We start from the raw sequence: 57,671 nt of genomic DNA on the forward strand, positions 1-57,671 counted from the left end.
GCGCGGTCCATCTACGCGATTGGAACCGTTACCGAAACCGATGATGGAATAGGGGGCACCATCGGCGTCCAGCGAGGGTTGACCGATGTTGCTGCCACCGTAGTTCTTGACCACGCCGAGCACGCCGGCCTGGCTGCTGGTGGTTTTGCCGGTGCGCTGGGCATAACCGTTCAGCACCAGTGTATGGTCGTGGTCGGCCGTGACGACGATCAGGGTGTTTTTCAGATCCGGATCGATGACGCGCATCTTGTCGATGGCGACCTTGATGGCATTGTCAAAGGCGACGGTATCCTGCAGCGAGCGCTTGGCATTGGTGTCGTGCAGGGCGTGGTCGATACGGCCACCCTCGACCATCAGGAAGAATCCCTTCTCCTTCTGGCTCAGCATGTCGATGGCCTTGGAGGTCATGTCGGCGAGCGCAGGCTCGGTCGGTGCCTTGCCATTGAGACGATCCAGGTCATACGACAGGTGGCTGCCGTTGAACAGGCCGAGCAGCGGCTTGCTGTTATCGGCGGCGATCAGCTCGTTGAGGTTGCTGGCATAGGTATAGCCCTTGGCCTGCAGTTCGGTGATCAGATTGCGGCCATCGCTACGGCTGCCGGAGTTGGCCTTCGGCAGGAACTGTTTGCTGCCGCCACCGAGTATCACGTCGACGCCATCACCCAGCGCGCTGTTGAAGCCACTGCCACCAGGAACCAGTTGGGCTGCGATGTCGGTTTCCAGATCGCGGTTACAGATATGGGCATAGGTGGCGGCCGGGGTGGCATGGGTTACCCGGGTGCTGGTCACCACGCCGGTGCCCATGCCCTTGGCCTTGGCCAGCTCCAACAGTGTGGTCACCGGTTTGCCGGCACTCTGGCTGCAGTCGGCCAGCTGGGTGGCATCGCTGTCCATGGAGATGACGCCGTTATTGCTCTTGACCCCGGTCATGTAGGCGGCCATCGAGGGGGCTGAGTCCGTCACCTGCGCATCGTGGGAGTAGGTCTTGATGAACGCCGTTTCCGGCAGCGTATCGATGGTCAGATTACCCTCTTCGCCGACGGCATAGATGCGAGTGGCGGTCAGGGTGGTGATGCCCATGCCGTCACCGAGGAAAAAGATCACGTTCTTGGGGGTCGAACTCTGGGTGTCGTCGTTGCTATCACTGTTGCAACCAGCCAGCAGCAAACCGGCTGACAGCAACAGGGCGAGGGGGGCCATTTTGTACATTGTGTGTCTCTCCTTGGCTGAAAGTGACGCTGATGCTAGGAGAGGGGAGTGACATTTTTATTTAATTATTGTTAAGAGTTATTATGCCCGCATCTTGGTGGCTTACTGATAACATGTTGATTGTTATATTATAACGTTACATGCCCATGTGTTTTCCTGTTGTGCAGATTGCATATTAATTCATTTTTGTTTTGTGCTTATTGGCCGGCATAGGGGATGACCGCATCCGCTTCCAGCCGATAACCGGCATTGGCCAGATCGCTGTGCGCATCCTCGACCCGCAGACGGCCACTGACCTTGATGGCATCCCACAGCGCATCCGCCGGCACTCCGCCGGGGATCTGCACGAACACGACCTGGTTGGTGGGCGGCGGCGGGACATGAATGCAGGCACCAAAAAACGGCACCAGCAGGAAGGCCGTCACGGTCTGGCCATCGCCCTCCAGTGGCACGGCGTAGCCCGACAGGCTGACGGCGTGGCGGTCGAGCGCTGGATTCACGGCGGCGCTGACTTGGGGCGCCACCTGATTATGCTGGTTGCTGGTTGTGGCCTGGACAGCCGCCTGCTCGCCAGGGGCCAGCAGATTCTTCCAGTTCAGTTCGCGGTAATCTGCGGCGAACCCCGTGCTGGCCAGCCCCCACAGGCTGAGTACGATCCAAAAACGTAACATCGATATTGCTCCCTTCAGACGCGGATGGTCATGCCATCGCTCAGGCTGTAGCGGTAGGCACGCAGTGCTGGTAACAAGCCTGCCAGCAGCCCTGCTCCCCAGACGGCGGCCAGCCGTTGCCATTGGCTGGCATCCGGCCAGCTCCAGGCCAGTTGCAGACCATACTGTTGCTGCAACAGCGGTGCGGCCAGCGCCTGGGCCAGATAGAGGCCACCGAGGCCCAGCAGCAGACCGAGCGAGGTCAGCAGCAGGGCTTCGACGCCGAGCAGCCGGGCCAGATAGCCAGGTCCGGCACCGAGCGAGCGCAGGATCGCCAGTTCGCGGCGGCGGGCATCCAAACTGGCCAGCTGGGTGGTCAGCATGCCGATCAGGCCGGCGATGACGACGAAACCGGCAATCACCGACAGTGCGGTCTGCGCCACGGCCATCAGGCTCCACAGCTCCTGCAACGTGGCTCCGGGCAGGATGGCCAGCAGCGGCTCTGCGCTGTAGGTATTGATTTGGCGTTGCAGCTGGAATGCCTGGATCGGACTCTTGAGGCCGATCATAAAGGCGGTCAGCGTCCTGGGAGTCAGGTCGAGTTGCCGGGCCTGCTCAGCGTTGATGGCCTGTGACGGCATGCCACCTTGCCATCCATAGTGAATCGCCTCGATGCCGGCGAGCGGCACATGAACGGTGCGATCGATCGGCGTACCGGTCGCTGCCAGTATGCCGACCACGGTAAAGGGCAGGTTGTCGTGCTGGCTGAACGAGACCTTGCCGGCACCATGGGCGACGACGATGGCTTGTCCCAGGCGGTAGCCCAGTTTTCTCGCTACCTCGGCACCCAGAACCGCCTCGAGCGGACTGCTGAAGGGGCGGCCCGCCTGTAGCGTCAGCGGTTGACGGTGACCGTAGCGCAGATAGCGAAAATAGTCGTCATTGGTACCCAATACCCGGAAGCCGCGGTGTGAGTCGCCCAGCGACAGCGGTATGGTCCAGGCGATGGCCGGATTGGATTTCAGTGCCTGGTAGCTGTCCCAGCCAACGTTGTTGGTGGGGTTGCCGATACGGAAAACGGAGTAGAGCAACAGGTTTACCGGACCGGAACGGGCGCCGACGATCAGATCGGTGCCAGATACCGTGTTGGCAAAGCTGTCACGGGCCTGGTTCTGCAGCCGGTCCACGCCCAGCAGCAGCATGACGCTGATGGCGACCGACAGCAGCGTCAGTCCGGCCGTCAGACGGCGAGCCAGCAGACTGTAGAGCGCCAGTTTCAGCATGCCAGCCTCCGGTTCAGTGTCTGCATGCTCTCGGCGCGGTCGAACAGCGTTTCGAGCTGGGCATCGTGGCTGACGAACAGCAGGGTGCTGCCCTGGCGTTCACACTCGGCAAACAGCAATTGCAGGAAGGCACCACGGTTGTCACTGTCCAGCGCCGAGGTCGGCTCATCGGCGATCACCAGTGGCGGGGCGCCGATCAGTGCCCGTGCGGCCGCCACGCGTTGTTGCTGGCCGACGCTCAGGCTATGCACCGGGCGTTGGTGCAGCGTTTCCGGTAGTTGCAATGCTGCCAGCAGGCGCTGGGCCTCGGCGCGGGCTTCACCGCCGAGGCGAGCGCGTTTACTGGCCGAAAATGTCAGTGCGCACAGCACGTTATCCAGCACGCCGAGAAAAGGTAACAAATTGAATTGCTGGAAAATGTAACCCAGATGGTCGGCACGGAAGCGATCGCGTGCTCGGGAGGAGAGGCGCGCCAGCGGTTGATCCAGCACACGCAGCGATCCTTGATGCGGGGTCTGGATGCCGGCCAGCAGGCTCAGCAGTGTGGACTTGCCGGAGCCGGAGGCACCCTTGATAAACAGTCGTTCGCCGCGGCGGACCCGCAGCTCGGGGATGTCGAGCACGACCTGGCCATTCGGCCAGGCAAAACGCAGCTGCTCAATTTCAATGACATTCATAGCATTACCATGTGACAGTCGGCTGGCTGGCGCTCAGTTCGTTGCGATCCGGCACTCCAGGCAAAATGGCTTGCAGCGACAGCTTTTGCAGTGTCGGGTAGTGGCTAAACAGCGTCAGTGTCAGGCTGTTGAGCTGCTCGGGTTGTTGGCACACAAAGGAGTATTCGGCCCGGATGTCACTGTGTTGATGATCTTCTTCGTGCTCGTGCTCGTGTGCTGAGTCGTTAGCATGGGCGGCCTCGGCAGTGTGCTCGTCCTGGGCATCCGCATGGTCATGCACCTGTTGCTGCTGCAGCTGGCAGCGGGCGGCGGCAGGCAGGACAAACAGACGATCAGCCTGTTGCAGGTGCTGCAGTGCCAGGGCTTGCTGTTGCTGCTCCTGGGTCGTGCGCGGTGCATGTTCAAAGCCGACCAGATCGGCGGCGGGGGCGTGCAGCTCGATCAGCAGTTGCTGGCCATCGAGGGCGAGGTTGAGTTCGCCGTGGCCGTGTTCATGGGCGGCGTGTTCCTGGGCGAGGACGCTTAACGGCAGCAGCAGGATACAGGCGGTGAGGGGCAGGGTAGAGGGATGCATGACGTCTCCTTGATGATCCGGAAACAGCAGAAATAACCGATAAATGTGACAGTTTTGGTAGTGGTGGCCTACTCAGGGGCGCGGTGGAGGGGCACTGTGACCGGATCACCAGCGCGCACTGCCGGCAAGACGCCGCGTTCTGTCCTGCGGCGAGTTGTGTCGGGTCATGACGCGATCTGCACTGCAGCCAGCCGGGCAGGAGCAAGCGGATCCTGGGGGCGGTTCTGGCTATGCTGCCGGCTGGTGCGCTTGCACGCAGTGGCCCCCTAGTCCGCCGGCTCCGGCTGGTCGAACAGCATCTGGTGCAGGCCATCGAGCATGATGTCGCCGGTATGCAGCATCAGACAATCCTGCTGTTCTGCGGGCAGGTGCCCGAGGCGGATCAGGGTTTCACCAAACGCCAGCAACTGTTGCTTGAACAGCAGGCAGTGCGCTGGACTCAATCCTGCCTCCAGTTGTTGCCGAATCAGCTGTAACCGGTGAAAGGGGCCATCCGGGTGCAGGTACTCCTGATGCAGCCAGAGGGCGGCGGAACAGCCCAGTTGTTGTAACGGGGCAAACAGCTCGCGAAAATGAGCGTCCTGTGACAGGCGGACAAATTGCTGCCGTTGCAGGGGGGACAAGTCACCATCCTGCAGACTGGTGAGCAAAAAGATCTGTACCGGGGCGCTGGCCATCGCCAGCAGCAGTGGAGAGTCCTCGTGGGTCATGATGTTTCCTGTGCTCTTGTGCTTGTCGTTGTTATCAGACCGCGTCGGCGGTAGGGCTACGATAACCACATGAGACTCATGACTCTATCTTTTGCGCAGTAAATAGCCAAGCGGATCACTCGGGCCCGACCTGCGGGCCCGAAAGCGGCGGTATTTAGCGTTTTAATCGCCAGATCTGTGTCGTGCCAGCGGGAACCTGCAGCGACAGGTCGCCGCTGCCGGAGGCCTGCAGCGATGCCGGGTTACCAAACAGCGGTTGCCACTGACTGTTGGCCATGCCGGTTGGCAGCGTCACGGCGTGAGGTTGGGAGGCATAGTTGATCGCCACCAGTACCGTCTGCTGCTTGGTCTGGCGCAGGAAACTCAGGGTGCTGTCCTGGGTCAGCAGGGTCAGGTCGCCATAACGCAACGCCGGATTGCTCTTGCGCAACGCGATGAGCTGTTGATAGAAGTGCCATAGCGAGTCAGGGCTGGCCTGTTGATCGGCGGCGTTATAGCGCGCCAGATTCTCCGCCGGGCCGCGGAACAGCTGGCTACTGCTGCTGAAACCGCCGCTGGCACTCCAGCTCATTGGCGCACGCAGCGCCCAGTCACCGCCGTTGCCGGCACTGTGCCCCATGCCGATCTCTTCGCCGTAGTAGATGAACGGCTGGCCGGGCAGCGTCAGCTGGGTGGCGACGGCCAGTCGGTATCTGGTTTCGTCACCGGAGAAGGCCTCGATCAGGCGTTCGCCGGCGTAGGAGTCGTGGCTCCCCAGGATGAGTCCCATGTTGGCCAGCGGGTAGCTGGATAACACCCGTTTGAGGTCGGGGGTCACTTCGCCGGCGCGAACCGAGGCTCGCACTGCATCGTTGAAGCCAAACGCAAAGGCCGAGCCACAGGCTTCTTTACTGGCGGCGCCGATAGGGTCGGTTGGCTCTTCACAGACCATGAATCCGTTCGGGTAGCTGCCGCCGATCAGTTGTTGCAGATCGCGCAGTATCACCTTGTTTTCCGGTTGCGACTCATAGGCGTGTTTGCCGTTTTCCACTAACTGGCCGACGGCATCGAAACGGAAACCGTCGACCCCCAGGTTCATCCAATAGCGCAGGTTGTCGTGATGATAGGTCAGGACCTTGGGGTTTTTCAGATTGAAGTCCGGCATCTGTTCCCAGAATACGCCGTAGTAGTAGTCATGCGTTGGCTTCACCCGGTGCCAGCTTTCGCTGTTATCCCAGTTGACCCAACCCGGGTCATGATCCTGCCACACATACCAGTCGCGCTTGTCGTTCAAGCGGTTCTTCGAGTCGAGAAACAGCGGGTTCTGGTAGGCGCTGTGGTTGATCACATAGTCCATGATGACGCCTATACCGCGGGCATGGGCCTGGGCGATAAATTCGCGGAAGTCCGCCTCGGTGCCGTAATCCGCTTCAACCTTGCGGTAATCCGTGACCGCATAGCCGTGGTCGCGATCCTGGCTCTGATTGACCGGCATCAGCCAGATGCCTTGAATACCCAGTTGTTGCAGGTAGTCGAGCTGACTGGTTAAGCCGCGAAAATCACCGATGCCGTCGCCGTTAGAATCTTTGTAGCCACGGACATAGATCTCGATAAACACCGCGCCTTGCGACCAGTGGGCCGGCAGTGCGCTGTGGGGGGGCTGGGCAGCCACAGGTTGCATATCCAGTATCGCTGAGGTGGCCTCGACTTTCTTGGCGACCGCCTGAGTGGGCGCAGCCGGTGTCGCGGCAGGGGGCGTGACTCCCTGCGAGCAGGCCAGCAAACCGCTGCACAGCGCAGTGATGAGCACGGAAGGGCGCATGATGATCCTTTGGGTGGATGAAAAGGCCTTATTCTAGGGGCGGAGGAGCGGTAGCGTCTGTGAGACGCTACCGGGTTCCGCACCTTGGCATCCGGTTGAGGATTACTCCTTCATACCGGCATTAAGGTTCACACGGCTCTGCGTGATGATGCTGCTTGACTGGAACAGTTCGCTGACGTGCTGGTTGCCAACTAACGCCTGATGTTCCCGACTGCCGTCACTGTTCATCCAGTCATGCCAGCTGACCCAGTAGCCGATAGCCGGATACTGATTCAGTACGGAGGCATAGTGACGCGTGTCGTAACTGCCGGCAGTCGATGCCGCGCCGCCCAGGGTGGGACCATATTCGGCCATTCCCAGCGGCTTGCCGAATTTGCGGTAGCGGTTGTAATCGTCAATCGACAGACTGTCGTCGTAGCGGGTGCCGGCGACCACATCGACATGGTTGGCGCCGGGGTAGCACCAACTGACATCGGCGATGCCATAGCTTTCATCGGTGGTCAACGGGCCGCGGTTGGGGGAATAGACCCACAACAGATTATGCAGCCCTTTCTCTTCGGTGAAGTAGGTGTACATGTCTGCCCACAGTTTCTTGTAGGCCTGACACTGACTGCTGCTGGATTGTGTCGAGATCCCCCACCAGAACCAGCTGCCGTTCATCTCCTGCATCGGGCGCCACAGCACCACGACGCCCGCATTCTGCAGCTCCTGCAGGGCGGCGGCGACTCGATCCAGCTTGCGCAACCAGACGCTGTGAATCGGCTTTCTGCTGTCTGTCAGATCGTTGAGATTGACGACCGTCATGTCTCCACCGTAGGTGCGGGTCAGATCGCCGCCACCGATGTTGTTGACCAGATCGCTTTCGTCGTTCCACCAGGGATTGTTCGGGCTCCAGTTGATCGTGACCAGTCCACCGCCTTGCCAGTGGGCAATCAGCTTCTGATTGGCGGCGGAAAGTTGCTGCGGAGTGAAGATGCGATCATATTCGTAATCGAGGCCTACTAGCGCGGGGATCTCGCCTGTCTCGGTCTGCAGCGCCTCGAGCAGGGGGGTATAACCCACTGTCCCTGTGGTATTGAGGATCTGGTCGCCATGCCCGGTGTTTTGGCCAGCCAGTACTCCGCTGATCTCGTCATTGCTCAGGCGAGCCAGATAGCGCATGACCTGGCCGGTGGCGTCGCTGGCATCGGCATCGCTGGGTTGCATCGTTGCCGCCGGGTATTCACTGGTGGGGTTGTCATCGCTGCCACCGCCACAGGCGGCCAGGCCGAGGCTGACGATCAGCAGACCAAGCCGATAAGGGGTCAATCCGGAAGGGTGTCTCATCTTCTTTCCTTAGTATTTGAGTTGTATTTAACCGCGCCGTGTTTCATTTGGCACTTTACGCGCTTTTACAAAACTGAATAAAGAATCAGATTCAAAGTGTGCTGTTGCTCACTGAGCGCCTGCTACTTCATGCCATTGACGGGATCGATTATGCTGGGCGGGTAATTTGGCTTTGGTGTTATTCCGGACGTTCCCGATGTTAAAAAAGCGTGTTCTTGGTCTGCTGTTGCTGACCGCCTGTTCTTCCACTCCCCATTCCCCCCAACCGACGCCCCAGGCTCGCGTGCGCACCGTACCTGTCGCACTGGCGATTCCGGTGCCGGTAGAATTACGCGGCCAGGACAAACGGCCCCAGGAGGCGCTGCAGGCGTTTACCTACTCCTGTCCCCGCTTGTCGGTGCAGTGGCAGAGTCTGTGTCGGCAGGCCCGATTAACCCAGATGACGCCACAAGCCGCGCGGCAATTCTTCCAGCACAACTTTGACAGTTACACCTTTGACAGCGGCAGCGGGTTGCTGACCGGCTATATGGAGGCCCAGCTCAAGTGCAACTGGCAACGGACTCCCACCTATTCCTATCCGGTCCACGGTGTGCCGGCGGATCTGCGCAAAGGGGTGCCGTACCTGACGCGCCGCCAGATTGAAACCACTCCGACGCCGGCATTGCGTCGAGCCGAGTTGCTGTATTGCGACAAGTTTGATGCCTTTGTGCTCGGTGTTCAGGGCTCGGGGCGAGTGGTGATGCCGGATGGCCAGGTCGTCAAACTGACCTATGCCAGCAAGAATAACCGGGCCTATACCTCTATCGGCCGGGTATTGATTGATGCCGGCGAAGTATCGCGTGAGCAGATGAGCATGCAGGCGATCAAGCACTGGGTACAACGCAATCCGCAGCGCATCGACTGGCTGTTACAGCAGAACGAATCCTACGTTTTTTATCAGATTGACACCCGAGCCGATCAACCCGTCGGCCCGCCCGGCGCCATGGCCCTGAAGGATGGGCTGATGCCGTTCCGCAGCGTGGCGGTGGATCCACAGCATATCCCGATGGGCACCCCGCTGTTTATTCGCAGCCAGTGGCCGGATCAATCGCCCTTCTCGCGCATTGTCATTGCGCAAGACAAGGGCGGAGCGATCAAGGGGCGGATCCGGGCCGACCTATTCCTCGGTCACGGTGATTTGGCCGACGAACTGGCCGGACGCTTGCAATCACCACTGGATCTGCATGTGTTGTGGCCGAAGGGCTGGCCGGTGCCGAATCCTGAATGGGTCCCTAGTCCCTTCACGAGTTAAATGGCCGTTGCCCACTTTGGTGAGGGCCATCAAAAAAGTGGTGGATAGACGGTATTGTGTGCCTGAAGTCGTGAGCCAGGTTGTAGTGGTCGACAACGGAGTTGCCGCACAATCTGGCCTCTGCGTTATGCAGTGAAGTGGCCCGGCAGCAGGACGCGGCGGGGCGTGGCAATCTCGGGCAACAGGTGAGTGATGATGTATCAGGGATGGGCGAGTCTGCAGCTGTGGGGCCTCTTGGCTTCGGGCATCATCATCATGTTGCTCGTTCTGTTGGCATGGTTGTGGCGGCGAGTCCGTCATGTTGAACAGACCAGCCGCTACATGCAGACACTGATGGACAGCCTGCCGGATCTGTTATGGGTCAAGGATGAGCAGTCGCGTTTTCTGTTCGTCAATGCCCGGTTCAACAAGATCTTCGGGCGTGCACCCAAAAGCTTGATTGGGTTGACCGATTATGACTTGACCGATGCGGTTCAGGCCGAGGCCTATGTTCAGGATGACAGACAGGTATTGCGCAGTGGCGAGTCGTTGCAGCGTGAAGAGCTGATCTGTGGTGAGCAGGGCAACAAGGTCTGGGCCGAGACGATCAAGATGCCGGTGTTTGACGAGCGCGATCGATTGGTGGGGACGGCAGGTATTGCCCGGGACATTACCGCACGCAAGCAGGCTGAGTTGCTGTTGCGCGAAATGGCCCATCAGGACTATCTGACCCGGTTGCCGAATCGTCCGGCGCTGGCTGGACGCATAGAACAGATATTGTTGCGCGCCCGTAGCGAAGCATGCTGCGTTGCACTGTTCTTTTTCGATCTGGATAACTTCAAGGATCTCAACGATAGCCGCGGACACTCTACCGGGGATGGATTGCTGCGCCAGATAGCAGAACGACTGCAGGGGGTGCTGGGCCCCTATGACGCGATCGGCCGGTTTGGGGGTGATGAGTTTGTGGTGGTGCTCGGTAATCAATCCAGTCGCCTGGCGGCCGTACGGGCCGGACAACAGTTACGCGCCCTGTTCGAGGTGCCATTTGAGCTGGACGGTGTGGAGTACGCGATTAGCAGCAGCATCGGCATGAGTTGTTTTCCTGACGATGGTGATGATTACGAGACCTTGGTCCGTAATGCCGACATGGCCATGTACCACGCCAAAGCCCAGGGCAAGCACCGCATCACGGAGTACAATCCGCAGATGGGGGAGGAGAACCTGCGCCGCATCAGCATGGAACAGCAATTGCGTGATGCGCTGCGACGACAGGAGCTCTCGCTGCATTATCAGCCGAAACTGTCGGTATGTCGTCATGAAGTGGTCGGAATGGAGGTGCTGCTACGCTGGCACAATCCGGTGCTGGGGACCGTCTCTCCTGCCCAGTTCATTCCGGTCGCAGAACAGTCGCGGTTGATTCTGGAGATTGGCGAATGGGTGCTGGAAGAGGCGATGCAGCAAAACCTGGCCTGGCAGCGGCAGGGATTACCGTTATTGCCGATGGCGGTAAATATTTCCGCCTTGCAGGTGCATCAGCATGACTTTGTGCCGCGCCTGATCAGCCGCATGACCCGGCTGGGCTATCCCGGTTCTCGACTTGAGCTGGAGCTGACCGAAGGCGTCGTGATGGAAGGGGCCATTCCAGTGCGCCGTTATTTCGAACAGCTACGGCAGCTCGGGGTGCGTATCAGCATTGATGATTTCGGCACCGGCTACTCCAACCTCGGTTACTTGAGCCGCTTCCCGCTGGACACGCTGAAGATTGACCGCAGCTTTGTGTCGGACATTGATGCCCAGCCGGATAAGCAGCAGATAGTGCGAGCCATCGTGCAACTGGCGCGCTCCTTGTCGGTCAGTGTGGTCGCCGAAGGGGTGGAGAATCAGCAAGAGCTCGCCTGTGTCGAGGCGTTGGGCGTCGACGAGTTGCAGGGCTATCTCTTCTCCCGCCCCTTACCGGCCGAACTGTTCAGTCACTATCTGGGGGCGACGCGAGGCGTGGCCTGACGCGTGACACCCAAGACCTTAACTTTTCACCTCGGCGCGGGCGTCCGCGCCCGCCGACCGATCTTTATCCTCCGTTTCGACAAATACCGAATCTGCCTCTCGCCGCTCGAATCGCGCACAAATCGCCCATGATGTTGGTGCCTATGCGGCCCCTTTTTCTTGAAAGCGCTACCGCTCGCAAAATGTAAACGGTTCCTAAGCGTGAGATCACACTCTTTGTTGATAGCTAACGCAATTAAGGCGTTAACCCTTAGCATCTTTACGCACTGAGCGGATTGACAATAAAGATGTCTTAAGACACGGGCCGCCAGAGGACTCAGAAGGGTTAACAACACAAGGAATGACTATGAACAAATGGTTGATGCCAACAGGCCTCTGCCTATTGGTCGGTGCAAGTATGCCGGCGATGGCGGATTATTATTTCCGTGGTACGCCCAATAGTTGGGCGGCGACGGCCATGACCGCAGTTTCATCCACCCAGTATGAAACCTGCCAAAGTTTTACCGGTGGTGATGCCACCGGCGGTCCCCGCTTCAAGATCGATCGCTACGGTGACTGGAAGGAATCCTACCCGTCTGCGGATTACACGGTTTCGTCCAACACCAGCTACAAGATTGTCTTCGACAGCAGCAGCAAAACGGTGACCGCGACGACGGTCAGCAGTTGCAGTTCAGCTGGTACCACCACTGCCGAGTGGTTCTTCCGTGGAACCCCCAACAGCTGGACCAGTACTGCGATGGCACTGCAAAGTGATGGCCAGTACTGCACGGACCAGACCTTTGGTGCGGCCAGCACCTCACCCCGTTTCAAGATCGATCGCTACGGTGACTGGAAGGAGTCCTATCCCAGTGCCGATTACACCGTCACGGCGAATACCAGTTACAAGATCTGTATCAATCCGACCAGCAAGGTGGTCACGGCGACGGCAGCTCAAACCGCGGATACTCAAGCGCCGGTTGCGGCAACAACGCCGGTGGCCGGCACCTATACCGGTGCCCAGTCCATCAAGCTGACGGTCTCCGATAACCAGGATACGGCTCCCAAACTGTATTACACGCTGGATGGCAGCACGCCCACGACCTCCTCGGCCCTGTATGCCGGCGAGACCATACTGTCACCGAGTTCAGGCACCTTCACCATCAAGACACTGAGCGTGGATGCCAGCAAGAATCAGCAGGTGCAGAGTTTTGCCTTCACGCTGACGACCGCTCCGGTCGATAACTGGTACTTCCGCGGCACCCCGAACGGTTGGTCAACCACGGCGATGACCCTGGGTAGCGATGGCCTCTGGTGCACCACCCAGCAGTTCGGCGCCAGCAGTACCAATCCGCGTTTCAAGATCGACCACAAGGGTGACTGGACCGAGGCTTATCCGGCGCAGGACTACACCGTCAAAGCCGATACCAGCTACAAGATCTGCTTCAATGCCAGCAGCAAGGCCATCACGGCCACGGCGCAGGGGGTTGTGGATACCCAGGCGCCGGTCGTCAATGCCGACCCGTCGGCAGGCAGCTATACCGGGACCCAGTTTGTCAAACTGACAGTCTCTGACAATGTGGATACGGCGCCCAAAGTGTATTACACGACGGATGGTAGTGAACCAACCACGGCGTCCAGCCTGTATAGCAACCAGACGTTCACTGCCGAAGACAAGGTCACCGGCTCTGCGGCCGATCTGGTAATCAAGACCCTGGCGGTGGATGCGGCCGGTAATCAAGCCAAGAACACTTTCAGCTATGTCATCGGTCAAAATGTGGTCAGTGGCGATTTCCGCGGTGAGTCCATCTACTTCGTGCTGACGGCGCGCTTCTTTGATGGCGATCCGAGCAACAACTACTACAACCGCGACCGCTACAAGGCTGGCGATCCGCACTGGCGTGGTGATTTCAAAGGGCTGATCGCGCAACTGGATTACATCAAGGATCTGGGCTTTACGGCGATCTGGGTAACCCCTCCGGTAGAAAACCGTTCCGGTCTGGACTACCACGGTTATCACGCCTATGACTGGTACAAGGTGGATCCTCGCCTGGAGTCGGCGGATGCCACGTACCAGGACTTCATTACTGCGGCGCACGCCAAGGGACTGAAGGTGATTCAGGATGTGGTCATCAACCACTCCAGCCAATATGGCATTCGTGATGAAGTCTGGATTGACCACCTGCCGATCAAGTATTACGTGCCAGCCGGTTCCAGCCAGGGGCTGATCAACAATGGCCCGTATCAAGGCAACCTGGGTGACTACAAGTCAGTGAATCGTGACGACAACGACAATGCCGTGGCTCCGTCCTGGTTCCAGGCGCTGCATAACAGCGACCCGGAAGGCAAGGTCCCGTTTGTCGATCCGAAGACCGGTACCACGCTGCCGAAGGCGGGCTTTGATGCTAACCGTTTCTTTGGCATCGATGCGGCAGGACTGGATCCGAACTGGTATCACCTCGACGGTTTCATGTCCGGCGGTGACTGGGAAAATCCGACGTCGTTGCAACGCAAGCATATGGCCGGGGATTGCGTTGACCTGGCAACCGAGCGGCAAAACGTCAAGGACTACATCAACGGCGCCATTCACAAGTATCTCGATATGGGGGTTGATGCCATTCGTCTCGATACCGCCAAGCATGTCGAGCGTAATGAGTTGCTGACCTATACCCATGACTGGCAGGCATACAAGCCAGGCCTGTTCATCTTCGGTGAAGTGCTGGTCAAGGGGGCGGGATTCGGCTCCGAGATCACCAATGACAATGCGCCTGCGGATATTCGTCCGTGGTGGTACACCCGTACCGGCAGCAGCAAGTCGCAACCGAGCGGTGACTCCAAGTTGTCCGTGTTTGACTTCCCGCTGTTCTCCACCTTCCGTGACAACGTCACCAAGGGCAGCCTGGGCGGGATCAAGGGCGTTCTGGATTATGACTGGACCTATGCCGACCCGACGCAGCTGGTCACCTTCTTCCAGAATCACGACGTAGGTCCGGACAACGACTTCAAGTACCGCTTCGGTGGTCAGCAAGCCTATGCAGCCTTGGCTTATAACGTGCTTTGGACCCTGCGTGGCATCCCGTCGCTCTATTACGGCGAGGAAGTGATGTTCCAGGGCGGGTTGCCGCAAGACATCGCAGGCAACAGCGACACGCTGGATCAAACCGGTCGCGCCTACTTTGGTGACAAGCTGGCCAATCCGGCGGCGTTGCAAGCGCACCCCTTGTACCAGCATATCAAGCGCCTGAATCAAATTCGTAAGGCGGTGCCTGCGCTGCAAAAAGGGAGCATGAGCAGTGTTAACGAGTGGGGCAGTGGTATGAGCTTCATTCGTGATGCGGGGACTAGCTATGCCGTTGTTGGCCTGGCGACCGGCAATAGCGAAACGATGACCGTCTCCGGGGTGAAGAACGGAACCTATCGTGACGCTGTCACTGGTCGTGAAGTGACGGTTGGCAATGGCAACCTGACCTTCACGGTCAATCCGTACTCCATCGGTGTGTATGTGCTGTCCGGCCCAGGCAAGATCGGTGCCGACGGTACCTGGCTGAAATAATGACCCACTCCCGCCAGGAGTGAGTCGATGCATGGTGAAGGCCATGCAGGTGGGCAGGAGGCGATGTCTCCTGCCCTTTCATCAAGCGGGTATCGGTTTCCTGCGCCGGAGGTCTTGTCGTAGCCCGGAGGAGTCATGCCGCAAGGCGTGAACGACCAGTGATGCTGTCGGTCGGTTGGTTTGGCTATACGCCCGCACATAACAAGGAAAGTGACACAACATGCAGAACATGAAGGAAATTGCGCCACGGAGGCTGAGACACAGCGTCTCGGTGCTGGCGCTAGGGGTGATGATCGGCTTGTCGTCCGCTGCGCAAGCGCAGATTGCGGCCACGCACGTCTATCACAACCACATGCCCAATTTCTGGCCATATTACGATGTCAGCAAGTATGACGCCCTGCCTGTCGGCTCGGCGATCCGCTACATGTACGATGGTCAGGTCAAACAGCTGAAGGCCAGCCCACCATCCGGATACAGTTTTTATATCCCCAACACGACAACGCCGATGCCGCATGATGACTTGGAGTCATACTATGCGCACCATGCCAAGAAAGGGGCCTATCTGAGCTGGCCGATGGAGACGGCAGCCAGCAATGCCGGCAGCCATCCGTTGAGCCAGACCCATGTCACCATGTCGGCCGCGGTGATCAATAACGTGCAGAGCTTTGCCGAACTCGGCAATCAAGATGGCTATGGTCTGGGCTGGGGCGGCTACTGGCGTTCGACACAGCAAGCGTACAAGACCACCAATGGCTTCAAGGCGCTGGACACCATCCACTTCACTGGTCACCACAGCATGGGGCCGCTGGTGGGCAATGACTATTTCCTCAAGGATCTGATCTATCACAATGTGACGCTGGCGCAACCCTATTTCCTCGGTGACTCATTCACCTCCTCCAAGGGGTTCTTCCCAACCGAACTGGGTTTCTCCGAACGGCTGATTCCGGTACTGAACAAGCTGGGTATCACCTGGTCGGTATTGGGTAACGTCCACTACTCGCGCACGCTGAAGGATTATCCCTATTTGAATGATCCCGGGGTGGATACGGTCATCTCTCCACCGAACCGCGCCGATCTGCAAAACGAAAGCAACGTCGGCTCCTGGGTTTCGCTGAACATGTTCAACGAAAAGCAGGTCACCCGTAACAAGTTCCCGTTTGCCTCGATCCCGCACTGGGTGCAATACGTTGACCCGGAAACCGGCGTGGTGTCCAAGGTGGCCGGTATTCCTGTGGAGCAGGCCAGCTCCTGGGAAGAGGGTTATCAGGGCTCTGTGACCGCGGCGCCGCTCAAGCCGTTTGAATCGGCGGCAGCAGCACTGGGTCGCACCCAGTACTTTGTCATTGCTCACGACGGTGACAACAGCTCAGGCCGTGCCGGCGATGGTGGCACCTGGAAGAACTCAGGCTATGTGACCTACTCCGATTCCGGTGTCACCGGCAAAGGGGTGGATGAGTACCTGAAAGCCCATCCGATTCCGGCGGACGACATTGTGCACGTACAGGATGGCTCCTGGATTGATACCCGTGACTCCTCTGCCGACCCGACCTGGTACCACTGGCACTTGCCGATGGGGGTCTGGAACGGTCAGTTGTCCGCATTCAACACGGCACACGGCACCAGCTATACCTCTCAGTATGCGGCGAATGGCGATCTGCGTCAGCACCTGCCTTCGCTGGAATACGGTTACCACTATCTGGAGCGTAACTTCGCGTTGCTGCAAGCGGCCGAAAACTACGCTAAAACGGCAGAGCAAATCTGGCTGGATACCCATCCAAACTACTGGTCACCTACCTCGGCGCTGGATAAGCAGGTCACCTATGCCGGTAACCAGCTGAACCCATGGATGCTCTCCTATCCGAAGAAGGGGGATGCCAGCAATGATTACGCCGGCGGTGCCAACCCGGCCGAATTGGGGTGGTACTTCCTGATCGCCAGTATTGACTCCGGTTTCGGTTACTATGACGAAAACGTCGATGATGGCGTCAAGCCGACCATCTCGTTCAATCAGTCGCTGTACTTTACCGAGCCTTATGTCACGGCCAACCTGGCCAAGGACAAGACGGGTCCGTCCCTGTGGTGGCCGCAACGTTACCCGTACAATCCGGGCAGCGCCAACGCCTCCAAGGCAGAAGGCTGGGCCAAGATGTATATGGATAACGAGTTTGCCATCTACACCTATGCCTATGACGTCAGCGAGGTTGCCGATATCCAGCTGAAGGTCCGGGTGCATACCGCCAAATCAGCGGATCCGAAGGACAAGACCTACCAACTGTACGATCCTGCCGCCCATTCTGGCGATGCGAACGTCAATCCGGCGAACGTCGGCGATTGGGTCTCCTACGACATGAAGGAGCGCGATCTGACGCCGGACATGAACGGTGTCAGCTGGCAGCCGAGCAGCACCGCGGCCTTCCAGGTCGTACAGGCCAAGAAGATTGGCAATCTCTACTACACCTATCTGAGCGACTATCGTGACCAACTGCTCGATTACTATATCGAGGCCACCGACAGCAAAGGCAACGTCACCAAGAGTGTGATTCAGCAGGTGTATGTCGGGGCCGGTCGTTACAGCATGGTCGACGGCAAGAAGGTTGAGGATCTCAACGGCTCGATTCCTGGCGAGCATGCGTTCTTCACCGACAAGGCTCCGGCCAAGAGCGTGACCCTGTATGTGCAGGGGAGTGCCGATGGTATCGCCAGCCTGAATGTCGACACCAAGGATGAAGGCGCCAGCAGCTGGGACAACCAGCAGGTAATGCCGTTAGCCGGCAGCAACCGTTATTTCCGCATCAAGGATACCTACAGCGGTGACGTTGGGGGGACCTATCTGCGTTATCAGGAGGCAGGTAACAGCACCTACAAGCCGAGTGCGGCAGGCAAGCTGTTTGCCGAAGGTGTCTATACCCTGGCGGCTGATGGCTCTGTGACATCAGGTAAACCGGCCGATCTGAAACTCAGCACCACCATCTATTACAAGAACACCAGCTGGAGCAAGGCGTGTCTGCACTACCGTGTCGACAGCGGTACCTGGACGACAGCACCGGGTTCAGTGATGAATGGTCCGACCAAGGACTGGTTCTATTACACCGTCGACCTGGGGGCTGGTGAACAGCTGGAGTTCGTTCCGAACAACTGCAGCGGGACCTGGGATAACAATGGGGGCTCCAACTACAAAGCCGCGGCGGGTGAGTGGTCATTGACCGCAGGTGTCATCACCGAGGGTGCGCCGGATATCGATGTCAACAAGGCACCGGTTGCGGTCATCACCCCGGGTAGCCAGACCGTGACGGCGGGCACGCAAGTTACGCTCAGCGGTGCCAGCTCGACCGACAGCGATGGTTCCATCGTCAGTTACAAGTGGAGCACGGGTGAGACATCGGCGTCTATCAATGTCACTGTCAATCAGACGCAGACCGTCACCCTGACCGTGACCGATGATGACGGCGCTACGTCGTCTACCGCAGTGACGTTGACCGTGCCGGCCAATCAGGCTCCGGTAGCCAGCATTTCGCCGGCCAGCCAGACCGTCAAGGCTGGTACCGTCGTCACGCTGAGTGGCATCGGTTCTAGCGACAGTGATGGCTCGATCGTCAGCTACAAGTGGAGCACCGGTGAGACTACACCGAGCATCTCCGTGACCGTCAACCAGACGCAAACCCTGACCCTGACGGTCACAGATGATGACGGCGCCACCGCCAGTACCTCGGTAACCTTGACCGTGGCGGCGAATAAGGCTCCTGTCGCCAGCATCACCCCGGCCAGCCAGACCGTGGCTGCCGGGACTGTGGTGACCTTGAGTGCTGCGGGCTCAACGGATAGCGATGGCTCGATTGCCAGCTACAAGTGGAGCACGGGGGAAACGACCGCCAGCATCGCTGTGACGGTGAATCAGACCCAGACCATCAGTGTGACGGTAACGGACAACGAAGGGGCGACGGCGACAGCGGCAGTGACCCTGACGTTGAAGAGCACCGAGTATCAGCATAACTTCAGCCAGCTCTATTACCGTGGCACCACGAATAGCTGGGGCAAGACGGCGATGACGCTGGTGGCGGATAACACCTGGCAGACCACGGTGACGTTTACCGGTGCGGCTGACAGCAGTGGTGCCCAGCGCTTCAAGTTCGACCTCAACGGCGATTGGGCCACCAACTACGGTGATACCAACAAGGATGGCATCCTCGACAAGACCGGTAGCGATATCTACAACACGGCCGTCGCTACCTGTGTGGTGAAGGTGAACGACGCGACGCTGGCTTATTCAGTGACGTGCCCTGCCGCCCCTGTAGTGACGCTGACACCGGGCAGCAGCACTATCCTCAAGGGTAGCAGTGTCACATTTACCGCTGCCGCAACGGATAGTGATGGGACCATCCAGAGCTACCTGTGGGATACCGGTGAAACCAGCAGCACGCTGACGAGAACCTTCAGCACGGCGGGTACCTATACCGTCAAGGTCACGGTGACTGACAATTCAGGTCTGTCTACCACGGCCACGGCCACAGTGGTGGTGACTGACAGCTATGCCAAGAACTTCAACCAGCTCTACTTCCGTGGTACGCCGAACGCTTGGGGCACCACGGCCATGACGCTGGTGGGGAACAATACCTGGCAGGTGGTCGTCACCTTTACCGGTGCCGGTGACAGCAGTGGGACTCAACGCTTCAAGTTCGACGTCAATGGTGATTGGACCAAGAACTACGGGGATACCAACGCAGATGGTACGGCTGAACAGACAGGAAGTGATATCAAGACTTCCGTGGTGGGCAGCTACAAGGTCATCTTCAATGACAGCACACTCAAATACAGTGTGACGGCTCAGTAATCACGCCGCAGGCCCTTTCGAGGGCCTGCTTTTTTTCGACTGGACGATCATCAGGCACTGCCGGCAGCGGCCGGGCTTACGGTGTGTCGGACAGCAGTGCTCGCAGGACGATATGGGTCTTGATCATCGTCAGATGCGGAAAGGTCTCGATCTGCTTGCGGATCTCCTCGACCCTGGCCAGGTGTCCCGCCTCGATTGCCACCAGCAAGTCGGTGTCCCCGCTGATGCTATAACACTGACGCACCTCGGGAATTTGCCGTAACAACACCGCATACTCTTCACAGCCGATCATCCGGAAGCTCAGCTCGAAAAAGGCTTTGACCCCTTCTGCTGCCGCATGGGGCTGAATATGGGCATGGTAACCGGTGATGATGCCATCCTCTTCCAGCCGGCGCAGTCGTTCGCTGACTGCCGATCGGGACAGAAAAACACTTCTGGCGAGATCAGAGATGCTGAGTCTGGCGTTGTCCCGCAACAGGGACAGCAGTTTTTGATCGAAGTGGTCCACGCTCTGTTCCATAGCGCAAAACGACGGCCAAGGCGTCATTTTGTCGTGTTAATCCGTTACTTTGGGGGGTTACTTGCGCCAGGCGCGTGCCTAACATAACAAAAAATATTCTGGGACCAAATGGAATGCCTCGTCTGAATAAGGAACTGGGGTTGTGGCAGGGCACAGGCCTGTTGATGACCTCGCTACTAGGTACCGGCATCTTCGTCGTGCCGGCCACGGCCGCAACATTGGCCGGGCTTGGCTCGTTGTGGGCATGGAGCCTGTTGATTTTCCTGGTATTGCCGATCGCCTTCACCTTTGCCCGTCTTGGGCGCATTTACCCGCACTCCGGCGGCGCGCCGCATCTGATTGGCCGCGCGTTCGGCGGCGGAGCGGAACGGTTTGCCGCCTTCTTGTTTCTGGCGGTGTTGCCTGTCGGACTCCCGGCGGCGCTGAATATGGCTGCCGGGTTCTGGCATGCCGTGCTGCCATTGACGACGACCGGACAGTGGTGGATTCAGATTGCGACATTGGGCGGTGTACTGGTGATTGGTTGTCGTGGTGCCGGGGCCTCCGGACGGGTACAGATGGCGATAGCGCTGTTGATCATGCTCGTCACCTTGTTGATTATATTCAGCTCATCGCTGCGAATGGATGATCTGGTTGCACCGAGGCCGGTTGCCGGCAATTGGCTGAAAGTTGGCGATGCCCTGGCGGTGATGTTCTGGTGTTTTGTCGGCCTTGAAGCGTTTGCGCATATGGGTGAAGAGTTTCATCGCCCGGATCGCGATTATCCATTGGCGCTGTTGCTGGGTGTCGTCCTGGCAGGCGCTATCTACTATCTGCATTCGGTTGTGGTGCTGAAGGCCGGCGTCTACGGAGATGAACGGCTTAACGGCATGGCGATTCCGCAGTTACTGGCTCAGCAATACGGTGAACCGGCACTCTGGTTAGCTGCGTTGCTGGGCTATCTCTCCTGTTTTGCCAGCATCAACATCTATCTGCAGGGGTTTGCGCGTCTGTTATGGAGCATGGCCGAGGAGGGCAAGCTGCCGTCTGGGCTGGCGGTGCGCAGTCGGCGCGGGGCGCCGGTGCGCGCACTGCTGTGTGTGCTGGCGGTCTGTGCCCTGGCTGTGTCGCTAGGCAGTCACTGGCAACTGTCGCTGGCGACGCTGATCCGTTATGCCAATGGCAATTTTGTGCTGATCTACCTGTTTTGCATGGTGGCAGGATGGCGTCTGCTGTCGGGCGTCTGGCGCTGGCTGGCGCTTCTGTCGGCGCTGCTCTGTGCGCTGGTGTTGTGTACGCTAGGCCAGAGTTTGCTCTATGCATTGACGTTGGGAGGGCTGTATGGCGGTGTTGGTTTGCTATGGCGTTGCGCAGATCGTGGTTGCCTCGCCGAGCGAAGACAAAAAAGTGCAGCTTCTGACTCAAGTCTGTCACAGTCTGGCCGATAATCCTGGTTGAGGAGGAATCTGATATGAACGTGACTGCGTCATCATCCAGTTATGGCCAGGAAGCCATGATCGCCTCTTTGGGCAAAAAACAGCAGGAAGCCGAAGGGCAGGCTGCGTTGCAACTCTTGCAGAGCGCAACCCAGTCGGTACAAGCCGTCTCACGTCCGACTCCGGAAGGCAGTCTGGGCATGAACGTGGATGTGTTTGCCTGATCTGAAATCCCGATGAACGTGCATAATCACAGGGGGCCTGCCGGCCCCCTTTCTTGTCTTTAGTCGATCACTCTTTGCCGTAGACGTTGTTTTCCTGTTCACGCACGCGAATGAAGGTCGTGCGTTTGGTCAGCTCTTTCAACGTTGCGGCACCGACATAGGTACAGGTTGAGCGCACGCCCCCCAAAATGTCACGTGCCGTGGCGTCGACGGGGCCGCGGAATGGCAACTCAACGGTCTTGCCTTCCGAGGCTCGGTATTCGGCGACCCCGCCAGCATGTTTGTCCATTGCGGATGATGAGCTCATACCATAGAACTGCATGAATTGTCGCCCATCGCGTTCGACCATGTGGCCACCGCTTTCGCAATGCGCCGCCAGCATGCCTCCGAGCATGACAAAGTCTGCGCCACCACCGAATGCCTTGGCAACATCGCCTGGGCAAGTGCAGCCCCCATCACCGACAATGTGCCCTTTGAGGCCATGGGCGGCATCGGCACACTCTATGATGGCCGAAAGTTGCGGATAGCCAACGCCAGTTTTCACCCGGGTCGTGCAGACAGATCCAGGCCCAATCCCGACCTTGATAATGTCGGCACCGGAGAGAATCAGCTCTTCAACCATCTCGCCGGTGACGACATTCCCGGCACAGATGACATGACTGGGGAAGGTGTCGCGCATCTTCTTGACGAAGTCGACGAAGTGTTCTGAATAGCCGTTGGCAACATCTACACAGATGAAACGCAGAAGAGGGGAGAGCGCCAGGATGGTTTTGACCTTCTCATAGTCCGTCGAGGAGGTGCCGCTCGATACCATGACGTGGCGTAATACGCTCTCGTCGGCACTGGCAACAAACTGTTGCCACTCTTCGACGCTGTAGTGCTTGTGTACGGCGGTCATCATCTCGAAACCGGCCAATGCCCGGGCCATGGCAAAGGTGCCGACCGTATCCATATTCGCGGCGATCACAGGGATGCCACTCCATTGACACTGTGCATGGCGGAACGTAAACTCCCGCTCCAATCTAACTTGGGAGCGACTGTTCAGGGTTGAGCGCTTGGGACGAAAGAGCACATCCTTGAAGCCAAGTTTCAAGTCTTCTTCAATACGCATAGTCTTGATCCTGTGATTGCCGCAGAGTGCGGACACAAAAAAACCGGAGGTTGTTGAGGCCTCCGGTTTTCAGCATTCTAGCCAGAATATCTTTCGAGACAAGTCTGCAATTTCATTTTTATTCGCCGTATCATCTTCGGTTAACTACCGGAAGATCTTGTCACAAATGACGCCTATGGCAACACAAACTGTTTGACCAGTGTCAGCTCGCCAGCTCGGCGCAGTGGTACGCGAACCGTTTGCTGTTGTTCATCGGCATCGCCTTCATCGGTAATGATGCTGACCTGCGCCGTCGTCACGCTCTGCTCATTCTCGCCGCTGCCATAATAGTTCACATATACCAGGTAGTTTCCGGGTTGAGGTGCCGGGGAGGAAAAAATCTCCGGCCCATAACCGGTTGTAACATCGACATCCAGGGCTCCACCATTATCCAGCACACGATTGGCATAGAACACATGCTGACCATCAGGCGTGACCACATGCAGGTCCAGGTCGGTGTTGTCGGTATCCCAGGCCAGCAGGATGCGTAACTTGGGGCGGGCTTGTCCCTGGCGTTGATCGTAGAACTGTACCCGCTGGCGTGCTTTGCCGTCCGGCGAGCGTAATTCCACGCTATTGCTACCGCTGGCAAAGCTGTAGGGGCGGGCAAAGCTGCCATCTTCATCGATGCGTTGTGGCATCGGGATGCCATTGACGATCAGGGTGTAGGGGCCTGTCGCCTCCTTCGGGCGATCATGGATCTGGCCGCGGATCAGGCTCTCCTTACCCTGGTCTGGCGCGGCTGTGACAGAGTTGGCCGGATAGTTGATCTCTTGCAGATAGTTATCCGCCGTGTCGAGCCCCGAGCGCCAGCCACCACTTGGGTGCTGCAAAGAGATCGATTCCGTTGCCTGTACGCTCAGCACCAGCAGACTGCTGATCAGCATCAGCGCCTTCGGCAACGCGATATGATGCGTCATAGTTCCCCTCTTACCAGCTCGCGAGCCAGTTGTTCAATATAGGTTTCATCGGCCCCGGCCGGGTGATGGGCCAACGCCAGATGCAGGTACTCATGGACCAGGGTAATCCGGCTCTCAAGTGAGGTGGCTGGTCTAAGATAGATGCGCTGCGCTTTCTGATCGGCATAGGGCCGCCCATGCTGGAGCAGGCAAATTTGTGGCAGTGCTATGGCCTCGAAGCCCTCTGTGGTTTGCAGCACCGCTTGCCATTTCGGCAACTGTTGGCGTAACCAGCGACTGGGTTCGCTCAGTGGCTGGCACTCCTGAGCGGAGGCGCTACCCTGCCAGGACAGTTGCGCATCCGGGTAGGCGCGCGCCAGTATCTGTACAAAATCCAGGCCCTGCGACTGCCACTCGAGTGCCTGTTGCCAGCTCAGCTGATTGCTGCCAGCGCGGTGCAGATGATACTGCACCGGCGTGTTGCGCAGCATCAGACCGGCGGTTGTTCTGCTCGCCGCCAGAGCCGCGGCCGTTGCCGGTTGGGCGGAGACACGTTGTCGCGCCGAACTGTCATCGATTTGCAAACATTCACCATCGAAGCGAGCCTGCTGGTGCAAGTAGCTGCGGGCGGCTATGGCTAATGCCTTGGCCGCTTGAGAGGCTTCGGCTTGCGCCTCTCGATCCACGACCCGGGCAACATATTCCGTTTCATTGAGCCGCCCCCAAATCTCCGCTGGTTGATCTGCGCCTGCTTGAAGCCAGAATCTGTGCTCGGCGGTTTGCCAGTCCAATTGCTGACCATTCTTGAAGTACAACCGGTAGTGACCCTGCAGCGGCTGCTTGTGCAGGGCAAGCGCCGAGCCGTGAGCATTGACGATCTTCAGCAGCGGGTAACGAGCAAAGAAACGAACCCGGACACAACTGTTGTCACGCACTGGGGTGTCCAGCAGGGTGTGGGCTAGACGCGGTGCCAGACGGGACATCACTTGCTGGCTGTTGCCGCGTCCGGCAAACCACAGGGCATGTCCATCCTGACTCCAGCCCGCGCCACCGCCCAATGTTCCATCCGGGGTCGGCATGGTGAAGGTTTTGACGATGGCCAAGGTGCCCAGTGTTGGCAAGGCATCCCGACCACGGCCCTGTAGACTGGTACCGACCAATGCGGCTTGAGCCTGCTGTATGACCGCCAGTGGAAACTGTTCCAACTGGTGCAGTAGTTCGTCGACGCCGACGAGCTGACGCTCGTCGAGAGCAGACAAGGTGCCAAGCCAGTCGGGGGCCGAGCGTTGCTGCCAATGGCGGCGCCAGGCCTCGGCATCCAGCCGTAGCCGTGCTGGAGTAAAGTACAGACCACAGGAGCGACTCAGCGCCGTGTCCCGATCAATGCGCTCTTGCGGTTCGCAGCAGTAGCGCTCCTGCTCCGGATGCTCTCCTGTGCACTGCAGCAGCGGCTCACGCTGTTGGGTCTCGACCAGATAGGCGTAGACGAACAGCTTCCACACACTGCCAAGAGGCGTTTGCCATCGCGACGCCTCGGCCGCTTGGTTGTCGGGCCACTGCCATGCCTGATACTCGCCATCGCCCGATGCCAGCACCAGGCGGTCAGCGGCATAACCCTGTAGCGGCGGGCAGAGCAACAGCATGGCCAGCAGGCGGTACCGACACATGTTAATCGATCCGCCAATGGGCGTTGGAGGCGTCGCTCTGCACGGCCTGCTGGCTGGGTTGGTACATCATGAACAGTCTGGCTGCAGGCATGACAAACTCGCCCCGGCTGGCAAAGCGCAGCAGTTGGCGTTGCACTTGTTCCCCTGCGACCTCAGGGAAGGGTACCTGATAGCTCAAGTTGCCCTCCTCGAACTGGTTGCGTGCGAAGTCAACCGGATACTCGTTACCGTCCAACCCGGAAATGGTCACGCCCCAGGTGGAGGGTTCTACGCTGGCTCCCGGAGGCAAGGGGACCTCCAGCAGCGCATACTGGTGACGCATCTCGGGCGGCGATTGCAGACGCACTTCGTCGACATACAGACGATTGGTATGCAGGGTGTCTGTCTGGGTCACGGGTTTGGCATGATAACCGGCGTTATCTGGCAGCGGAGTCAGCTCATACAGGGTCCGGGTCAGGGTCACCGGCAGTGTGGCTTCGGCAGGGGCCAGGCTGCGGAACGACAGCGACAACTGGTGCGGTTCCGACGTGCTGCTCTGCAGCTGCAGTGACGTGGGCGGTTGCTTGCCAGTCCAGTGCCACAGGGTGGCACCGCTGAGTGTGTGCTCGGCTTGCCAGTCACCGTCAAGACTGAACTCCGGGGTAGTCTGTGCTGGCGAGTCGTGCAGGATCCAATCCAGTAACAAGGCGCGCTCCAGGGTCGGCATGGCCCTGGCAATCGAGGCGATTCGGGCGCCGTCTGCCTTGTTCGCCCCGGGTTGCAACCACTGCAGCAGCGGAGAAGCGGATGCGGCCATCTCCTCCTGTACTGCCAGCAAATTTTGCTGCAGGGCGGCTGGCAATGTGCTGCCCAGTACGCGATGCAGGCGCTGGCTTAACAGGGCGGCCATGAATACGCCAGGACGGCTTTCCGGATGTAACATGACCAGACTGCTAGCCAGCGGATCAAGGCTGGCGTCAGCGGCGGGCAACGCTTGCCACTGGACCGTTAATGCTTCATCGCTGCCCTGCAGCAGATTCTGGACAGGTAGTCCCATCTGTTCCATCCAGCTGAGCGCCAGCAGACGGTGCAACAGCGGGGCAGTCTGGGCATTCTGCTGATAGAGCGCCAGCAGAGCCTCGGCCTGCCCGTCAGGCAACGGTAAGCCCAATGCTTGCATGGTGAACCAGTCGACGTAGTAGGCATAGCTGCTCAGCAGCAGAGATCCTTGCGTCTGATCGCCCCACCAGCCAAAGCTGCCATCTGGATTGGCCATATGTACCAGCCGCAGGCGCTGCGTCAGCAGCAGCTGGCGCAACCGCGCCGCGTCTTGTGGATTGGTCTGCAGTCGGTAGGCAATGGCCAGCGGCAGCAGGCGGCTGGCGGTCTGCTCCACACAGCCATAGGGATATTCGATGAGTGAGTCCATCAGGCTGCGCAATGAGGCCTGGACCGAGTCATCACTATAGACCGTGATCTGTTCAGCATCTGCCGGCAGCGTCAAGGGAACCGTCTGATCGCGCACGACAGACGCCAGTGTGAGCTGTTGCCAGCTGGGCCAGCCTGCGGCCTCAGTGGTGAGTTTAACCTCAAGGGCATCCCGATGCTGTGGCGTCTCCAGGCGTGACCGCAGCGTTCGGTCGGCGTCGAGCGTCACGTTCTGCCGCAGCCAACTGGTACCCGATGCCAGCTGTAACTGCTCCTCCTGCTGCAGTTCTGGCCACTGCACCTTGGCGGCTATCTGTTCCGGCGTCCGGTTGAAGACCAACCATTCCAGCGTCGGCTTGTCTCCGCGGCGGAAATGGGTCGGGCCGCTCCACTTCAAGTAGACCGGCAGGTCAGAGACCAGAGTCTGTTGCTGCTGACCGACGATCCCGTCGTCTGTGTATGCCCGGACGACCACACGCCAGCGGGTCAGCGCATCCGGCATGACAAAGCTGACTTCGGCCCGGCCATTGGCATCCGTGGTGACGTCTGGCAGCCACAATGCAGTATCCTGATCGTCGCGACGTGGTCGCTCCAGCACCTTGACGCCGCGCTCATGGCGCTGGCTGTTAGGGGTCATGCCATTGCCCAGATGAGGCAGCGACATGTCATAGGTGATGAAGTTCAGGCTTGAGGTCGTTCTGACATTGTTGCGTCGCGGGTGGTAAAAGAACTGGTGGATATCCGGCGCCAGTTCGGGTTGCAACAGATAGACCATCTCGTCAACCACACCGACAACCAGGTGGCTGGCGCGTGGTTGCCCCTCCACCGCGGTATTGAGCGTCAATTTGACGTTATCTCCGGGTTGGTAACCCGGTTTATCGGCTTGCACTTGAATGGCAACCTGTGGCTGGCGGACCAGCAGGCCGACATTGCGGAACTGGTAGTCGCCAGCGCTCACATTCAGCACCGAGAGTGTCATGTTGGGGGCATAGTCTGCCGTCACGGGCAGTTCGAGCTGCCACTGGGTATCCGTCAGCTTTCGGGTCTTGATCCAGTCGGCTCCCCGGCTGAGCAGTGCGTGCTTATCGACACCATCCCGCTCTAAGGTCAGCAGGGCTTCTGCCGTAGCGGCGGGAAACGAGACCAGCACGGTTGCCGTCTGCCCGGCATCGTAGCGCCGCTGGTCGGGATGAATTTCGATGACACCGGGCGCACTCTGTAGCTCGGGGCCTGCCACCCAATGGCTGGTGGCCGCAACCAGATTCCCGGCATGATCGCGTAGCGACAACCGATAAGACCCCCCTTCGCTCAGCGCGAGATCCAGCGAGTCACTTCCTGCGGTCAGCTGGCCTTCGAGCAGTTTTCTATCTTCCAGGCGCAACCATTGATAGCTCACGGGCTGCTCGTTGGCGGGAGGCGTCGTCTCGGCGATCGGACGCCAGTGAAAACTGATGCTGTCTCCAGGTTGACTGAATTGGCGTGGCGCATCGATTTGATACGGGGTCATGCCGCGCTCAATCAGGATCTCATGGGTGCGTTTGACTCGCCAGGCGGCATCATCGCTGGCCAGTAACGTCAGAATATAGCGACTCGGTTCGTTCGCAGCCGGCAGTGAAAAACGGACCTCTCCCTGCTTGTCACTGAGTAATTCCTGCTGTTGCAGTTTGAGAGGGAATTGTCCTGAAAACGCCAGTGCGCCTTCAACCATGGCTAACTGTTGCCCTTTCAAGCTGGCACTGATGCTGGCATTGGCAACCGGTGAGCCATCAGGGTAGTGCAGACGGATTTTGCCGGTGACGGCTTCGCCGGTTTTGAAATTGGGTTTATCCAGTTGCAGTTCGATGTCAAAGTGTGGTTTGACATATTCGGCAACCCGGAATGCAGCGGTGTGGCTGTTGCCGTCCAGTTCCACCCGTATTTCGTAGCCACCGGCCTGGGCGTTATCCGGCAAGGAGAAGTCCAAATCGGCGCCGTGGCTGGCCTGCCAATCCAGTTGTCTTTGCAGTAACGGCAAACCGGACGGATCGAGTACGCTGACGGTGATGTGTTTGGCATCGACCGGTGTCGATTGTCGGGCATTGCTGAAGTGACGGGCGATAAACTTCATCTGTACCTTGTCGCCTGGCCGGTACAGAGGGCGGTCCGTCACAGTGTAAAGTTTGGTGTTGTAGATCTCGCTGTCGTAATAGAAATTCTCGGCAATTGTCAGGCCGCCCTGTTTATCCAGCGCCAGCAGGTAACTGTGTTCCGGGCTGGTATGCTGCAGCAGCGCCAGACCTTGAACATCTGTAGTTTGACTTTGCAAGGTGCCGGTACCATCAGTCCATATCACCTGAGTTCCGGCTGTGGGTTGCCCGCTTTGGCGATCCACGCTCCAGGCCAGCAGTTGTTGGCCGGCGATCTTGCTGATTAAGACCGAATTGGAGACAAACACCAGCGTGGTGGCCCGATGACTGCCGATGATGGCTTCCACCAGATAGAGACCTGGCTGTTGTTTACCCAGCGGAATCATGACGTTACCAGGCCGTGCGGCGATAAAGTCGCTGCTGCTGCCTTCGAGCTTGACCCCCTTGGGCGGCGTGAGTCCTTTGGCTTGCCAGATTGGGTAACGAAATTGCGTGACCAGCGGTAGTGACTTCAGGGGCGCGTAGACACTGGGTGCTTCATAGCGCGTTGGTTCCGTGATGTATTGGCTGGTCGCCAGCTCAGGCGCCTTGGCGGTCATCGCCTGTCGCGCCTGGGCAGAAAACACCCGTTGCCAGGAGCGGCGTGAACTCTTGTACCAGGCGTCCCAGAGGTAGCTCAACGTGTTGGCGGCGCCTTCGCCCCGGTAGTTGGCGTTAACCAAGATACGGTGCAGGTTTTTTTGCTGTTGCAGAAAACTGAGCGGATCTGGAATGCGATACAGGCGTACATCCGCGCCACCGTACTGTTCCAGATAGTATTGATCTCGCGCATTGGCCTCGATGCGGACGAGCGCCTCTTCATCACTGCCATAGCTGTTATCGCTGAGCAGGTAGAAGGTGGAGCCGGTCTGCGGTACGTAATTGCTCAATGGCACGGGTTGCAATGTCGCCTGCTGTTCTGCTAGCAAAGCGCGCTGTTCATCCAGACTTGGCGTTTCATCTGCGCGACTGGAGAGAGACAGACAGCTCAGCGCGACAAGAAGCCCAGCCGATAGAAGCCGAGAAAATTGGGGTTGTTTTCTGTAGGTTGCCACCGCGTATCCTTCCATTGCGTCATCTGTTGCAGACTCACTGCCCGCAGGCCGTTGTCCTTGGGGGTGACAGTTCCGGTATGGTAGGCAATGTACTGCCCCATCCATACCATCAGGTGTTGTGCATCACCCTGGTCGAAAAATAGCAAGTCGCCCGGCTGGGCCTCATTGAATGAACGGCCGACAAACACACTGTTCTGCTGTACCAGTGCCTGGGCGGTGACAAAGGCTTTTAGTTCGCCATCGATGTCGCGCCAGCGAAAGCGCAGTTGTTGTCGTTGTTGTTCATCCAGTTGTAGCGGGGCGGGCATCAAGGCTGCGGACAGTCCGCTTGCCTGTTGCCAGCGCCGGTCATGGGAGGCCAGTGCCTCGCCGACGGCAAATCGTACCAGTCCGGCACAATCTCTATGTACCCAGCGTGGCGAGGGATGACGCACCTGCTGATCCAGCACGCGGACAAACCAGGCCCGAAAGCGTTGCGACTGCTGTCCATCCAGCTGTAGCGGCGGGCTCAACGATGCCTCTTCCAGCGCCAACGCTGGGCTGGAGCCAAGCCATAACCAAATCAGCAACCATCTCATGGCGCCTCGTCCTGCCACTGCAATGGGTACCATTTGCTGCCACCGCTTAATGAGAAGTGGTGGCCAAAATCGGCCTGAATGGATAATGGCTTCAGTGTGGCAAGTGTCTGCAATCTAGGCTGTAAGTAATAGCGGGCAGACTGACGGAACAGGGGCTCAATCTGCCCTGGCAAGGCGGCATACATTTCGCGCTCAAGCAGTGCGGACAGCTGGGCTGGTCTCACATAAGCCAGCGTATTAGCTGGATGGGCCAGCTTTTCGGCCAGTGCCGGATAAGTGTGTTGCTGAACCGCCAGTGCTTGATCAACCAGGCGGCCATCAGCCGAGAAGAACAGGGTGGATCCTTGCACCGCCAACGTGACAGGAAAGAAGCGTGCGGCTGAGAGTTGATCGCGGAACGGCTCCTTGCTGGCCAGTTGACTGCCATATCTGGCACTCACAACCCGGCGCCAGTAGGCGCCTGCCTTGGCCGGATCCTCTTCAACGGGAAAGCGCTCGCCACGAATGTATTCGCTGGCACCAATCAGGCGCTCAAACAGTGATTTCAATGCGCTCTTATGCTGTAACGCCAGCGTGTCGCTCTTGAAGCGGGCCATCAGTAACGGCGACGCTAATCGGGAGTCAGGATACCAGCAGATCCCCAGGGGGCCGGCGAGATCATCCAGGATGGCGGTTCCGCTGTGATCGTCCTGCGAACTGGCCCACTGTTGAACAACCTCTTTGCCTGCCAGCCAGTCGGCAGGTAAAGAGAGGCAGAGCGCGGCGCCGGCGGGTGCTTGCTGCCAGAGCGCTGAGGCGTCCAGGGTTTCAAGTTGGTTGTCGAGCAACAGATGGCTGCGCCACAGGCCATCGCTGCCAAGATCAAAACGCAATGCCTGCAGGCCAGAAAAGAAATGCTGGTAGCCAAATGACAGGAAGTGGGCATCCAGTATCAGCGTCTGCTCAGCCGGCGCCGACTCCTGGGATAGCGACAGCGCCTTTTGCTGGTCAGCGAATCCACTCTCAAGGGCTTGGCTCAGCAGTGCCAACTGTTCCTTTTGTAATGCCGGGTTGCCCTCGGGGGTCAGTTCACCGCTGTCGCTGGCAAGCATTCCCTGGTCGGATAACACCAGAAGGTGCTCGGCATGGGAAACAAAAACCAGATGGCGCTGATAGCCGTAGTCAAGGCGATAAATCGGCTCCTGCGTGCCACCGACCTCAAGTTCACCGATGCGCATCAGTTGACTATCGCTGGCCGAGAGGGTGGTTAACCGGGTCAGGGTACGCGACAACAGGTTGGTTTGCAGCCTCAGCATCCAGTAACCGAGGCGACCATCGTGGCTGCGCCACAGGCTGACATCCGCCGGGGCATCCAGCAGTTTTTGCAGCAACTGTTCCTGCAGTGTCAGTTGATGTTCATACGCCAGGCGGCGCAAGGTGCCATGCAATGCCATCTTCTGGCTATGGTCGTCGTAATAGAAGGCGAAGTCTTCGGTGAGCAATCGTTGCAATAACGGTTGGCGTAAAATGTCACGTGGTAATCGCGCCAGATGCTGGCTGAGTATACGGGCATCAGGTCGAGTGAGATCGATGGCGACTTGCGTTTCAGACAGCTGTCGGCTGTTGAGTTTGACTGTCGGCAGGGCCAGCCGGACCGCATAGAAAGCGGCGGAAGCCGCGGTGGCAAGGATGAGGAAGAGCCCCAATCCGATAAGGGTTTGCCGGCGTGTCATGCTGAGCATCCTGTCTCTTGGCCGGCGTGGTTGGTTCCATGCGGGCGCTATTTCCTGGAGCGCGCATGGTATCCGATGGGGTCTTTCTCTGCAACCAGACCGCCATAAAGTTGCGAACCTTATGGCGGTTGGCCGTGATTAGAAGATGTCGTCTGTGCTGGTCCCTGGCTCGCTTGAACCGCCCTCACCAAACAGAGTGTCATTGCCGGGATTCGCCAATGTTGGCTCGGAACCCTTCTGGAAATATTCGACACGGCTGTTGCTGTCTTCCGGTGTGCTCAACATCCCGGAGACGTTGTCGATGCGGACTTCCACGACATCATCGGGGCGGGGAACGGGCGCCTCGGGGGTATTGGCGAGCGCTATTTTCATGAACTCAATCCAGATCGGCTGCGCGGCGCTGGCACCATACTCGTTACCGGCAATCGAACGCCCCAGTTTTCGTCTGTGATCGTCAAATCCCACCCAGGTTGTGGCCACCAGCTTGCTGTTGAAGCCGGAAAACCAGGCATCCTTGGCTTCATTGGTGGTCCCGGTTTTACCGGCGATATCCTGACGTTTAAGCTCTCTGGCCGCACGCCACCCCGTTCCCAGCCAGGAGCCTTGCATGCCGCGATCTTTGCCACCGAAGATGGCACTGTGCATCGCTTCGGATACCAAAAAAGCATTGGCATGGGAGATAATCTGCGGCGCCAGAGGCGCGGCAGTCGGATCGGCGGGGGCGGCAGGAAGGGCCGACGCGGTAGCCGGATCCGGCGTCACGGTATTACTACAGCTCGGGCAGGCAACGGGGGCCTTGGCCTCGAATAGCGTAGTGCCATTGGTATCCTCAACCTTGGTAATGATATGAGGGGTTACCTTGTAGCCGCTGTTGGCAATGGCGGCATAACCCGTGGCCATCTCCATCGGGCTCACTTCAATGGCACCCAGCGCCAAGGCCTCGTTGCGTTGTTCGGGTTTGACATCAAATCCGAACTGGCGCAGATGATCCATCAACTTGCCAATGCCGACGCTTCTTAGCAAGCGCACCGAGACCACATTCTTGGAACGGGCCAAGGCTTCGCGCAAGGTAATGGGGCCGTCGTACACTGGCGGTGAGTTCTTCGGGCTCCAGGCCGTACCGGAGGCGGTATCCCATTGGTTGATCGGCGCGTCATTGACCAGGGAGGCGAGGGTGAAACCGGAGTTGAACGCAGCAGAATAGATGAACGGTTTAATGTTCGAGCCGGCCTGGCGTTTGGCCTGGTCAACGCGGTTAAACTTGCTCTGTTCGAAACTGAAGCCGCCAACCAGTGCCTGGATGGCGCCATTTTGTGGATCCAGAGCCACAAACGCGGCGTTAACCTCGGGGATTTGAACCAGTCGCAAGCTGGTGTCATCTTCCGGCCATACCCAGATTAGATCGCCAACATGCAGGATATCGGCAGCACGCCGGGGCGCCGTACCTTGACGCTCATCGGTAATGAAAGGGCGAGCCCACTTCATGCCATCCCAATTGATGGAGCCTTCAAGCCCCCCTTTAATCACCACATCGGCCTGCTTATCACGAATCCGTGTGACCACTGCCGGCTCAAAAGGATCGCTGCTGGAGAGATCATTTAGATATTCATAGATGCGGTCAGTGGTCCAGGCTGGCTCCTTGGCCTGCCAGAGGCGTTTTTCTGCGCCGCGATAGCCATGCCGCAGGTCGTAGTCCAGCAAGCCACGAAATACCGCATCATCGGCGGCTTTCTGCAGTTTGGCTGTAATGGTGGTATAGACATTGAATCCTTTGGTATAGGCCTCATCGCCGTAGCGATCGACCATGAACTTGCGCGCCATCTCGCCAACATAGGCGGCATTGAGCATGATGTCTGCGCCGTGGTAGCGGGTGGCGACCGGCTCCATCTTGGCGGCGTCATATTGCTCGCGCGTGATTTTCCCCAATTCCAGCATCCGCCCCAGTACAACGTTCCGTCGTGCCTCCGCTCGTTGTGGCGAGCGAATAGGATTCAGCATCGAGGGGGCTTTCGGCAGACCTGCAATGACGGCAATCTGGCCCAGCGTCAACTGATCAACCGGCTTGCCATAATAAACTTGGGCCGCTGCGCCGACGCCAAAAGCACGATATCCAAGTGGGATCTTGTTGAGGTACAGCTCGAGAATTTCATCTTTGGATAGCTCTTTCTCTATATGCCAGGCGAGAAAGACTTCTTTAATTTTGCGCAGAATGGTTTTTTCCCGGCTAAGGAAAAAGTTTCTGGCGACTTGCTGAGTGATGGTGCTGGCCCCTTGTCGCATCTGGCCTGTGGTCAGCCAGACCACGCCAGCGCGCATGATGCCAATTGGATCGATGCCGGGGTGCTCATAAAACCGGGCGTCCTCAATCGACAGGAACGCATCGATCATCGGTTGTGGGATCTCGTTGATCTTCAACGGGATGCGGCGCATTTCACCATATTCGGCGATCAAAGCACCATCTGCGCTGTAGACTCGCATCGGTGTCTCGAATTTGGCGTCACGCAGGCTCGTGACGTCCGGCAGACTGTTTTCCAGCGCAAAATAAAACGCTGAAATGCCGGCAATGCCAAGCGCAACCAAAAACAAGCCAAACCAGAACAGACGTTTGAGCCAAATAAGCATCTTGTGCCACCCATTGGGGATATATGCCGGAAATGGCAGGCAGTATATTTGTTAACTAGTTCAAATTCGAGCGTTTTGCTTGCTACTCTGGAGTGGTTTTGGTTAGCACCTATGTATAGGATTGGGATACAAAAGAATATCCTTCTTGCCTTTTAGCGCACGGATGCATTTATGTTAGGTTTATCAAATCAAGGTAGTCTGTACCCCATGATAGGGGTTGACTTCGGTAGCCAGACCATCAAAGCGGTGGTGATTTCCGGCAAACCGGGTCGCTTCCAGATCGATGCCTGCATCGAGGTTTTGACCCCGAAGGGGTGTTTGGTCGATTATCAGATGCAGGATGTTGAGCGCATCGCACAATCGGTCAAGCAACTGGTCAAATTGCTGCCAGGGCGTCAGCGCTATGCGGCTACGGCCGTCTCCGGCTCGAACGTTATCACCAAGGTTACGCAGGTGGACAACAAGATGGGGCCTTCCGAACTGGAAGGCCACATTGAAATGGAGGCGGAGCAGCTTATTCCATTTCCAATGGATGAAATCAGTCTCGACTTTGAGATCCTCGGGCCGAATTTAAGCGATCCGACACGCAATGATGTGCTGGTCAGTGCGGCGCGGACAGACAGCGTCACCAGCCGTGTAACCACACTGCAAGACTCCGGTTTGCAAGTCAAAGTGGTGGACGTCGGTTTGCATTCGCTGGCGCGGGCTGTGGTCGCTCTGGTTCCCGAGCTTGAGGCCGGCAAGTCGCAATCTGTGTGTGCATTAGTGGATATCGGGGCTGTGTCTTTGACATTCGGCATCATGGTGAATGGCGAAATTATCTATTCCCGGCTCCAGAGCTTCGGCGGCGATAACTTTACCCAATCCATCGCCTCCTTCTACAACCTGCCCAACGATGAAGCTGAGCGTACCAAGGTTCAACATCGTCTGCCCGCTGATGCAGATATGGATGTACTGGCTCCGTACATCACCCTGCTGGTGCAGCAAATCCGCCGCAACATTCAACTGTTCTGTAGCTCGTCGAGTTATCGTGAAGTCAACATGCTCGTATTGTCAGGTGGCGGCAGTTTGATTCCAGGCCTGGCTGAACAGCTGGCCATGGAATTGCAAATTGAGGTCAAACACCCGGATCCATTCAGTATTACCCCTCGTCACCGCAGTGAATTTGTTAAGCATGGTGCCAAATATATGACGGCGCTCGGATTAGCCTTGCGGAGTTTTGTACCATGTCAAATATAAACCTTCTCCCTTGGCGTGAAGTTGCCAAGCAGCGGCAGAAAAATATTTTCCTTGCCATGCTGGGTATTACGGTTTTGCTGAGTTGTGGTGTGGTCTTGCTGGTTAATTTATTTTTCAATCAGGCCATCAAACATCAAGAAGAGCGCAATCAATTTCTACAAAGTGAAATAGTGCTACTGGATGCGAGAATCGGCCAAATAAACAAACTGAAGGCCAGACGCCAAGAATTGATCGACCGGATGAAATTGATCGATCAACTGCAGCAAAGTCGTAACCAGGTCGTGCATCTGTACAGTGATTTGCCAAAACTGGTGGCGTCGGGTGTTTATCTGGACTCCCTTGGTCTGATTGATGGTCGTATCGACATGGTTGGCAAGACCGAAGCTCATAGCCGTGTCGCCAGCATGATGCGGATGATCGACAAGAGTGGATGGTTGGGACAGACGAATATCAGCTCGATTTTTGCCACTCCGCAGCCGGAAGGGGTCCCATCGTTTGCTTTGAGCGAGTTTTCGATGATGTTCCGTATTTTAAGCCATGATAATGATCTGGCCGACAAGATGCAGGGAGCGCAGAAGAAATGAACCTGCAAGAATTAAATGAACTAGATTTCGAGAATGTTGGCTCTTGGCCCATGCCGGTCAAAATTATTGTCTCGATAATTTTGGCAGTCCTGATTTGTGCGGGCGGATATTACTATCTGATTGCCGACTCCGTAAATTCGTTGTCCAAGGCGACGGAAAAGGAGCTGGAGCTGAAGACACAGTTCGAAATGAAGGCTGCGTTAGCGAGTAATCTCGAGTCTTACAAGCGTCAGATGATTGAGCTGGAACGGTTGCTGCAGGCGCAATTACGTCAACTGCCAGACAAAAATGAAGTCGCAGGCTTGCTGGACGACATCAGTTTTATCGCGATGGATAACGGTCTCAAATTATTACGTATCAATTGGGAGCCAGAAATCAAACGCGAGTTTTCCACCGAATTGCCGATGAAAATCGAGGTCTCCGGTACCTATAGCCAATTGGGGAAATTTACCGCAGATGTGGCAGCCTTGCCTCGTATCGTTATCATCGACAGTTTTACAACGGTGAGAAGCAAGGAAGGCGATGAATTGCTGATGAGCATGTTGGCCAAGACTTATCGCTACAATGAAAAGGCGCAAAATACGGCAAAGGATAAGAACACTAAAAATCTAAAAAAACGGGGAGCGGGTAAGAAATGACGAAAAATACACCACTCCTGATGATATTTTGCAGTGTTCTGTTGACGGCGTGTTCCGGTGCAGATGACCTGCAGGATTACGTGACCCAGGTGAAGGCTCGTCCACCCTTGCCAATAGAACCCTTGCCGGTCATCAAGAATTTTGTACCTATGAAATACGAGCCCCATAGTGATAGAGAGCCTTTTGTTCAGCCACGTCCAGAGCTGGCGCCTGCTGTTCAGGATCTCAAGAAAGACTGTTTCCAACCTGCACCGCGAGACAAAGAGCCGCTGGAAAAGTATTCGCTCGATAACCTTAATATGAGCGGCACTATGGGTGGGGCAGGTGGTCTTTGGGCGCTCATCTCGGCAAAGGGCGAGGTATACCGGGTCCGCGAGGGACAGTATCTGGGACTTAACCAGGGACGAATTACTCGTGTTAAACCGGACGGTATTTTGCTTGAGGAAGTTATTCCGGATGGCAAGGGATGCTGGACCAAGCGCGAAACCAAATTAAACCTTGTGGTGGCAGAACAATAAGTCTTCAGGCAGGAATGGATATGAATCAATATAAATCAAGGATCGGACAATTGGTCATGCTGGCGTTGGCAGCCGGTGTCTGGTTGCCTGTCGAGGCTGCTAGCCGTCTTCAACAGATTAAGGTCAATCCGTTACTGGCCGATCAGGTCCAACTGGAATTGAGTTTTGATCAGCCGGTCAGTAGTTTCGCCGATCGGCTGAAATATCAGCCGAATCAGCTGATGGTCCAGGTCTCAGATGCGACGTCGGGCTTGAACATGAGCCAAATTCCTGTCGAACGCCAAGGTGTTCAACAGGTCAAGGTCGTGCCGAATGGCAAGGATCTTGATGTCCAGATCGATCTGCAGAAGCTGATGCCATACCAAATCAGTCAGTCTGGCAACTCGCTGCTGGTTACCCTGGGCCAGCCGAAGGTGAATGAAGTGGCTCCCACCGTGACCACAACGGCGGCCGCGACCTCTCCTGCCAAGGAGACCTATAAGCCCAGCGCAGGCAGTATCAACCGCGTCAAGAGTATCGATTTTCGGCGTGGCAAGGATGGTCAGGGTCAGCTGATGGTTGGCCTCGATAACTCCTCGGCCGCGCTGGATGTGACCAGTCGTGGTAATCACGTTGTCGCCAAATTCCACGCCACAGACATTGCCAATGACCTGCTTGCATTGATGGATGTGACGGATTTTGCCACCCCTGTGGGACGTATTGATGTCTCGCGTCAGGGTAATACCGTGGTGATGGACCTGTCGGTCAATGGCGGCTTTGATTATCGCTATGATCAGGCGCAAGACATGTTTATTGTTGAGGTCTCTGCGCGTAAAGCGGCGGCCACAGCTGCGAATGGTGCTAAAGCAGCAACAACCAAGTATCAGGGCAAGCCCATTTCGCTGAACTTCCAGGATGTTCCGGTTCGCACCGTATTGCAGCTGATCGCCGACTTTAATGGCTTCAACCTGGTCACCACCGATTCTGTCAGTGGCAGCATCACGCTGCGCCTGGATGGCGTGCCGTGGGAACAGGCGTTGGATACGGTGTTGAAGGTCAAGGGGCTGGACAAGCGTCTGGAGGATAACATTCTGCTGGTCGCTCCGGCAGACGAGATTGCCAAGCGCGAGAAACAGAGTCTGGAAAGCCAGAAGCAGGTGGCCGAGTTGGCGCCGCTGGTGACGGAATATATTCAGATCAACTACGCCAAGGCCGCTGAAATTGCCGAGCTGCTTTCAACGGAAAATACCCGTCTGCTTTCAAGCCGCGGCGCTGTGAGTGTCGATGGCCGTACCAACACCCTGTTGGTTAAAGACACGGCTGAAGTGGTTGACCATATCAAGAAGATGTTGTCTGTGCTGGATATCCCGGTCAAACAGGTCGTCATCGAAGCCAGAATGGTAACGATTGACGATGGTGTCGATGAGGAGTTGGGTGTTCGCTGGGGTGTGACCAAGGCTGAAGAGAATGGCTCCATTTCTGGCACCATTGAAGGCAACGACTCCGCTCAGTCTGGTACGGTACCGGATGTTGGCGATCGATTGAATGTGAATCTGGGTGTGACAGATGCGGCAGGCTCTATCGCCTTCCAGGTCGCCAAGTTGGCGGACGGCACACTGCTTGACTTGGAACTGAGCGCGCTGGAGACAGAGAACAAAGCGGAGATCATTGCCAGTCCGCGCGTCACCACGGCCAACCAGAAAGAAGCGATCATTGAACAGGGTACCGAGTTCCCGAGCAATACGTCCAGTTCCAGTGGGGCGACTACGGTAGAGTGGAAGAAGGCGGTATTGAGCCTGAAGGTTACCCCGCAGATCACTCCGGATAACAGAGTCATTCTCGACCTGACGGTCACTCAAGATACGCTGGGTGATGAGGTCAAGACTGGCACAGGTACCGGAACGGCAGTCAACACGCAACAGATCAGTACGCAAGTGCTGGTCGATAACGGCGAAACGCTGGTGCTGGGTGGTATTTATCAACAAACCATCAAGAAGGACATCACCAAGGTGCCGTTACTGGGTGACATTCCCGGGGTTGGCTTCCTGTTCCGTAACAGCAGCCAAACCAACAAGAAGCGCGAGCTGCTGATTTTCGTGACACCGAAGATCGTTACCGAGGACATCTGATAGACGTTCTCCGTATGCAAAAAACCCCGGCAAGCCGGGGTTTTTTGTTTATGCGTGGCCATTTTTAAGGTTTCAAGCCACTTGATTTGGCTCCCAGCTTCCAGATCGCTATACCGTCAATGCTGGGCTTGCGGTTGCGCTCCATGGATCGCTGCTGCATAATTCCCCGTCCAGTTCCGAACTCAGGGATTTTTTATCAGGTACCCGCCAAATTGCGGGCAGGTTTGTTTTATTACTGACGACTAACATGGCTGAAAAACGCAACATCTTTCTGGTCGGGCCCATGGGGGCCGGCAAAAGTACCATCGGCAAATATCTCTCAGAACAATTGCACATGGAGTTCTACGACTCTGACACCGAAATCGAGCGTCGAACCGGTGCTGACATCGCATGGGTTTTCGATGTTGAGGGCGAAGAGGGATTCCGGCGTCGTGAAGAGCAGGTCATCAGCGAACTGACTGAAATGCAGGGCATTGTGTTGGCGACAGGTGGTGGGGCGATCAAGAGTGCCCAGACCCGCAACCGCCTCTCGGCACGAGGCATCGTTGTCTACCTTGAAACACCGATTGAGAAGCAACTGGCTCGTACTCAGCGGGATAAGCGCCGTCCTCTGTTGCAAACACCGGAAGATCCCAAGGATGTCCTGGTACGCTTATCCGAAGAGCGCGAACCACTCTACCGTGAAGTGGCAGATTATGTTGTGCGCACGGATGAACAAAGTGCCAAATTGGTGGCGAATCAAATTGCCCAGCTGTTGGGTTTATAACCCTCATCGATAAGGAAGCGTGACCATGGAAAGGTTGACGGTAGCATTGGCTGAACGCTCTTATCCGATTTACATCGGTCAGGGGCTGATGACACAAAAAGCCCTGTTTGCCCCGGCGATCAAGGGGCGAAGGGTGATGATCGTATCCAATGAAACCGTCGCTCCGCTCTATCTGGCACAACTGCAGGCCTCGTTGGCGGATTACCAGCAGGATGTTTGCATTCTGCCCGATGGTGAAGCGTTCAAGACGCTCGACAGTTTCAACCTGATCATGACGGCACTGCTTGAAGGTCGGCATGGTCGCGATACGACGCTGATTGCCTTGGGCGGCGGCGTGATCGGTGATTTGGTCGGTTTTGCTGCCGCCAGCTATCAGCGCGGCGTAGCGTTTATTCAGATCCCGACCACGCTGCTGTCGCAGGTTGACTCCTCGGTGGGGGGCAAGACGGGGGTCAATCATCCGCTGGGCAAGAACATGATAGGCGCCTTCTATCAGCCCAAGGCGGTGATCATTGATACGGATTGCTTGCGCACACTACCTCGTCGTGAGCTGTCAGCCGGCCTGGCTGAGGTGATCAAATATGGCATCATTTGGGATAGTGCGTTTTTTCAATGGCTTGAAAACCATGTGGAGGCATTGCTTGCCCTGGATAGCCAGTTACTGACCCAAGCCATTATGCGCTGTTGCAGCATCAAGGCCGAGGTCGTTTCGCAGGATGAGACAGAGACCGGTGTCCGCGCCTTACTGAACCTCGGCCATACCTTCGGTCATGCGATAGAGGCTGAGCAGGGCTATGGCGTCTGGTTGCATGGAGAGGCAGTTGGCGCCGGAATGGTGTTGGCGGCGAAGACGGCAGAGGCAACCCAGCGTATCAGTGCGGCGGATGTGAGCCGGATTTGCTCGTTAATTGAACGGGCCGGCCTTCCCATCAGAGCGCCTGAGACGATGACCTTCGATATTTTTATCCAACATATGATGCGGGACAAAAAAGTGCTTTCTGGCCAGTTGCGTCTGGTTCTGCCGACCGCGATTGGTCAGGCGGACGTCGTATCAGATGTGCCGCAAGCCACCCTGCAGCATGTGATCGCAATGGGATGATATGTGACCGCAGAGGATTTTCCGGCATTTGAGAGTCAGCAATTACTGGTTTCGCGGCTGACTCACCTGTTTGGGTTCTCCTTCCCCTTTGCCTTTCTCTCCGGGGCCAAGGGGAGTGGCAGGACGTCATTGTGCCTGCAATGGCTAGCGTCTTCCGCCGCTCCGCTACATTCAGCATTGATCACCTGTACCGCGGGGATGACCGCCTCGCGGTTGCGCGAACAATTATTCAACCGCTTGTTGCCTGGGCATATTTTTGACCCGGATGATGCACTGAGCGATACCCTGTTTCGGCTGCAAGGCGCAGTGCGCGGTCCTCTGGTGATAGTCATTGATGATGCCGACCTTGCTCCGGAGGGGTGGGCGCAAGAGCTTTGGGAGCTGTATTGCATTAATGCCGCGCTGCCACAGCCGCTACAACTGGGTGTGTTACTCTGTGGCGTCAGTGAGTGGGTCACCGATACAGTGAAAGAGCTGGTTTCACCGAGTCTTACGCCGTTGGAGCTGGATCTGGAACCTCTCTCGTCCCAAGAGCAGACGGCGTTGCTGGAGCATTGTCTGCGACGGGCAGATTATTATGCATTGATGCCCAACCCTGCGGCGCTGGCTGAGAAACTGCGTCACTGTGCAGGTAACCCGGGGCGTATTGTGGCATTGGCGGAGGAAATCATGAATCGAAAGAGTATCTTGAAGAAAAAGGAGTGGCCCGCGAATAAGGTGATGGCCTCAGCTGGCGTGGTTGCCGCTGTGGTGTTGCTGCTTAGTTGGGTCATTCCGCCATTGCTGCGCCATGATACCGCGGTCAAACCGCAGCCTGTCGCCCCGACGCCAGCCTCCAGTGCCGAGGCCACGGTGATTTCTGCGGCGCAAAGTGTCGCGACCAGCGTTGCACCGGCGACCTTGCCTGATGAGGTGTCGGGTGCTAACGACATCAGTGCCCAGGAGGAGGCCGACAAGCGTCGTGTGGTGATCGCCGATCAAGTGGTACGGGATATTATGGCCAGCCAGGCGAAGGGCCAGCCGGTGGTCAGTGCGGCCAGTGATACTCATGCTGTTGCTGTCTCTGGTGCCGTCACCTCTGTCGACCAGTTGCAACCACTGGTCTCGGAATTGACCTCGGCTCCAGCCAGTGCGGCCGCACCGACAAAAGCGAGTGCGAACAAACCAGTGACACCAACCGTGCAGGGCAAGGCGAACGCTCCTCACCAACCCAAAGCGCCGCCTGTGAGCGCCGCTGTGGTTGCGGGTAGCAATGCTGAATTAGCTAGCAAACCCGTGCGGCATTTTGCCATTCAACTGGCGGCCGGGGGAGATGAAAAGGCGGTACGCGCCTATGTTGCCAAGCAGAAACCCACGGCGCGTTACTGGATCTATCAAACTGAATATCAGGGTAAACCCTGGTTTGTTTTGGTTCAGGGCGACTATGCCTCTTCGGCACAAGCCAGGGCGGCGATCAGTGGTTTGCCGGCGGGGCTCAAGGCCGGGCATCCCTGGCCAAAATCCTTTGGTCAAATCCAAAAAGAAATGAAATAGCTCACCGATAGCATGACAATTTCCAGGGGGCTACAATGCGCCCCCTTTTTATGGTTCGGACTTTCCCTGATGTGGCAGGCATGAAGAAGACACGTGCATTTTTGAAATGGGCTGGCGGGAAATACTCTCTGGTCGAGGCCATCACTGCCCGGCTGCCCCGTGGACGTGTGTTGGTCGAGCCGTTTGTCGGTGCTGGCTCGGTTTTTCTCAATACCCAGTATGACGCTTATCTGCTGGCAGATATCAATCCGGATCTGATCGACTTTTATAACCTGTTGAAGAGTGAACCGGAACGTCTGATGCAGGAGGCCAGGGCGCTGTTCATCGAGGCCAATAATCAGCGCGATGCCTATTTTGAACTGCGCGATGCATTTAACCTGTGTAGTGACAAGCGGACGCGCTCTGCGCTGTTTCTTTACCTCAACCGCCATGGTTACAACGGTTTGTGCCGCTATAACCGCAAAGGGGGCTTCAATGTGCCGTTCGGCAAATACAAGCGTCCCTATTTCCCGGAAGAGGAACTGTGGGCATTTGCCGAGAAGGCGCAACGCGCTACCTTTATCTGCGAGTGCTACTCCAGCACCTTCTCGCGTCTGGAGGAGGATCATGTCGTCTACTGCGATCCCCCTTATGTGCCGCTGTCGAGTTCAGCCAATTTCACCACCTATGCCGCCAAAGGTTTTTCGCTGGATGATCAAGCCCTGCTGGCCCGATTGGCGCGTCATACGGTGCAGGAGAAGCAACTGCCGGTGCTGATCAGCAACCATGCAACCCCGCTGACCTATGAGTTGTACCGCGGGGCGTTACTGGATGAAATTCAGGTCAAGCGCACCATCAGTCGTTCCATAACAGGGCGGAACAAAGTTGGCGAGTTGCTGGCGTTGTACTTGCCCGGCATGGTCTTCGACGACCATCACCCCATACCCTAGAGTCACAGTCGACCTTGGGGTACTATTTGTCCATCATGCCAAGAGATAACAGCCCGATGAAAGAGTTCCTGATTGCCCCGTCGATTCTGTCTGCGGATTTCGCCCGTCTGGGAGAAGATGTCGCCCGTGTGCTGACAGCCGGTGCGGATGTGGTGCACTTTGATGTGATGGATAATCACTATGTGCCCAATCTGACCATTGGCCCCATGGTCTGCCAAGCGCTGCGCAATTACGGTATTCAGGCCCCGATTGATGTCCACCTGATGGTAAAACCCGTCGATCGCCTGATTCCGGACTTTGCCAAGGCTGGCGCCTCGATCATCACGTTTCATCCTGAGGCGTCGGAGCATATTGACCGTACGGTACAACTGATCCGTGATCATGGCTGTCAGGCCGGTCTGGTATTCAATCCGGCAACACCGCTGCACTATCTGGACTATCTGATGGACAAGCTGGATGTGATCCTGCTGATGTCGGTGAATCCCGGCTTCGGTGGCCAGAGCTTCATTCCGGGCACGCTGGACAAATTGCGCGAGGTACGCCGTCGGATTGACGAAAGCGGCCATGCAATCCGTCTGGAGATTGATGGTGGGGTGAAAGTGGACAATATTCGCGCCATCGCCGCCGCGGGAGCCGACATGTTCGTCGCAGGATCGGCGATCTTCAGCCAGCCTGATTATCAGGCGGTGATCCAGCAGATGCGTAGCGAGTTGGCACTGGCCCATGCTTGAACCGTTTGATGGTGCGCCTATCCAGCTGTTGCAGTTTGATCTGGATGGGACCCTGATTGACTCGGTCCCGCAGTTGGCGAAGGCCGTGAATGCGGCGCTGGTTAGCTGTTCCCTGCCGCCGGTGACGTTGCAGCAGGTGGCGGTGTGGATAGGCAATGGTGCCGACATGTTGCTGCGACGGGCTTGGGCGCACAGTAGTGATCCCGGCATCGGACCCGAGCCGCAACTCTTTTCTGCGCTGCGTCAGGCATTTGATGCCCACTATCATGCCGGGTTGGACAAAGATTTCGCTCTGTTCCCCCAGGTTGTCTCCACGTTGGCACGGTTACGGCAGCGCGGATTCAAGATGGCGATCGTGACGAACAAGCCGCATCCTTTTGTTATGCCCTTGCTTCAGGCTTCCGGCCTGGCAACCCACTTTGATTATGTGCTTGGCGGCGATCTGCTGCCGAAGCGGAAGCCGGACCCGATGCCACTGTGGCATGTTTGTCAGCAGTTGCAGACTGAACCCGCCAATAGCCTGATGATTGGTGACTCGAACAGTGACATTCTCGCGGCGCGTGCAGCCGGCATGCGTAGTGTTGGTTTTACCTATGGCTACAACCATGGCCAGCCGATTGCCGACAGTGCTCCGGACCGGATTTTGGACCATTTCAGCCAGCTCGCCGAGTTGCTGCTGGTGACAGACAAGGACTGAATTGCAAATGAGTAAACCGATTGTATTGAGTGGCGCCCAGCCTTCTGGCCAGTTGACGATTGGCAACTATATGGGGGCATTGCGTCAGTGGGTGCGCATGCAGGATGAGTACGACTGCCTGTACTGCATCGTCGACCTGCACGCCATTACGGTGCGGCAAGATCCGCAGGCGTTGCGCAAGGCCTGTCTGGATGCGGCGGCGCTCTATCTGGCGGTGGGTATCGACCCGGCGAAGAGCACTGTGTTCCTGCAGTCTCATGTGCCGCAACATGCCGAGCTGGGCTGGATCCTCAACTGCTATACCCAGATGGGCGAACTGTCGCGCATGACGCAATTCAAGGACAAGGCGCAACGCTTCGAGAATAACGTCAACGTCGGTTTGTTTGGTTACCCGGTACTGATGGCGGCTGATATTCTGCTGTATCAGGCCAATCAGGTTCCGGTGGGACACGACCAGAAGCAACATCTGGAGTTGACCCGTGACATCGCTTACCGCTTTAACACGCTGTACGGCGATGTCTTCACCATGCCGGAGCCCTTTATTCCGGAGCAGGGCGCTCGCGTCATGAGTCTGCAGGACCCGACGAAGAAGATGTCGAAGTCCGATGACAACCAGAACAACATCATTGGTCTGCTGGAAGACACCAAAGCGGTGGCCAAGAAGATCAAGCGTGCGGTCACCGACTCTGAAGAACCGCCGGTGGTGCGCTTCGATATCGCGGAAAAACCGGGTGTGTCGAACTTGCTGACCCTGTTGCATGGCGCAACGGGGGAGTCCATCGTTGAGCTCGAGCGCCGTTTCGAGGGCAAGATGTATGGCCATCTGAAGACGGAAACCGCCGATGCCGTCGTGGCCATGTTGGCGCCGCTGCAACAGCGCTACCGTGAACTGCGTGAAGATGAGCCGCGCCTGCTGGCCATACTCAGCGACGGCGCGGATAAAGCACGGCAGCGCGCTGAACAGACGCTGAAACGGGTCTACGAGGCGGTTGGTTTCGTACCGAAAATTTGATGCCTATCGGCCTGTCACTGTCCGACAGGCCGTCTCTTTGATTAACCGATACAGGTATTATGTCCCAGAACGAACAACACGAAATCCAGGAACTGGAAAACAAAGATTATTGGTTGCGCCGCTTTCGCAAAGCCAAGACCATGAAAACACTGGAATTGATGGTCCCCAAGGCGGTGGATCAATACCATCAGCACGCCAATGTGCTGGCGGCTATCTATCTGGCAGAATGCCAGCGAGAGCGGGAACTGGAGTACGGTGTCCTGCTCAATCGTTGAGGTCTGCTGGTTGACACATTTTGTCACTATTTGCCGGCCAAACTGATAAAAAATATCAACAAGTGATCGTTATACTGGTGCCATCTTGGATGTTACTGGTTAGGTCATGCGCAAGTTTATCTGGTCTCTTCTGTTGTTAGCCGCGGTGTGTGCGGCAGCCTGGCATTTCTGGTATCGCCTGCCCACGCCGGCCAATACCACTCATCGAGTGTTGCCACAGGTGCGGGTCGATGTCGTTACGTCGACGCAGTCTCTCGAGCAGTTACCCTTGGTGGCTAAATTGAAGGCACGTCAATCGGTACAGTTGGCCACGGAGGTTACAGGGCGGCTTGTCCGGTTACCGCCGGCGGCGGGTAGTGAAGTGACTGCAGGCACCTTGTTGCTGCAACTCGATGATGCAGCGGCGCAGGCTGTGCTGGATGAGGCCGACGCCTATTTGCGCAATGAACAGCGCAAGTTGAGTGACATGCGGCGCTTGGCGCGCAGCGGTGTCGTAACCCAAAATGACATCGAAGGGCAACTCGCCTTGGTGGCACAGGCCGAGGCGCGGCGTAACAAAGCCAGAACCGAGCGTGATCAGCATGCCTTGCGGGCACCATTCGCCGGCCGGATTGGACTTTATGATCTCAGCCGCGGGAGTCTGTTGTCGGCCTCAACAGCTGTACTGGCACTCGACGATCTCTCCGTGATGCAACTGGATATCCCGGTGCCGGAAATTTATCTGTCACGCCTCAAACCCGGGGCCGTGGTAACGGCGCTCACGGACGCCTGGCCGGGCGAGACATTTCAAGGTCGGCTGGACACAGTCGATAGCCGAATCGATGAGCAAACCTTGACGGTCAAGGCGCGTTTGTTGTTCGAAAATCCACAACGACGTTTGCTGCCCGGGATGTTAATGCGTCTGCAACTGGTGATGAACCAGCAGCGGCTGCCAGTGATTCCTGCCAGTGCCATCGAATTTCAGGGTGAAAAGCGCTTCGTTTACCTGCTGCAGGAGGGGGGGCGCGTGCGCCGGCAAGCGGTGGAACTCGGCTCACCCACACAGGCGGGTATTCCAGTTCTGCATGGGTTGTCGGTCGGTGACCAACTGGTCGTGGAAGGTCTGGTGGCCCTGAGTGATGGGGCCAGGGTCCAGGTGCTGCCGCCGGCTGCATTGCCGCAGGAGCAACACTGATGTGGTTGTCTGATGTCTCGATTCGCCGCCCGGTCGCCGCGCTGGTGTTCAGTTTGTTGTTGCTGGTTTTCGGGCTAGTGTCATTATCGCGCTTGCCGGTTCGCGAGCTGCCCAACGTGCAGAGTGCGGCGATGACCATCACCACGACCTATGAGGGCGCCGCCCCAGATATCGTCGAGAGCCAGGTCACCAAGCCGCTGGAGGATCAACTCTCCGGTATCAGCGGCATTCGCACGATTCAATCCACCAGTCGCAAAGGGCGCAGCGCCATCAGCATCGAATTCCGTCAAGGATGGAATATGCTCGAAGCCAGCGCAGACGTGCGCGACGCGGTTTCCAGAGCCCAAAAGCAGCTGCCGGATGACAGCGATGAGCCGATCGTGACCAAGGACAATGGTGACGGTGATGTGGCTATCTGGCTGAACTTTACCAGTCAGCAGATGGATCGGGTCGAGCTGACGGACTACGCCAATCGGGTGTTGTTAAAATCCTTGAGCCTGATCGATGGCGTCAGCTCGGTGTCACTGAGTGGTGATCTGGAGCGGGTCATGTATGTCCGCCTGAAGCCGGAGCGTATGGCCGGGCTGGGTATTGCCGTCAATGATGTGCTCAATGCGCTGGATCAGGAAAATGTGGAGTTACCAGGGGGAGAGATCCGCAATAGCAGCATGGTCTTCCCGGTACAGTTGCCTCGACAGTTCCGCGATGCAGACAGCTTCCGACAACTGCGGCTGCGGACGCTGGAGGATGGCCAGACGCTGCTGCTGTCTGATATTGCCGATATCGAGCCGGGCGCCAAGAACGAGGAGAGCGCCTACCAGCGCAACGGTGTCGTCAGTATCGGTCTGGGTATCATACCTCAGGTGACGGCCAATCCGCTGGAGATGGCCCAAAATGTACAAGCTGAAGTCGCACGTCTGCAGCAATTCCTGCCGCCCGGGGCTCAGCTTGAGGTGGATTACAACAGTACTGAGTTCATTCGACAGGCTATCCACGAGGTTTACTTAACGCTGGCGATTGCGGCCCTGCTGGTCGTGGTGGTGCTGTACCTGTTTATTGGCCAGTGGCGGGCCACGCTGATCCCGGCGGTGACGGTGCCGGTCTCCTTGGTGGCGGCCTGCATCGGGGCCTGGTATCTCGGATTCTCGATTAACATGCTGACACTCTTGGCATTGATACTGGCCATCGGTCTGGTTGTGGATGATGCCATCGTGGTCGTCGAGAATATCCACCACCACCTGCAGGCGGGACGGTCGCCGCTGTTGGCGGCATGGTATGGGACCCGGGAGGTCGGGTTTGCGGTGATCGCCACCACGCTAGTGTTGATGATGGTGTTTCTGCCCATCACCCTGATGCAGGGCATGATTGGTCGCCTGTTTACAGAGTTTGCCGTGTTCTTGTCATTGGCCGTCCTGTGCTCGGCCTTGATTGCGTTGACGCTCTCGCCGGCGATGGCATCGAAACTGCTGCGTGCAAAGCGGACGGAGCAAAACCATTCGGGTGTGCTGGACAGTCTGATGCTCCGCCTGGCGCAGCATTATCGCTCAGTGTTGCAAGGAGTCCTGGCTCGCCGCTGGTTGTCGCCGGTGATCATGTTGCTGGTATTGGTGGCGATGCTGTTTTTCTACTGGCGAGTGCCATCACAACTGGCTCCGGTCGAAGATCGTGGCGTGATTTATGTGTTAGTGCGCGGGGCCGAGGGAACCAGCATTGAGCGCATGAAACGCAACATGGCTCAAGTAGAGTCCCGTCTGTTACCGCTGGTCGGCAAGGGGGTCGTCAAGGCAATCAGCTTCAGCACTCCTGCATTTGGACGCGGAGGTGATCAGACCGGCATGGTGATTGTGCAACTGACGGATTGGGCGCAACGAGAACAGAGTGCTCAGCAATTCTTGGCATCACTGCCGGCGTTGCTCGCGGGCATTCCGGATATCACACTGCGACCCTTCCAGCCGGGCTTCCGTGGCCGCTCCCAGGCACCGGTGCAATATGTGCTGCAGGGCAGCGACTATCAACAGCTGAATCAGTGGGCGCTGCAGTTGCAACAGGCGGCAGCAGGCAGCGGTGTGGTCATCAATCCGGATTTGGATTACAGCGAAAAAACTCCGGAGCTGAGTATCCACGTCGACAGTCGGCGTGCCGCCGAGTTGGGGATCCCGTTGCGCGATGTTGGCCAGGCCCTGCAGACCCTGCTGGGAGGCAGTAGTCGCACCACGTATGTTGATCGCGGTGAAGAGTATGACGTCTATGTGCGAGCAGACCAGCAACAGTTCAATCAGGCCGGGGATCTGAATCAGCTCTATCTGCGCGCTGCTTCCGGGAAAATGGTGCCGTTGGCATCGCTGGCCCAAATATCACTGCAGGCTTCGGCCCAGAGATTGGGCCACTATCAACGTCAGAAGGCGATCACGCTGTCCGGGTTTATCGCCCCGGACCACACCCTTGGCGACGCGCTCAGTTGGCTGGATCAGTGGTCGCGTGCGCACTTGCCTGCGGGCATCAGCACGGATTATGCGGGGGAGTCGCTGGAGTATCGCGATAGTCAGGGGGACGTCGGACTGGTGTTCGCCCTGTCGCTATTGGTCGCCTTCTTGTTGCTGGCGGCGCAATTCGAGAGCTTCATCAATCCGCTAGTGGTGATGCTGACGGTTCCACTTGGAATCCTTGGCGGCCTGCTGGGGCTGTGGTGTGGTGGCTTGTCGCTTAACCTGTACAGTCAGATCGGCTTGTTGCTGCTGATTGGCATGGTGACGAAGAATGGCATCCTGATCGTCGAATTCGCCAACCAGCTGCGCAATCGCGGTACGGCGTTCGAGACCGCGATCATCGAGGCGGCAGTGCGACGCCTGCGCCCCATACTGATGACGTCGGCAACCGCCATCATGGCGGCTATCCCCCTGATGCTGTCCCGGGGGGCGGGTTATGAGAGTCGGGTTGCCGTTGGTACCGTGGTGTTTGCAGGGATGTTACTGGCGACGATAGTGACCTTACTGATTGTCCCGGCCATGTATCATCTGTTGGCCCGTCATACCCGGGCGCCCGAGTTCAGAGCCCAGCAGTTGACCGACGAGCTCAGCAAGGAGACCGCGGCCAGGCTGAGCCAGGAACGATAACCCCGGCCGGGGGGATGCCGCCAAGCCGGGGTCCGCGGCTCAGGGTTTGATGTCATTGCCCATCAACTCCCGAGCCCGCTCCGGCAAGGCGCTGCTTTCGGTGGCGACGATGCCGTGGAAGACCGGATCCTGCGCCACCTCCTTGATGCCGTTAATACAAAATTGCATCCCCATACAAATCAGCAGAAAGCCCATGACCCGGGTCATGGCATCGATGCCGCTCTCACCGAGTAGTCGGCAAACGGGGCCGGCCAGTTTGAGGATCCCCCAGCTCAGCAGGCTGATAAGAATGAACGAAACGACCACTCCGGCATAGATCGGAAAGCGGCTGATGGTATGGGGCACATGGCTGATTTCGACGGCACCACTGATGACCAGCGCCATGGTACCGGGTCCGCACAGGCTGGGGATCGTCAATGGCACAAAGGCGATGTTCTGGTTGAGAGGGCCCTCGCCGGGGCGGCTGGGTGCTGGAAATAGCATCCGAAAACCGATGAAGGCGATGACGAGCCCCCCGGCCAGCCGCAGGCCGGGGATGGAGATCCCGAACAGCTCCAGAATCGATGAACCGACAAAGAAACTGATACACAGGGTCACAAACAGATAGATCGCCGTCAGGTTGACCTGCCGGGCAATCTGTTCGCGTGACATGCCTTTGCTGAGCCCTAGCAGCAGCGTGGCGGTGGTCGGCGGGTTGACCATCGGCAGCAAGGCGAGCAGCGACAGGGCGATAACTTTGAAGAACAGGATCATGGGTGCACATCTCGTAGATAGCGGAATTGTTATGGTAGCGGCTGCTCCCCGGTTCAACAATCGAGCGTAGAAGAACTGTGCTGCCAGTTTGGTCACGGTTCAGCGATGGCGATGGATCGGGTACACTCTGCATCCATTCCAACGCCGATGACCTTTGCCGTGATCCTGCTGATCGATAACTACGACTCTTTTACCTATAACCTGGTGCAGTATTTTGGCGCGCTCGGCCAGCAAGTTGAGGTGCGGCGTAATGACGCCATCACCCTGGAGCAGATAGCGGCGCTGCACCCCAGCCATCTGGTGATTTCGCCAGGGCCCTGTTCTCCGAACGAGGCGGGGATCTCGTTAGCCGCCATTCGGCACTTTGCCGGAAAACTCCCGTTGCTGGGAGTTTGTCTGGGCCATCAGGCCATCGCACAGGCCTTTGGTGCTAGCGTCGTGCGCGCGCCCAAGGTGATGCATGGCAAGACATCCTTGATCGAGCACGACGGCCAGGGTCTGTTTCATGACCTGCCACAGCCATTACGCGTCACTCGTTACCACTCGTTGCTGGTTGACGAGGCCTCGTTACCTGAGTGTTTGCAGGTCACGGCCCGGACCATAGCGAGCAACGAGGAGTCGGCATTGATCATGGGGTTGCGCCATCGCACCTTACCTGTCGCCGGGGTGCAGTTTCATCCCGAGAGTATTCTCAGCGAGCAGGGTATGGCGCTGCTGAAGAACTTCGTTTTACAGTCCTGAGGTCTTGAGCCCTCTCGCAGGGGGCAGCTATGCTCAACACAGTCTTTGATGGAGAGAACGCATGAACGAGATGGTTCTGACCATGCCTGATGACTGGCATGTTCACCTGCGCGATGGCGCCTTGTTGCAAGAGACGGTACCGGCCACGGCACGCAGTTTTGGCCGCGCCATCGTGATGCCTAATTTGGTGCCGCCGGTCAGGGATGCCGGAGAGGCACAGGCCTATCGGCAGCGGATTCAGGCTGCCACCCCCAAGGGCTGCGGCTTTACCCCCTTGATGACGCTCTACCTGACCGATCAGACGACACCTCAAACCATCCGTGATGCGCATGCCGCCGGGGTCACGGCGGTGAAATTGTACCCCGCAGGAGCAACAACGCATTCTGATTTGGCCGTGACTCGCATCGAGCATCTGTGGCCTGTCTGCGAAACACTGGCCGAGCTGGGGATGCCGCTCCTGGTGCACGGCGAGGTCACCGATAGTGACATTGATATTTTCGACCGCGAAGCCGAGTTCATCACGCGGTACCTGCAACCACTGGTGGCGCGATTCCCGACATTGAAGCTGGTGCTGGAACATATCACCACCGCCCAGGCGGTGGAGTTTGTGAGCGCTAGCAGCGCGCATGTGGCCGCGACGCTGACGCCGCAGCATCTGCTGATGAATCGCAACGACATGCTGGTGGGCGGCATCCGGCCGCATAATTACTGCCTGCCGGTGTTGAAGCGCCGCAGCCATCAGCTGGCGTTGCAACAGGCGGCGGTCAGTGGGAGTCCCAAGTTTTTCCTGGGTACTGACTCGGCGCCTCACCTCCAGGAGCGCAAGGAGAGTGCCTGCGGCTGTGCAGGCTGTTATTCAGCCCCGGCCGCCATCGAATTGTATGCTGAGATTTTTGATGAGCTTGGGGCCCTGGATAAGCTGGAAAACTTTGCCAGCCACTTTGGTGCCGACTTCTACGGCTTGCCTCGCAACACGGCGCGTATTCGGCTGCACAAGGAAGAGTGGCATCTACCAGAAAAACTGTCGCTGCTCGGCGGGCGAACCCTGATTCCGTTCTGGGCCGGGCGGCCATTGCGTTGGCGTTTAGCCGGGATCCTGTCAGAAGCCTGATGCAGACTTAGCCTGAGATAAGTGCTGTTATCATTGCGCTGTGCAGCATATGGTTGCGCAGCGCAATTTTTTATCCGCAAGACTGGTATTCACGGAAAGTGGTGATGTATTATGCAAAAACAGTGATTAACTTTTCATTTGTCAGCGGTGTCAAGGAGTGAGGATGGAACAGGTAACCCGTGCGTGGTTTGATGAGGTGGTCGTCCCGACCTATAACCCGGCGCCCTTTATTCCGGTGCGGGGGAGCGGCTCTCGGCTGTGGGATCAGGCGGATCGAGAATATATCGATCTGGCTGGCGGGATCGCCGTGAATGCGCTGGGCCATTGTCATCCAGCACTGGTTGCCACCTTGATCGCACAGGGGCAAACGCTGTGGCATGTCAGTAACTGGATGACCAATGAACCGGCACTGCGCTTGGCGCGCAAACTGGTGAACGCCACTTTTGCCGATCGTGCCTTTTTCTGTAACTCCGGAGCCGAAGCCAACGAAGCCGCCTTCAAGCTGGCTCGGCGCTACGCTCACGACAAGTTTGGTCCGGGTAAGGATCAAATCATCGCCTTCTATCAGGGCTTTCATGGTCGGACTTTCTTCACCGTGACGGTCGGCGGCCAGGCGAGCTACTCCGATGGGTTTGGTCCCAAGCCCGGGCAGGTGCTGCACCTGCCGTACAATGATATCGCTGCGTTGCGCGAGGCTATCTCCGACCGCACGTGTGCGGTCGTCATGGAGCCGTTGCAGGGCGAGGGCGGTGTGTTACCGGTTGATCCGGCGTTCGCCAAGGCGGTGCGAGAACTCTGTGACCAGCACCAGGCACTGCTGATTCTTGATGAAGTACAAACAGGTATGGGGCGCACTGGGTCGCTGTTTGCCTATATGGATCTTGGCATCGAACCGGATGTACTGACGACAGCCAAGGCATTGGGTGGCGGCATGCCGATTGGCGCCATGCTGACCCGCGACGACATGGCTCAGGTTTTCCAGCCTGGTGTGCATGGCACCACGTTTGGTGGCAATCCGTTAGCCTGTGCCGTGGCCGGCACGGCATTTGACCTGATCAATGACCCGAGCTTGCTGGCTGGCGTCGTCGAGCGTGAAGCCTGGTTCCGCGAGGCACTCGCTCAGATCAACGCCCAGTATCAGTGCTTCAGCCAGGTTCGAGGGAAGGGGTTACTGATTGGCGCTGTGCTGACGGAGGCGTGGCACGGGAAGGCTAAACTGTTCGTGGATGCGGCGGCGGAGGCAGGGCTACTGATTCTCGTGGCGGGAGGAAACGTGGTGCGCTTTGCACCGGCACTGAACCTTAGCCGTGAAGAGTTTGATACCGGTATGGCTCGCTTCAGCGAGGCGGTGGCCAAGGTGGTGGCGGGCTGATGCGGCCTCGCGCTTCAAATGAGGGCCCCACGGGGCCCTTTTGTTTTTGCCATAATGTGGCTGAGTATCGGTTTTACTGCGGCAATCTGTTTTGACAGCACAACAGCTCAGGTGGTGCTTCTTGTACCATCGGCCCGCAATAGTTCCGGCGCAAGTTGGTTTGGTGGTGTGTCCGACGTTCTAACCCTGCGATGTAAGGATGGCGCAGCACTGGCGAAGAGCTCTCGGTCGCTAGCCGGTCTGTGACCGCGGCATTGACTGAGCGCTTTGGGAATCGAAACTGCAGGCTTACAGGCCAGTCACAGGCCGAATAAACAGTCTAAATTACTTGCCTTTGTTTAAAAAAGCAGCATATCCTGCCTGCGAACCAGGAAACGGAGCAGGGGGTACCATGTCCGAAATCCGTGCCGTTATCTTCGATGTATTTGGCTCGTTATGCCAGATTACGTCGCCGCAACGCCCCTATCAGCGACTGGCCCGTCGTGTCAGCGACCCAGTTCAGTTTACCAAGGCCGTGATGACGCAACCGCTGGATCTGCGCCAATCGGCGCGGCGCGCCATGGCGCAGGTGAGTGAACAAGAGTTGTGTCGTCTCGAATCTGATCTGGATGCCGAATTGGCCAGCATCCGGCTGTTTCCCGATGTGTGCCGCGTGCTGGCGACACTGCGTGAGCGAGGCTATCGTCTCGGTGTGCTCTCTAATCTGGCGGCGCCCTACGCCGCGCCGTTGCGTGCCTTGTTGCCACCCGATCTGGATCTGTATGGCTGGTCGTTCGAGCGAGGTCATGCCAAGCCGCACCCGCGTCTTTACCACTGGGCGTGCCAGGTGCTGGGGATGCCTGCAGATGAAGTCTTGATGGTTGGCGCAACCCGGGTACCCGATTACAGTGGTGCTCAGGCCTGTGGTTTGCAGGCCTGCTGGTTACGACGGCAGGCCACAACCGTGGTCGACGCTGACACCATTTCCAATCTTGATGAGGTGCTGCTGCGCCTGCCCGAATTGAGCGCGGCCTGATTAAGCAGCAGGCAAGGGCGAGCTGACAGTGGCGGCGGCATCCAGCATGGCCTGGCGCAGCCAGATGTGGGCGGCATCGTGATGCAGAAGCGGGCTCCAGACCATGATGAGTTCAATCGGGGGAATAGAAACCGGTGGTCGACGAATCACGGCCTCTGGCATACGCAATGCCAAACCGGCTGCCCGTGCCGGAATCGTGGCTACCAGATGGCTCTCCAGGGCCAGATTGATGGCTACCTGGTAGTTACGGGTAAACACCCGTATGGGACGTTGCCAGCCTTGATTGGCTAACGCACGATCCACCCAGCCCAACTTTTGCAGTTCGTTCAACTCGATCCCGACGCCAACACCATAACCGGTCTTGCTGACCCAGACGTGCTCTTGGGCCAGATATGCCTCGGCATCCCACTTTGATAGCAGCGGATGTTCACGATGTAACAGGCAGACAAAGTCATCGCGCCAGATGCGTTTTTGATGGAAAGAGTCGGGCAGGTCATCAAAGATGTTCAATGCCAGATCGACCCGTCCATCTTCAATTTCGTGAAAGGTGACATCGCTGGGGGTCATGATATCGAGCGTGATGCCTGGCGCCTCGGTACCGATGCGCAACAACAGGCGCGGTATCAGCGTTGAGGCGGCATAGTCGCTGGCCATGATGCGAAAATGGCGCTGGCTCAACTGCGGATTGAAACCTGGATTGGGCGACAGGGTCGATTCCAGCGTTAGCAACAACTGACGGATCTGGGGTTGCAACTCCCGCGCTCGCGGTGTGGGTTGCATGCCCTGTTGGGTGCGCACCAGCAGGGGATCTGCAAACATGTCGCGCAGGCGTTTCAAGCCATTGCTCATTGCTGGCTGGGTGAGCCCGAGCTGTGCGGCGGCCCGTGTGACGGATTGTTCTCGCAGCAGCACATCGAGATAGACCAGCAGATTGAGATCGTAGCGACTGATATTCATGATGTATATGACGTGAGCCTGAAACATAAAA

The 57,671-nt window shown here is 57.6% G+C and carries 43 protein-coding genes (1 of these 43 only partly in view); 25 read left to right on the forward strand and 18 right to left on the reverse strand.

Features of this window, described 5'->3' with window-relative positions; genetic code table 11:
* The 8 genes from ACFOSS_RS14975 to ACFOSS_RS15010 all read right to left on the reverse strand — a co-directional run.
* Window positions 1-1,209 carry the 5' portion of an alkaline phosphatase gene (locus ACFOSS_RS14975; protein WP_377154059.1) on the reverse strand. The gene continues 198 nt to the left of window position 1, outside the view, so 1,209 of the gene's 1,407 nt are visible here — the first part of the coding sequence; its start codon is at window positions 1,207-1,209; the stop codon falls past the left edge of the window.
* 197 nt (window positions 1,210-1,406) lie between these two features.
* Window positions 1,407-1,880, reverse strand: a complete 474-nt coding sequence (locus ACFOSS_RS14980; protein ID WP_377154061.1) for a DUF3299 domain-containing protein — start codon at window positions 1,878-1,880, stop codon at window positions 1,407-1,409.
* A 14-nt stretch (window positions 1,881-1,894) separates the two neighbouring features.
* Window positions 1,895-3,142, reverse strand: coding sequence for an ABC transporter permease (locus tag ACFOSS_RS14985; RefSeq protein ID WP_377154064.1), 1,248 nt, complete (start codon window positions 3,140-3,142; stop codon window positions 1,895-1,897).
* The gene (locus ACFOSS_RS14990; protein ID WP_377154065.1) at window positions 3,136-3,819 is read right to left on the reverse strand and encodes an ABC transporter ATP-binding protein; all 684 of its coding nucleotides are present in this window, start codon (window positions 3,817-3,819) and stop codon (window positions 3,136-3,138) included. The genes ACFOSS_RS14985 and ACFOSS_RS14990 overlap by 7 nt, the downstream gene beginning before the upstream one ends.
* A 4-nt stretch (window positions 3,820-3,823) precedes the next feature.
* Window positions 3,824-4,393 carry a ZrgA family zinc uptake protein gene (locus tag ACFOSS_RS14995; RefSeq protein WP_377154067.1) on the reverse strand — a complete coding sequence of 190 codons (570 nt, stop codon included), beginning with the start codon at window positions 4,391-4,393 and terminating at the stop codon, window positions 3,824-3,826.
* Window positions 4,394-4,659: 266 nt separating this feature from the next.
* Window positions 4,660-5,103 carry a hypothetical protein gene (locus ACFOSS_RS15000; protein ID WP_377154069.1) on the reverse strand — a complete coding sequence of 148 codons (444 nt, stop codon included), beginning with the start codon at window positions 5,101-5,103 and terminating at the stop codon, window positions 4,660-4,662.
* Between the two features lie 154 nt (window positions 5,104-5,257).
* Window positions 5,258-6,904 (reverse strand): alpha-amylase family glycosyl hydrolase, encoded by a 1,647-nt coding sequence (locus ACFOSS_RS15005; protein WP_377154071.1) that lies wholly within the window; start codon window positions 6,902-6,904, stop codon window positions 5,258-5,260.
* Window positions 6,905-7,006: 102 nt separating this feature from the next.
* Complete coding sequence (locus ACFOSS_RS15010; protein ID WP_377154073.1) at window positions 7,007-8,230, reverse strand: glycoside hydrolase family 26 protein; 1,224 nt, start codon at window positions 8,228-8,230, stop codon at window positions 7,007-7,009.
* Window positions 8,231-8,426: 196 nt separating this feature from the next.
* Here ACFOSS_RS15010 and mltA point away from each other — a divergent pair, with 196 nt between their 5' ends.
* From mltA to ACFOSS_RS15030, 4 genes are all read left to right on the forward strand, one after another.
* On the forward strand, window positions 8,427-9,521 hold the full coding sequence (gene mltA, locus ACFOSS_RS15015) for a murein transglycosylase A (RefSeq protein ID WP_377154075.1): 1,095 nt from the start codon (window positions 8,427-8,429) through the stop codon (window positions 9,519-9,521).
* Window positions 9,522-9,716: 195 nt separating this feature from the next.
* Window positions 9,717-11,504 carry a putative bifunctional diguanylate cyclase/phosphodiesterase gene (locus ACFOSS_RS15020; RefSeq protein WP_377154077.1) on the forward strand — a complete coding sequence of 596 codons (1,788 nt, stop codon included), beginning with the start codon at window positions 9,717-9,719 and terminating at the stop codon, window positions 11,502-11,504.
* Between the two features lie 346 nt (window positions 11,505-11,850).
* Window positions 11,851-15,033: an alpha-amylase family glycosyl hydrolase gene (locus tag ACFOSS_RS15025; RefSeq protein ID WP_377154079.1), complete on the forward strand. Its 3,183-nt coding sequence runs from the start codon at window positions 11,851-11,853 to the stop codon at window positions 15,031-15,033.
* A gap of 220 nt (window positions 15,034-15,253) precedes the next feature.
* Window positions 15,254-19,861 (forward strand): PKD domain-containing protein, encoded by a 4,608-nt coding sequence (locus ACFOSS_RS15030; protein WP_377154081.1) that lies wholly within the window; start codon window positions 15,254-15,256, stop codon window positions 19,859-19,861.
* Window positions 19,862-19,937: 76 nt separating this feature from the next.
* Here ACFOSS_RS15030 and ACFOSS_RS15035 read toward each other — a convergent pair whose 3' ends face one another.
* Window positions 19,938-20,369: an Lrp/AsnC family transcriptional regulator gene (locus ACFOSS_RS15035; protein ID WP_377154084.1), complete on the reverse strand. Its 432-nt coding sequence runs from the start codon at window positions 20,367-20,369 to the stop codon at window positions 19,938-19,940.
* Window positions 20,370-20,494: 125 nt separating this feature from the next.
* Here ACFOSS_RS15035 and yjeH point away from each other — a divergent pair, with 125 nt between their 5' ends.
* Window positions 20,495-21,808: an L-methionine/branched-chain amino acid transporter gene (gene yjeH, locus ACFOSS_RS15040; protein ID WP_377154086.1), complete on the forward strand. Its 1,314-nt coding sequence runs from the start codon at window positions 20,495-20,497 to the stop codon at window positions 21,806-21,808.
* A gap of 23 nt (window positions 21,809-21,831) precedes the next feature.
* A complete protein-coding gene (locus ACFOSS_RS15045; RefSeq protein WP_377154088.1) occupies window positions 21,832-22,020 on the forward strand; it encodes a hypothetical protein in 189 nt (62 codons plus the stop codon).
* 67 nt (window positions 22,021-22,087) lie between these two features.
* Here the strand turns inward: ACFOSS_RS15045 and ACFOSS_RS15050 are convergent, their stop codons facing one another.
* The 7 genes from ACFOSS_RS15050 to ACFOSS_RS15080 form a co-directional block, all read right to left on the reverse strand.
* Window positions 22,088-23,131 (reverse strand): GMP reductase, encoded by a 1,044-nt coding sequence (locus tag ACFOSS_RS15050; RefSeq protein ID WP_377154090.1) that lies wholly within the window; start codon window positions 23,129-23,131, stop codon window positions 22,088-22,090.
* Between the two features lie 173 nt (window positions 23,132-23,304).
* Complete coding sequence (locus ACFOSS_RS15055; RefSeq protein ID WP_377154092.1) at window positions 23,305-24,090, reverse strand: YfaP family protein; 786 nt, start codon at window positions 24,088-24,090, stop codon at window positions 23,305-23,307.
* On the reverse strand, window positions 24,087-25,736 hold the full coding sequence (locus tag ACFOSS_RS15060; protein WP_377154094.1) for a DUF2300 domain-containing protein: 1,650 nt from the start codon (window positions 25,734-25,736) through the stop codon (window positions 24,087-24,089). The genes ACFOSS_RS15055 and ACFOSS_RS15060 overlap by 4 nt, the downstream gene beginning before the upstream one ends.
* Window position 25,737: 1 nt before the next feature.
* Window positions 25,738-30,237 (reverse strand): alpha-2-macroglobulin family protein, encoded by a 4,500-nt coding sequence (locus tag ACFOSS_RS15065; protein ID WP_377154096.1) that lies wholly within the window; start codon window positions 30,235-30,237, stop codon window positions 25,738-25,740.
* Window positions 30,238-30,296: 59 nt separating this feature from the next.
* A complete protein-coding gene (locus ACFOSS_RS15070) occupies window positions 30,297-30,941 on the reverse strand; it encodes a DUF1175 family protein (RefSeq protein ID WP_377154098.1) in 645 nt (214 codons plus the stop codon).
* Entirely contained in the window at window positions 30,938-32,653 is a 1,716-nt protein-coding gene (locus tag ACFOSS_RS15075) for a DUF2138 family protein (RefSeq protein ID WP_377154100.1), read from the reverse strand. The genes ACFOSS_RS15070 and ACFOSS_RS15075 overlap by 4 nt, the downstream gene beginning before the upstream one ends.
* Before the next feature lie 138 nt (window positions 32,654-32,791).
* Complete coding sequence (locus ACFOSS_RS15080) at window positions 32,792-35,275, reverse strand: penicillin-binding protein 1A (RefSeq protein WP_377154102.1); 2,484 nt, start codon at window positions 35,273-35,275, stop codon at window positions 32,792-32,794.
* 171 nt (window positions 35,276-35,446) lie between these two features.
* On the opposite strand from ACFOSS_RS15080, the gene pilM reads away from it, so the two are divergent.
* From pilM to ACFOSS_RS15155, 15 genes are all read left to right on the forward strand, one after another.
* A complete protein-coding gene (gene pilM, locus ACFOSS_RS15085; protein WP_377154104.1) occupies window positions 35,447-36,514 on the forward strand; it encodes a type IV pilus assembly protein PilM in 1,068 nt (355 codons plus the stop codon).
* Window positions 36,502-37,098 carry a PilN domain-containing protein gene (locus ACFOSS_RS15090; protein WP_377154106.1) on the forward strand — a complete coding sequence of 199 codons (597 nt, stop codon included), beginning with the start codon at window positions 36,502-36,504 and terminating at the stop codon, window positions 37,096-37,098. The genes pilM and ACFOSS_RS15090 overlap by 13 nt, the downstream gene beginning before the upstream one ends.
* The gene (pilO, locus tag ACFOSS_RS15095; protein ID WP_377154108.1) at window positions 37,095-37,736 is read left to right on the forward strand and encodes a type IV pilus inner membrane component PilO; all 642 of its coding nucleotides are present in this window, start codon (window positions 37,095-37,097) and stop codon (window positions 37,734-37,736) included. The genes ACFOSS_RS15090 and pilO overlap by 4 nt, the downstream gene beginning before the upstream one ends.
* Window positions 37,733-38,254: a pilus assembly protein PilP gene (locus tag ACFOSS_RS15100; protein ID WP_377154110.1), complete on the forward strand. Its 522-nt coding sequence runs from the start codon at window positions 37,733-37,735 to the stop codon at window positions 38,252-38,254. Before pilO ends, ACFOSS_RS15100 begins: the two co-directional genes overlap by 4 nt.
* 20 nt (window positions 38,255-38,274) lie before the next feature.
* On the forward strand, window positions 38,275-40,362 hold the full coding sequence (locus ACFOSS_RS15105) for a type IV pilus secretin PilQ (RefSeq protein WP_377154113.1): 2,088 nt from the start codon (window positions 38,275-38,277) through the stop codon (window positions 40,360-40,362).
* 247 nt (window positions 40,363-40,609) lie between these two features.
* A complete protein-coding gene (aroK, locus tag ACFOSS_RS15110) occupies window positions 40,610-41,128 on the forward strand; it encodes a shikimate kinase AroK (protein WP_377154116.1) in 519 nt (172 codons plus the stop codon).
* Between the two features lie 25 nt (window positions 41,129-41,153).
* The gene (gene aroB, locus ACFOSS_RS15115) at window positions 41,154-42,227 is read left to right on the forward strand and encodes a 3-dehydroquinate synthase (RefSeq protein WP_377154118.1); all 1,074 of its coding nucleotides are present in this window, start codon (window positions 41,154-41,156) and stop codon (window positions 42,225-42,227) included.
* 3 nt (window positions 42,228-42,230) lie between these two features.
* Window positions 42,231-43,760, forward strand: coding sequence for an SPOR domain-containing protein (locus ACFOSS_RS15120; protein WP_377154120.1), 1,530 nt, complete (start codon window positions 42,231-42,233; stop codon window positions 43,758-43,760).
* A gap of 80 nt (window positions 43,761-43,840) precedes the next feature.
* Window positions 43,841-44,689: a Dam family site-specific DNA-(adenine-N6)-methyltransferase gene (locus ACFOSS_RS15125; protein ID WP_377154122.1), complete on the forward strand. Its 849-nt coding sequence runs from the start codon at window positions 43,841-43,843 to the stop codon at window positions 44,687-44,689.
* Window positions 44,690-44,745: 56 nt separating this feature from the next.
* Window positions 44,746-45,420 (forward strand): ribulose-phosphate 3-epimerase, encoded by a 675-nt coding sequence (rpe, locus tag ACFOSS_RS15130; RefSeq protein WP_377154124.1) that lies wholly within the window; start codon window positions 44,746-44,748, stop codon window positions 45,418-45,420.
* Complete coding sequence (locus tag ACFOSS_RS15135; RefSeq protein ID WP_377154126.1) at window positions 45,413-46,117, forward strand: phosphoglycolate phosphatase; 705 nt, start codon at window positions 45,413-45,415, stop codon at window positions 46,115-46,117. Before rpe ends, ACFOSS_RS15135 begins: the two co-directional genes overlap by 8 nt.
* Before the next feature lie 7 nt (window positions 46,118-46,124).
* Window positions 46,125-47,129 carry a tryptophan--tRNA ligase gene (gene trpS, locus ACFOSS_RS15140; protein WP_377154128.1) on the forward strand — a complete coding sequence of 335 codons (1,005 nt, stop codon included), beginning with the start codon at window positions 46,125-46,127 and terminating at the stop codon, window positions 47,127-47,129.
* Between the two features lie 59 nt (window positions 47,130-47,188).
* The gene (locus ACFOSS_RS15145) at window positions 47,189-47,404 is read left to right on the forward strand and encodes a hypothetical protein (protein ID WP_377154130.1); all 216 of its coding nucleotides are present in this window, start codon (window positions 47,189-47,191) and stop codon (window positions 47,402-47,404) included.
* A gap of 106 nt (window positions 47,405-47,510) precedes the next feature.
* A complete protein-coding gene (locus tag ACFOSS_RS15150; protein WP_377154132.1) occupies window positions 47,511-48,578 on the forward strand; it encodes an efflux RND transporter periplasmic adaptor subunit in 1,068 nt (355 codons plus the stop codon).
* Entirely contained in the window at window positions 48,578-51,691 is a 3,114-nt protein-coding gene (locus ACFOSS_RS15155; RefSeq protein ID WP_377154134.1) for an efflux RND transporter permease subunit, read from the forward strand. The genes ACFOSS_RS15150 and ACFOSS_RS15155 overlap by 1 nt, the downstream gene beginning before the upstream one ends.
* 39 nt (window positions 51,692-51,730) lie before the next feature.
* Here ACFOSS_RS15155 and ACFOSS_RS15160 read toward each other — a convergent pair whose 3' ends face one another.
* On the reverse strand, window positions 51,731-52,438 hold the full coding sequence (locus ACFOSS_RS15160) for a MarC family NAAT transporter (RefSeq protein WP_377154764.1): 708 nt from the start codon (window positions 52,436-52,438) through the stop codon (window positions 51,731-51,733).
* 165 nt (window positions 52,439-52,603) lie between these two features.
* Between ACFOSS_RS15160 and ACFOSS_RS15165 the strand changes: the two genes are divergently transcribed.
* From ACFOSS_RS15165 to ACFOSS_RS15180, 4 genes are all read left to right on the forward strand, one after another.
* On the forward strand, window positions 52,604-53,185 hold the full coding sequence (locus ACFOSS_RS15165; RefSeq protein WP_377154766.1) for an anthranilate synthase component II: 582 nt from the start codon (window positions 52,604-52,606) through the stop codon (window positions 53,183-53,185).
* A 61-nt stretch (window positions 53,186-53,246) separates the two neighbouring features.
* Window positions 53,247-54,296, forward strand: coding sequence for a dihydroorotase (gene pyrC / locus ACFOSS_RS15170; protein ID WP_377154137.1), 1,050 nt, complete (start codon window positions 53,247-53,249; stop codon window positions 54,294-54,296).
* A gap of 163 nt (window positions 54,297-54,459) precedes the next feature.
* Entirely contained in the window at window positions 54,460-55,668 is a 1,209-nt protein-coding gene (locus tag ACFOSS_RS15175) for an aspartate aminotransferase family protein (protein ID WP_377154139.1), read from the forward strand.
* A 391-nt stretch (window positions 55,669-56,059) separates the two neighbouring features.
* Complete coding sequence (locus tag ACFOSS_RS15180; protein ID WP_377154141.1) at window positions 56,060-56,683, forward strand: HAD family hydrolase; 624 nt, start codon at window positions 56,060-56,062, stop codon at window positions 56,681-56,683.
* Here ACFOSS_RS15180 and ACFOSS_RS15185 read toward each other — a convergent pair whose 3' ends face one another.
* On the reverse strand, window positions 56,684-57,667 hold the full coding sequence (locus ACFOSS_RS15185; RefSeq protein WP_377154143.1) for a LysR family transcriptional regulator: 984 nt from the start codon (window positions 57,665-57,667) through the stop codon (window positions 56,684-56,686).
* Window positions 57,668-57,671 lie beyond the last annotated feature (4 nt).

Origin of the sequence: Pseudaeromonas sharmana (assembly GCF_042649925.1) — a bacterium.
GTDB classification, from domain to species: Bacteria; Pseudomonadota; Gammaproteobacteria; order Enterobacterales; family Aeromonadaceae; genus Pseudaeromonas; species Pseudaeromonas sharmana.

Coding starts and splice junctions, on each gene's coding strand:
- ACFOSS_RS15125 (WP_377154122.1), top strand. CDS start 43,841: ATGAAGAAGACACGTGCATTTTTGAAATGGGCTGGCGGGAAATACTCT.
- ACFOSS_RS15000 (WP_377154069.1), bottom strand. CDS start 5,103: ATGACCCACGAGGACTCTCCACTGCTGCTGGCGATGGCCAGCGCCCCG.
- pilM (WP_377154104.1), top strand. CDS start 35,447: ATGTTAGGTTTATCAAATCAAGGTAGTCTGTACCCCATGATAGGGGTT.
- ACFOSS_RS15030 (WP_377154081.1), top strand. CDS start 15,254: ATGCAGAACATGAAGGAAATTGCGCCACGGAGGCTGAGACACAGCGTC.
- ACFOSS_RS15075 (WP_377154100.1), bottom strand. CDS start 32,653: ATGACACGCCGGCAAACCCTTATCGGATTGGGGCTCTTCCTCATCCTT.
- ACFOSS_RS15060 (WP_377154094.1), bottom strand. CDS start 25,736: ATGTGTCGGTACCGCCTGCTGGCCATGCTGTTGCTCTGCCCGCCGCTA.
- ACFOSS_RS15080 (WP_377154102.1), bottom strand. CDS start 35,275: ATGCTTATTTGGCTCAAACGTCTGTTCTGGTTTGGCTTGTTTTTGGTT.
- pyrC (WP_377154137.1), top strand. CDS start 53,247: ATGAACGAGATGGTTCTGACCATGCCTGATGACTGGCATGTTCACCTG.
- ACFOSS_RS15175 (WP_377154139.1), top strand. CDS start 54,460: ATGGAACAGGTAACCCGTGCGTGGTTTGATGAGGTGGTCGTCCCGACC.
- aroB (WP_377154118.1), top strand. CDS start 41,154: ATGGAAAGGTTGACGGTAGCATTGGCTGAACGCTCTTATCCGATTTAC.
- ACFOSS_RS15145 (WP_377154130.1), top strand. CDS start 47,189: ATGTCCCAGAACGAACAACACGAAATCCAGGAACTGGAAAACAAAGAT.
- mltA (WP_377154075.1), top strand. CDS start 8,427: ATGTTAAAAAAGCGTGTTCTTGGTCTGCTGTTGCTGACCGCCTGTTCT.
- ACFOSS_RS15135 (WP_377154126.1), top strand. CDS start 45,413: ATGCTTGAACCGTTTGATGGTGCGCCTATCCAGCTGTTGCAGTTTGAT.
- ACFOSS_RS14980 (WP_377154061.1), bottom strand. CDS start 1,880: ATGTTACGTTTTTGGATCGTACTCAGCCTGTGGGGGCTGGCCAGCACG.
- ACFOSS_RS14995 (WP_377154067.1), bottom strand. CDS start 4,393: ATGCATCCCTCTACCCTGCCCCTCACCGCCTGTATCCTGCTGCTGCCG.
- ACFOSS_RS14985 (WP_377154064.1), bottom strand. CDS start 3,142: ATGCTGAAACTGGCGCTCTACAGTCTGCTGGCTCGCCGTCTGACGGCC.
- rpe (WP_377154124.1), top strand. CDS start 44,746: ATGAAAGAGTTCCTGATTGCCCCGTCGATTCTGTCTGCGGATTTCGCC.
- yjeH (WP_377154086.1), top strand. CDS start 20,495: ATGCCTCGTCTGAATAAGGAACTGGGGTTGTGGCAGGGCACAGGCCTG.
- ACFOSS_RS15180 (WP_377154141.1), top strand. CDS start 56,060: ATGTCCGAAATCCGTGCCGTTATCTTCGATGTATTTGGCTCGTTATGC.
- ACFOSS_RS15005 (WP_377154071.1), bottom strand. CDS start 6,904: ATGCGCCCTTCCGTGCTCATCACTGCGCTGTGCAGCGGTTTGCTGGCC.
- ACFOSS_RS15070 (WP_377154098.1), bottom strand. CDS start 30,941: ATGAGATGGTTGCTGATTTGGTTATGGCTTGGCTCCAGCCCAGCGTTG.
- ACFOSS_RS15100 (WP_377154110.1), top strand. CDS start 37,733: ATGACGAAAAATACACCACTCCTGATGATATTTTGCAGTGTTCTGTTG.
- ACFOSS_RS15055 (WP_377154092.1), bottom strand. CDS start 24,090: ATGACGCATCATATCGCGTTGCCGAAGGCGCTGATGCTGATCAGCAGT.
- ACFOSS_RS15025 (WP_377154079.1), top strand. CDS start 11,851: ATGAACAAATGGTTGATGCCAACAGGCCTCTGCCTATTGGTCGGTGCA.
- ACFOSS_RS15045 (WP_377154088.1), top strand. CDS start 21,832: ATGAACGTGACTGCGTCATCATCCAGTTATGGCCAGGAAGCCATGATC.
- ACFOSS_RS15090 (WP_377154106.1), top strand. CDS start 36,502: ATGTCAAATATAAACCTTCTCCCTTGGCGTGAAGTTGCCAAGCAGCGG.
- ACFOSS_RS15155 (WP_377154134.1), top strand. CDS start 48,578: ATGTGGTTGTCTGATGTCTCGATTCGCCGCCCGGTCGCCGCGCTGGTG.
- ACFOSS_RS14990 (WP_377154065.1), bottom strand. CDS start 3,819: ATGAATGTCATTGAAATTGAGCAGCTGCGTTTTGCCTGGCCGAATGGC.
- ACFOSS_RS15020 (WP_377154077.1), top strand. CDS start 9,717: ATGTATCAGGGATGGGCGAGTCTGCAGCTGTGGGGCCTCTTGGCTTCG.
- pilO (WP_377154108.1), top strand. CDS start 37,095: ATGAACCTGCAAGAATTAAATGAACTAGATTTCGAGAATGTTGGCTCT.
- ACFOSS_RS15105 (WP_377154113.1), top strand. CDS start 38,275: ATGAATCAATATAAATCAAGGATCGGACAATTGGTCATGCTGGCGTTG.
- ACFOSS_RS15185 (WP_377154143.1), bottom strand. CDS start 57,667: ATGTTTCAGGCTCACGTCATATACATCATGAATATCAGTCGCTACGAT.
- ACFOSS_RS15010 (WP_377154073.1), bottom strand. CDS start 8,230: ATGAGACACCCTTCCGGATTGACCCCTTATCGGCTTGGTCTGCTGATC.
- aroK (WP_377154116.1), top strand. CDS start 40,610: ATGGCTGAAAAACGCAACATCTTTCTGGTCGGGCCCATGGGGGCCGGC.
- ACFOSS_RS15050 (WP_377154090.1), bottom strand. CDS start 23,131: ATGCGTATTGAAGAAGACTTGAAACTTGGCTTCAAGGATGTGCTCTTT.
- trpS (WP_377154128.1), top strand. CDS start 46,125: ATGAGTAAACCGATTGTATTGAGTGGCGCCCAGCCTTCTGGCCAGTTG.
- ACFOSS_RS15150 (WP_377154132.1), top strand. CDS start 47,511: ATGCGCAAGTTTATCTGGTCTCTTCTGTTGTTAGCCGCGGTGTGTGCG.